This window comes from Asticcacaulis benevestitus DSM 16100 = ATCC BAA-896 (genome assembly GCF_000376105.1).
Lineage (GTDB): Bacteria > Pseudomonadota > Alphaproteobacteria > Caulobacterales > Caulobacteraceae > Asticcacaulis > Asticcacaulis benevestitus.
Genome location: NZ_AQWM01000003.1, coordinates 55293 through 110859 on the forward strand (window position 1 = coordinate 55293; position 55567 = coordinate 110859).

Annotated in this window: 62 protein-coding genes (2 of these 62 only partly in view); 26 read left to right on the plus strand and 36 right to left on the minus strand. The window is 59.8% G+C overall.

The features are described 5' to 3' along the window. On the plus strand, positions 1 to 386 hold the 3' end of the coding sequence (locus B060_RS0105870; protein WP_018080834.1) for an inositol monophosphatase family protein. The gene continues 415 nt to the left of window position 1, outside the view; only the last 386 of its 801 coding nucleotides appear in the window; its start codon lies beyond the left edge, outside the window; its stop codon occupies positions 384 to 386. A gap of 112 nt (positions 387 to 498) precedes the next feature. After that, positions 499 to 1437 carry an SMP-30/gluconolactonase/LRE family protein gene (locus tag B060_RS0105875; RefSeq protein ID WP_018080835.1) on the plus strand — a complete coding sequence of 313 codons (939 nt, stop codon included), beginning with the start codon at positions 499 to 501 and terminating at the stop codon, positions 1435 to 1437. On the opposite strand, the gene B060_RS0105880 is transcribed toward B060_RS0105875, so the two are convergent. The 3 genes from B060_RS0105880 to B060_RS0105890 all read right to left on the minus strand — a co-directional run bounded on the left by B060_RS0105880 (position 1434) and on the right by B060_RS0105890 (position 4182). Next, entirely contained in the window at positions 1434 to 1871 is a 438-nt protein-coding gene (locus B060_RS0105880; protein ID WP_018080836.1) for an SRPBCC family protein, read from the minus strand. The genes B060_RS0105875 and B060_RS0105880 overlap by 4 nt on opposite strands. Then, positions 1861 to 2199 (minus strand): ArsR/SmtB family transcription factor, encoded by a 339-nt coding sequence (locus B060_RS0105885; protein ID WP_035423247.1) that lies wholly within the window; start codon positions 2197 to 2199, stop codon positions 1861 to 1863. The genes B060_RS0105880 and B060_RS0105885 overlap by 11 nt, the downstream gene beginning before the upstream one ends. Positions 2200 to 2331: 132 nt before the next feature. Then, positions 2332 to 4182: an ABC transporter transmembrane domain-containing protein gene (locus B060_RS0105890; protein ID WP_018080838.1), complete on the minus strand. Its 1851-nt coding sequence runs from the start codon at positions 4180 to 4182 to the stop codon at positions 2332 to 2334. Between the two features lie 139 nt (positions 4183 to 4321). On the opposite strand from B060_RS0105890, the gene rpmE reads away from it, so the two are divergent. From rpmE to B060_RS0105915, 5 genes are all read left to right on the plus strand, one after another. Then, positions 4322 to 4546: a 50S ribosomal protein L31 gene (rpmE, locus tag B060_RS0105895; protein ID WP_018080839.1), complete on the plus strand. Its 225-nt coding sequence runs from the start codon at positions 4322 to 4324 to the stop codon at positions 4544 to 4546. Positions 4547 to 4679: 133 nt separating this feature from the next. After that, the gene (locus B060_RS0105900; RefSeq protein ID WP_155847700.1) at positions 4680 to 5093 is read left to right on the plus strand and encodes a hypothetical protein; all 414 of its coding nucleotides are present in this window, start codon (positions 4680 to 4682) and stop codon (positions 5091 to 5093) included. A 4-nt stretch (positions 5094 to 5097) separates the two neighbouring features. Continuing rightward, positions 5098 to 6006, plus strand: a complete 909-nt coding sequence (locus tag B060_RS0105905; protein ID WP_018080841.1) for a heme-dependent oxidative N-demethylase family protein — start codon at positions 5098 to 5100, stop codon at positions 6004 to 6006. A 60-nt stretch (positions 6007 to 6066) separates the two neighbouring features. Next, positions 6067 to 6531 carry a hypothetical protein gene (locus B060_RS0105910; protein WP_155847701.1) on the plus strand — a complete coding sequence of 155 codons (465 nt, stop codon included), beginning with the start codon at positions 6067 to 6069 and terminating at the stop codon, positions 6529 to 6531. Positions 6532 to 6581: 50 nt separating this feature from the next. Then, a complete protein-coding gene (locus tag B060_RS0105915) occupies positions 6582 to 7028 on the plus strand; it encodes a hypothetical protein (RefSeq protein ID WP_155847702.1) in 447 nt (148 codons plus the stop codon). 43 nt (positions 7029 to 7071) lie between these two features. On the opposite strand, the gene cckA is transcribed toward B060_RS0105915, so the two are convergent. From cckA to flgB, 7 genes are all read right to left on the minus strand, one after another. Then, on the minus strand, positions 7072 to 9237 hold the full coding sequence (gene cckA, locus B060_RS0105920) for a cell cycle histidine kinase CckA (RefSeq protein WP_018080844.1): 2166 nt from the start codon (positions 9235 to 9237) through the stop codon (positions 7072 to 7074). A gap of 199 nt (positions 9238 to 9436) precedes the next feature. After that, positions 9437 to 10513, minus strand: a complete 1077-nt coding sequence (gene flhB / locus B060_RS0105925) for a flagellar biosynthesis protein FlhB (protein ID WP_018080845.1) — start codon at positions 10511 to 10513, stop codon at positions 9437 to 9439. 3 nt (positions 10514 to 10516) lie between these two features. Then, positions 10517 to 11347, minus strand: coding sequence for a flagellar biosynthetic protein FliR (fliR, locus tag B060_RS0105930; RefSeq protein WP_018080846.1), 831 nt, complete (start codon positions 11345 to 11347; stop codon positions 10517 to 10519). A 2-nt stretch (positions 11348 to 11349) separates the two neighbouring features. Next, a complete protein-coding gene (gene fliQ, locus B060_RS0105935) occupies positions 11350 to 11613 on the minus strand; it encodes a flagellar biosynthesis protein FliQ (RefSeq protein ID WP_023447319.1) in 264 nt (87 codons plus the stop codon). A gap of 342 nt (positions 11614 to 11955) precedes the next feature. Then, the gene (gene fliE / locus B060_RS0105940) at positions 11956 to 12267 is read right to left on the minus strand and encodes a flagellar hook-basal body complex protein FliE (RefSeq protein ID WP_018080848.1); all 312 of its coding nucleotides are present in this window, start codon (positions 12265 to 12267) and stop codon (positions 11956 to 11958) included. Positions 12268 to 12278: 11 nt separating this feature from the next. Further along, positions 12279 to 12704 (minus strand): flagellar basal body rod protein FlgC, encoded by a 426-nt coding sequence (flgC, locus tag B060_RS0105945; RefSeq protein ID WP_018080849.1) that lies wholly within the window; start codon positions 12702 to 12704, stop codon positions 12279 to 12281. An 11-nt stretch (positions 12705 to 12715) separates the two neighbouring features. Continuing rightward, positions 12716 to 13132 (minus strand): flagellar basal body rod protein FlgB, encoded by a 417-nt coding sequence (gene flgB, locus B060_RS0105950; RefSeq protein WP_018080850.1) that lies wholly within the window; start codon positions 13130 to 13132, stop codon positions 12716 to 12718. Positions 13133 to 13280: 148 nt separating this feature from the next. Between flgB and B060_RS23920 the strand changes: the two genes are divergently transcribed. Further along, positions 13281 to 13613, plus strand: a complete 333-nt coding sequence (locus B060_RS23920; RefSeq protein ID WP_018080851.1) for a FliO/MopB family protein — start codon at positions 13281 to 13283, stop codon at positions 13611 to 13613. A gap of 58 nt (positions 13614 to 13671) precedes the next feature. Then, a complete protein-coding gene (fliP, locus tag B060_RS0105960; protein WP_051081017.1) occupies positions 13672 to 14421 on the plus strand; it encodes a flagellar type III secretion system pore protein FliP in 750 nt (249 codons plus the stop codon). A 119-nt stretch (positions 14422 to 14540) separates the two neighbouring features. Here fliP and B060_RS23925 read toward each other — a convergent pair whose 3' ends face one another. The 8 genes from B060_RS23925 to B060_RS0106005 form a co-directional block, all read right to left on the minus strand. Continuing rightward, positions 14541 to 14786, minus strand: coding sequence for a type II toxin-antitoxin system RelE/ParE family toxin (locus B060_RS23925; protein ID WP_018080854.1), 246 nt, complete (start codon positions 14784 to 14786; stop codon positions 14541 to 14543). Then, on the minus strand, positions 14786 to 15052 hold the full coding sequence (locus B060_RS0105975) for a type II toxin-antitoxin system ParD family antitoxin (protein WP_018080855.1): 267 nt from the start codon (positions 15050 to 15052) through the stop codon (positions 14786 to 14788). Before B060_RS0105975 ends, B060_RS23925 begins: the two co-directional genes overlap by 1 nt. A gap of 86 nt (positions 15053 to 15138) precedes the next feature. Next, on the minus strand, positions 15139 to 16011 hold the full coding sequence (locus B060_RS0105980) for an SPFH domain-containing protein (RefSeq protein ID WP_018080856.1): 873 nt from the start codon (positions 16009 to 16011) through the stop codon (positions 15139 to 15141). A 425-nt stretch (positions 16012 to 16436) separates the two neighbouring features. After that, positions 16437 to 19517, minus strand: a complete 3081-nt coding sequence (locus B060_RS0105985) for a tetratricopeptide repeat protein (protein ID WP_018080857.1) — start codon at positions 19515 to 19517, stop codon at positions 16437 to 16439. Positions 19518 to 19585: 68 nt separating this feature from the next. Beyond that, a complete protein-coding gene (locus B060_RS0105990) occupies positions 19586 to 20470 on the minus strand; it encodes a MotE family protein (protein WP_018080858.1) in 885 nt (294 codons plus the stop codon). Between the two features lie 15 nt (positions 20471 to 20485). Further along, positions 20486 to 21208 carry a DUF6468 domain-containing protein gene (locus B060_RS26000; protein ID WP_018080859.1) on the minus strand — a complete coding sequence of 241 codons (723 nt, stop codon included), beginning with the start codon at positions 21206 to 21208 and terminating at the stop codon, positions 20486 to 20488. A gap of 10 nt (positions 21209 to 21218) precedes the next feature. Beyond that, positions 21219 to 22397, minus strand: a complete 1179-nt coding sequence (gene fliM / locus B060_RS0106000) for a flagellar motor switch protein FliM (protein ID WP_018080860.1) — start codon at positions 22395 to 22397, stop codon at positions 21219 to 21221. A 52-nt stretch (positions 22398 to 22449) separates the two neighbouring features. Continuing rightward, positions 22450 to 23133 (minus strand): flagellar basal body-associated FliL family protein, encoded by a 684-nt coding sequence (locus tag B060_RS0106005; RefSeq protein ID WP_018080861.1) that lies wholly within the window; start codon positions 23131 to 23133, stop codon positions 22450 to 22452. Between the two features lie 352 nt (positions 23134 to 23485). Between B060_RS0106005 and flgF the strand changes: the two genes are divergently transcribed. The 5 genes from flgF (at position 23486) to B060_RS0106030 (ending at position 28029) form a co-directional block, all read left to right on the plus strand. Next, positions 23486 to 24235 carry a flagellar basal-body rod protein FlgF gene (gene flgF, locus B060_RS0106010; RefSeq protein ID WP_018080862.1) on the plus strand — a complete coding sequence of 250 codons (750 nt, stop codon included), beginning with the start codon at positions 23486 to 23488 and terminating at the stop codon, positions 24233 to 24235. A 146-nt stretch (positions 24236 to 24381) separates the two neighbouring features. Beyond that, positions 24382 to 25179, plus strand: coding sequence for a flagellar basal-body rod protein FlgG (gene flgG, locus B060_RS0106015; protein ID WP_026172639.1), 798 nt, complete (start codon positions 24382 to 24384; stop codon positions 25177 to 25179). A 4-nt stretch (positions 25180 to 25183) separates the two neighbouring features. Then, positions 25184 to 25804 carry a flagella basal body P-ring formation protein FlgA gene (locus B060_RS0106020; RefSeq protein ID WP_018080864.1) on the plus strand — a complete coding sequence of 207 codons (621 nt, stop codon included), beginning with the start codon at positions 25184 to 25186 and terminating at the stop codon, positions 25802 to 25804. A gap of 14 nt (positions 25805 to 25818) precedes the next feature. Next, positions 25819 to 26556 carry a flagellar basal body L-ring protein FlgH gene (gene flgH / locus B060_RS0106025; RefSeq protein ID WP_018080865.1) on the plus strand — a complete coding sequence of 246 codons (738 nt, stop codon included), beginning with the start codon at positions 25819 to 25821 and terminating at the stop codon, positions 26554 to 26556. 165 nt (positions 26557 to 26721) lie between these two features. Then, entirely contained in the window at positions 26722 to 28029 is a 1308-nt protein-coding gene (locus tag B060_RS0106030; protein ID WP_018080866.1) for an O-antigen ligase family protein, read from the plus strand. On the opposite strand, the gene B060_RS0106035 is transcribed toward B060_RS0106030, so the two are convergent. Genes B060_RS0106035 through B060_RS0106045 form a run of 3 tightly spaced genes read right to left on the minus strand, consistent with a single transcriptional unit; the run spans position 28026 to position 30393 of the window. Next, positions 28026 to 29093: a quinone-dependent dihydroorotate dehydrogenase gene (locus B060_RS0106035; RefSeq protein WP_018080867.1), complete on the minus strand. Its 1068-nt coding sequence runs from the start codon at positions 29091 to 29093 to the stop codon at positions 28026 to 28028. The two genes, B060_RS0106030 and B060_RS0106035, sit on opposite strands and share 4 nt — an antisense overlap. 2 nt (positions 29094 to 29095) lie before the next feature. Continuing rightward, entirely contained in the window at positions 29096 to 29584 is a 489-nt protein-coding gene (locus tag B060_RS0106040; RefSeq protein ID WP_026172641.1) for a SixA phosphatase family protein, read from the minus strand. A gap of 50 nt (positions 29585 to 29634) precedes the next feature. Next, entirely contained in the window at positions 29635 to 30393 is a 759-nt protein-coding gene (locus B060_RS0106045) for a class I SAM-dependent methyltransferase (RefSeq protein WP_018080869.1), read from the minus strand. 87 nt (positions 30394 to 30480) lie between these two features. Here B060_RS0106045 and gloB point away from each other — a divergent pair, with 87 nt between their 5' ends. Then, a complete protein-coding gene (gene gloB / locus B060_RS0106050; RefSeq protein WP_018080870.1) occupies positions 30481 to 31227 on the plus strand; it encodes a hydroxyacylglutathione hydrolase in 747 nt (248 codons plus the stop codon). On the opposite strand, the gene B060_RS0106055 is transcribed toward gloB, so the two are convergent. The 3 genes from B060_RS0106055 to B060_RS0106065 form a co-directional block, all read right to left on the minus strand. Further along, positions 31224 to 32018, minus strand: a complete 795-nt coding sequence (locus tag B060_RS0106055) for a DUF4908 domain-containing protein (RefSeq protein WP_155847704.1) — start codon at positions 32016 to 32018, stop codon at positions 31224 to 31226. The two genes, gloB and B060_RS0106055, sit on opposite strands and share 4 nt — an antisense overlap. A 245-nt stretch (positions 32019 to 32263) precedes the next feature. Beyond that, positions 32264 to 32986, minus strand: coding sequence for an acetoacetyl-CoA reductase (gene phbB, locus B060_RS0106060; protein WP_018080872.1), 723 nt, complete (start codon positions 32984 to 32986; stop codon positions 32264 to 32266). Positions 32987 to 33013: 27 nt separating this feature from the next. Then, entirely contained in the window at positions 33014 to 34195 is a 1182-nt protein-coding gene (locus B060_RS0106065) for an acetyl-CoA C-acetyltransferase (protein WP_018080873.1), read from the minus strand. 427 nt (positions 34196 to 34622) lie between these two features. Here B060_RS0106065 and phaR point away from each other — a divergent pair, with 427 nt between their 5' ends. Further along, positions 34623 to 35258 carry a polyhydroxyalkanoate synthesis repressor PhaR gene (gene phaR / locus B060_RS0106070; protein WP_018080874.1) on the plus strand — a complete coding sequence of 212 codons (636 nt, stop codon included), beginning with the start codon at positions 34623 to 34625 and terminating at the stop codon, positions 35256 to 35258. Positions 35259 to 35339: 81 nt separating this feature from the next. Further along, positions 35340 to 35609, plus strand: a complete 270-nt coding sequence (locus tag B060_RS0106075; RefSeq protein ID WP_018080875.1) for a hypothetical protein — start codon at positions 35340 to 35342, stop codon at positions 35607 to 35609. 339 nt (positions 35610 to 35948) lie between these two features. Here the strand turns inward: B060_RS0106075 and B060_RS0106085 are convergent, their stop codons facing one another. Together B060_RS0106085 and B060_RS0106090 are read right to left on the minus strand one after the other, a co-directional pair. Next, positions 35949 to 36467, minus strand: coding sequence for a hypothetical protein (locus tag B060_RS0106085; RefSeq protein ID WP_018080877.1), 519 nt, complete (start codon positions 36465 to 36467; stop codon positions 35949 to 35951). A 23-nt stretch (positions 36468 to 36490) separates the two neighbouring features. Continuing rightward, positions 36491 to 37222, minus strand: a complete 732-nt coding sequence (locus tag B060_RS0106090) for a glycosyltransferase (RefSeq protein ID WP_018080878.1) — start codon at positions 37220 to 37222, stop codon at positions 36491 to 36493. Between the two features lie 126 nt (positions 37223 to 37348). Here B060_RS0106090 and B060_RS0106095 point away from each other — a divergent pair, with 126 nt between their 5' ends. After that, on the plus strand, positions 37349 to 39067 hold the full coding sequence (locus B060_RS0106095; protein WP_018080879.1) for an ArnT family glycosyltransferase: 1719 nt from the start codon (positions 37349 to 37351) through the stop codon (positions 39065 to 39067). Positions 39068 to 39073: 6 nt separating this feature from the next. Here the strand turns inward: B060_RS0106095 and B060_RS0106100 are convergent, their stop codons facing one another. From B060_RS0106100 to cysS, 6 genes are all read right to left on the minus strand, one after another. After that, positions 39074 to 40084, minus strand: coding sequence for a glycosyltransferase (locus tag B060_RS0106100; RefSeq protein WP_018080880.1), 1011 nt, complete (start codon positions 40082 to 40084; stop codon positions 39074 to 39076). Beyond that, positions 40081 to 42015 (minus strand): threonine--tRNA ligase, encoded by a 1935-nt coding sequence (gene thrS / locus B060_RS0106105; protein WP_026172643.1) that lies wholly within the window; start codon positions 42013 to 42015, stop codon positions 40081 to 40083. The genes B060_RS0106100 and thrS overlap by 4 nt, the downstream gene beginning before the upstream one ends. 141 nt (positions 42016 to 42156) lie before the next feature. Further along, on the minus strand, positions 42157 to 42396 hold the full coding sequence (gene yidD / locus B060_RS26440) for a membrane protein insertion efficiency factor YidD (RefSeq protein ID WP_081606800.1): 240 nt from the start codon (positions 42394 to 42396) through the stop codon (positions 42157 to 42159). Between the two features lie 128 nt (positions 42397 to 42524). Further along, positions 42525 to 42947 (minus strand): iron-sulfur cluster assembly scaffold protein, encoded by a 423-nt coding sequence (locus tag B060_RS0106115; RefSeq protein WP_018080883.1) that lies wholly within the window; start codon positions 42945 to 42947, stop codon positions 42525 to 42527. Between the two features lie 39 nt (positions 42948 to 42986). Beyond that, entirely contained in the window at positions 42987 to 43544 is a 558-nt protein-coding gene (locus B060_RS0106120; protein WP_018080884.1) for an SRPBCC family protein, read from the minus strand. After that, the gene (gene cysS, locus B060_RS0106125) at positions 43544 to 44944 is read right to left on the minus strand and encodes a cysteine--tRNA ligase (protein ID WP_018080885.1); all 1401 of its coding nucleotides are present in this window, start codon (positions 44942 to 44944) and stop codon (positions 43544 to 43546) included. Before cysS ends, B060_RS0106120 begins: the two co-directional genes overlap by 1 nt. A gap of 308 nt (positions 44945 to 45252) precedes the next feature. On the opposite strand from cysS, the gene folE reads away from it, so the two are divergent. The 6 genes from folE (at position 45253) to rpoH (ending at position 49972) form a co-directional block, all read left to right on the plus strand. Beyond that, complete coding sequence (folE, locus tag B060_RS0106130; protein WP_018080886.1) at positions 45253 to 45909, plus strand: GTP cyclohydrolase I FolE; 657 nt, start codon at positions 45253 to 45255, stop codon at positions 45907 to 45909. Between the two features lie 219 nt (positions 45910 to 46128). Next, on the plus strand, positions 46129 to 46566 hold the full coding sequence (locus B060_RS0106135) for a biopolymer transporter ExbD (RefSeq protein ID WP_026172644.1): 438 nt from the start codon (positions 46129 to 46131) through the stop codon (positions 46564 to 46566). Between the two features lie 285 nt (positions 46567 to 46851). Beyond that, a complete protein-coding gene (locus B060_RS0106140; protein WP_018080888.1) occupies positions 46852 to 47298 on the plus strand; it encodes a biopolymer transporter ExbD in 447 nt (148 codons plus the stop codon). A 75-nt stretch (positions 47299 to 47373) separates the two neighbouring features. Further along, positions 47374 to 47655, plus strand: a complete 282-nt coding sequence (locus B060_RS0106145; RefSeq protein WP_157405620.1) for an ExbD/TolR family protein — start codon at positions 47374 to 47376, stop codon at positions 47653 to 47655. A 49-nt stretch (positions 47656 to 47704) separates the two neighbouring features. Next, complete coding sequence (locus tag B060_RS0106150) at positions 47705 to 48730, plus strand: RluA family pseudouridine synthase (RefSeq protein ID WP_018080890.1); 1026 nt, start codon at positions 47705 to 47707, stop codon at positions 48728 to 48730. A gap of 309 nt (positions 48731 to 49039) precedes the next feature. After that, positions 49040 to 49972 carry an RNA polymerase sigma factor RpoH gene (rpoH, locus tag B060_RS0106155; RefSeq protein ID WP_081606807.1) on the plus strand — a complete coding sequence of 311 codons (933 nt, stop codon included), beginning with the start codon at positions 49040 to 49042 and terminating at the stop codon, positions 49970 to 49972. A 49-nt stretch (positions 49973 to 50021) separates the two neighbouring features. On the opposite strand, the gene B060_RS0106160 is transcribed toward rpoH, so the two are convergent. The 4 genes from B060_RS0106160 to B060_RS0106175 form a co-directional block, all read right to left on the minus strand. Beyond that, positions 50022 to 50702, minus strand: a complete 681-nt coding sequence (locus tag B060_RS0106160; RefSeq protein WP_018080892.1) for a DUF6445 family protein — start codon at positions 50700 to 50702, stop codon at positions 50022 to 50024. 79 nt (positions 50703 to 50781) lie between these two features. Next, positions 50782 to 51579 carry a response regulator gene (locus B060_RS23935; RefSeq protein WP_018080893.1) on the minus strand — a complete coding sequence of 266 codons (798 nt, stop codon included), beginning with the start codon at positions 51577 to 51579 and terminating at the stop codon, positions 50782 to 50784. Positions 51580 to 51713: 134 nt separating this feature from the next. Further along, positions 51714 to 53003: an adenylosuccinate synthase gene (locus B060_RS0106170; RefSeq protein ID WP_026172646.1), complete on the minus strand. Its 1290-nt coding sequence runs from the start codon at positions 53001 to 53003 to the stop codon at positions 51714 to 51716. Positions 53004 to 53190: 187 nt separating this feature from the next. Further along, positions 53191 to 54378, minus strand: coding sequence for a phosphoserine transaminase (locus B060_RS0106175; RefSeq protein ID WP_018080895.1), 1188 nt, complete (start codon positions 54376 to 54378; stop codon positions 53191 to 53193). A gap of 302 nt (positions 54379 to 54680) precedes the next feature. Here B060_RS0106175 and B060_RS0106180 point away from each other — a divergent pair, with 302 nt between their 5' ends. Together B060_RS0106180 and B060_RS26005 are read left to right on the plus strand one after the other, a co-directional pair. Further along, a complete protein-coding gene (locus B060_RS0106180) occupies positions 54681 to 55085 on the plus strand; it encodes a hypothetical protein (RefSeq protein WP_018080896.1) in 405 nt (134 codons plus the stop codon). A 345-nt stretch (positions 55086 to 55430) separates the two neighbouring features. Next, positions 55431 to 55567, plus strand: the start of a protein-coding gene (locus B060_RS26005) for a hypothetical protein (RefSeq protein ID WP_018080897.1). The gene runs 262 nt beyond the window's last position; only the first 137 of its 399 coding nucleotides appear in the window; its start codon is at positions 55431 to 55433; the stop codon falls past the right edge of the window.

Consider the following 55567-nt stretch of genomic DNA (forward strand, 5'->3'; position numbering starts at 1 on the left):
TCCACAACGACCGCCGCCTGCGCGTCAGCCAACGCAAGAACCTCGATGAATGCCTGATCGGCACCGGCCTGCCCTTCATCGGCAAGCCCGGCCACGCCCAGGCGCTGAAAGAACTGCACCAGATCATGCAGCGCACCGTCGGCATCCGCCGCAACGGCGCCGCCTCGCTCGACCTCGCCTATGTCGCCGCCGGTCAACTCGACGGCTTCTGGGAACGCGGCCTGAAGCCCTGGGACATGGCGGCCGGTCTGCTCTTTATCCAGGAAGCCGGCGGCAAGTTCGGCTCGATCGATGGTGAAGGCAGCCCGCTGCACAGCGGCGATTTGATCTGCGCCAATCTCGACCTCTATCCGGTGCTGCTCGACAAACTCCACCTGGCTAAGTAGCAGGGGTTTGGCCCCTGCCGCCCAGCGTCTGAGCGTGCGACGACGAATGGAATGACTTGACGGCGGGTGATCTTCATGACGCTATTCTCTCAAAAAACAGAGAGAAGACGCCATGAAGATCACTCGCCGTTTAGCGCTGATGAGCGCGGCCGCCGCCTTCGCCTTGCCAGCCATCGCCGCCGAAACACCGAGCGCGCGCAGTCCGGGCGGCGCCATTCTTGGCGAGGGACCGCTGTGGTCAGCGCGTGACAACACGCTCTATTGGGTCGATATTCGCGGCAAAAAGCTCAACGCCCTGCGGCTGGCCGATAACAGCGCGCAGAGCTGGGATATGCCGGACCTCATCGACTGGATTGTGCTGCGCCAATCGGGTGGCTTCCTTGTCGGCATCCTGCGCACGGTCCATGCGCTGACGCTTGAGCCGTTCAAACTGACGCCGCTGTTCGAGATCGAGGCTGACAAGACCGACAACCGGCTTAACGACGCCAAGGTGGACGCCAAAGGCCGGCTGTGGACCGGCACCATGCATATGCCGTTCAACCAAAAGACCGCAGCCCTCTATCGCATCGACGCCGACCTGAGCGTGCACCAGATGGATGCCCCCTATCTTTGCACCAACGGCCCTGCCTTCTCGCGCGATGGCAAGCGCATGTATCACAACGAAACCAGCGAAGGCCTCGTCTATGTCTTCGATATGGCGGCCGATGGATCTTTGTCAGGCAAGCGTGTCTTCACCAAGTTTGCGGAAGATGTCGGCTCACCGGACGGCCTCACGGTCGATGCCGACGATGGCATCTGGGTGGCGCACTATAATGGAAGCCGGATCAGCCGTTACACGACCGATGGCAAGCTTGATTTCGATATCCGGATTCCAGCGAAACAGGTGACCAGCATGACGTTTGCCGGCGCGGGCCTTGATCGCCTGTTCGTCACCACCGCCGCCCAGCCACCGGTGGATGCCGATGATCCGCAGGCCGGCACCTTGTTTGAGGTGCCGGCCCTGCTTCTGCGCGGTCACAGGGGCCTGCCGACCAATGCCTTCGCTGGTTAAGCCGTCATAAGGCTTCCATCGAGATAACCGAGGATTGCCGTCCAGCCGCCAATATGGCCGTCGCGTGCCTGCTCGCTACGGAACTTGACTTGTTTCAGGGTGATCTCGGTCTGGCCGGGAAAGGGCTCGGCGAAGTCGATCGTCACCACGCTGTCATCAAGCGAATGCGGCGACTCCCAGGTGAAGGACAGACGCGAGAAGGGCGTGATGTCGAGATAGGTGCCAGAATGCGGAATTTCGCGCTCTGGCGTCACCATGACGATCATAAAGCGACCGCCCTTGACCGGATCGGTGGTGACGTTACGCGCCTCGACGCCATCGGCGGCGGTGCGCATGAAGGTCGCCAGCGTCACCGGCGAAAGCCAGGCGTTGAAGACGACCTCGCGTGGAGCGGCGATGGTACGGGTTACAGTCAGTTCAAGTTCATTCAGCATTTTGCTCATCCTTTGAAACAAGTAGATTGTCCAGCGCCGCAAGGCGCAGTTCCCATATAGATTTCAGTTTCCCGAACCAGCTTTCGGTCAGGCTTAACCGTCCGAGTTCGGCCGCGATGAAGTGCTCACGACCCAGGGTCTTTCGGGCGACAAGCCCCGCCTCTTCCAGCACCTTGATGTGCTTGGAAACGGCATTGAGGGACATGTCGAAATGCGCGGCGAGCGCCGTCACTCTCATCGCCCCCTCCTGAACCAGAAGCGTGAGGATATGCCGTCGCGTGGTGTCGCCAACAGCTTTCAGAATGCGTGACAGATCATCGTCGTTCACATATTCACCCATAAGGTTGAATATGTGAACGCAACCCAATAGTCAACCATTTGGATGAATATAATAATTGGAGCACGACATTCCCTTTTCCCTGTTCAGGGAAGAAGGGAAAGAGATCGATATCTTCGCGCCCTAGCTATTAAACTGCAGATGCGCCAGACGGGCATAGAGGCCACCGCGCGACACCAGCTCGTCGTGGGTGCCGATATCAACCACGCGCCCCGCCTCCATCACCACAATGCGGTCAGCCTTGAGCACGGTGGCCAGACGGTGGGCGATCACAAGCGTGGTGCGCTCGGACATGGCCTCGTTGAGCGCGATCTGCACCAGACGCTCATTTTCGGCATCGAGCGCCGAGGTGGCTTCATCAAGCAGGAGAACCGGCGCCTGCCGCACCAGGGCGCGGGCGATGGAAAGGCGTTGCTTCTGGCCACCGGAGAGCGACTTGGCGCGTTCGCCGAGCGGCTGCTTGAAGCCTTCCGGCAGGGCCTCGATAAAGGCGCGCGCCTGCGCCTTGTCGGCCGCCACGCGAATCTCGGTGTCGGTGGCGTCGGCGCGGCCAAAGCGGATATTGTCCTCGGCAGAGCCGGAGAACAACGCGGCATCCTGCGCCACCAGCGACAGACGTTCACGCACGGCCTTCGGATCGGCCTTGCGGATATCGACATCATCCAGCTCGATAATGCCGGAGCTATAGTCATAATAACGCAGCAGCAGCTTGAACACGGTCGACTTGCCGGCGCCCGAAGGCCCCACCAGCGCTACCGTCTCGCCCGGCTTGACCAGCAGCGAGAAGCCATCGAGCACAAGCTGATCGGGCCGTGACGGATAGGCGAAGCTGATATCCTGAAAACGGATTTCGCCGCGCGCCGGCACGGGAAGCGTTAGCGGATGCGCCGGCGTGGTGATGCCGGGTTCGGAGAGCAGCAGTTCGTCGATACGCATCATGGCGCCGGCAGCCTTCTGCACATCGCCCCAGGTTTCATTGAGATTGGCCACCGAGCCACCGGTCAGGATAGCCAGCATGACGAACTGAACCAGGGTGCCATTGCTCATGCGGCCATGCAGCACATCCTGCGCCCCAAGCCATAGCACGAAGGCGATGCCGCCGAAGACGAGCGTGATGACCATGGCGGTCATGGTGGCGCGGGTAGCCATGCGGCCGACCGAGGTGCGGTAGGTCTGCTCGACGCCCTCATCAAAGCGCTTCTGTGTGAAGGACTCGCGCACGAAGGCCTGAACCGTCTCCAGCGCATCGAGCGATTCGCTGGCGAAGCCGACGGCGCGTGCGAAGGCATCCTGCGTATCGCGCGTGGCGCGCCCCACCTGTCGGCCAAACGTGATCAGCGGCACCAGCACGAACGGGAAGACGCAGAACACCAGCAGGGTCAGTTTCGGGCTGACGAAGCTCATGATGATCAGGCCGGCCACAAAGGTCAGCAGGTTGCGCAGGGCGATCGAGATCGACGACGAGACAAGGGTTTCGATGATCTGGATATCGGCGGTCAGGCGCGAAATCACCTCGCCGGTGCGGATTTTGAGGAAATAGGCCGGATCGAGCTTGAGGATATGGGCAAAGACGTCTTCGCGCAGATCGGCCACCACGCGCTCGCCCATGCGAGTGATGAAGTAATAGCGCAGGGCCGTGGCCAGCGCCAGCACCAGCGCCACGCCGCCCAGCACCATGAACCAGCCATTGAGCACGGCGATATTGCGCGAACCAAAGCCCTGATCGATCAGTTGCTTGGCCACGAAGGTCATGGCGGGTGTGGCGGCGGCCGATAGCAGCAGGAAGGCGATCATGGCCGCGCCGGTGCCCTTTTGCTTGAGCAGATAGGGCACCAGCCGCACCAGCGGCCGCAGATTGCGCGTCTTGCCGCGGTTGCCGGCGTTCTGGTGGATGCTGGCGACCAGTTCAGCACCGGAACTCGGGCGATCGGTGGGCGCGGCGTCGGTCGGGGTCTGCGGGGATGAATCGGCCATATTCCCGTTCTTACAGAGGAAAGGGTTGCGCCACAAGGAAGCTTGATGTAAGAGCGCCACCTTCGGCTTTACTCCAAAGCCTCAACGCTTTTTTCGCGTCCGCACAGATGCTGGCCGGACGTACTTAAGGAACAGATCGATGAAAAAAGAAGGTCACCCCGATTACCACTGGATCACCGTCACCCTGACCGACGGTTCGACCTATCGCACCCGTTCGACCTACGGCAAGGAAGACGCCGTGCTCAACCTCGACATCGATCCGCGCACCCACCCGGCCTGGACCGGCGGCACCGGCGCCATGCTCGACCGCGCTGGCCGCGTTTCGCGCTTCAACAACAAGTTCGGCGGCTTCCTCAAGAAGTAGGTGTCACGGACACCTCTGGAATGTGTCAGAGTTTGAAAATCCGGTTTGGGGCAACCCGAACCGGATTTTTTGTGCTCAATTGTCAGCCTCAGCTTACTATGGCATGGTTGGTCGGTCCAACGGGGGAGCCTCTATGCAACGCTTGCTTTTCATAGCCATGATGGGGTTTGCCCAGTTCATACCTATGTCGGCGCATGCAGCCACTGTACAAACCTTCCCCATTACGGAAGCCACTGACCGCGGCATAGATGGGTGCGGATATGCTTTTACTTTGCCCGCCGATTATCGTGACGCGAAAATGTTCGTCTTCGTGAACGATGGCGACAAGGGCATAGTGAAAATTGATGGTCAGATCATTGATCTCGTTTCTGCCGATAATCAGGGAAAAGGCTCATATGAAAACCGGGATCGCAGCATCCTTGTTGAGCCTCAGGTTCAAATCGGTCAAAAGCAGGGGATGGAATTATGGGATGTCACCGGCAAGCTCGTCTTCACGATCAATGGCAGGCAACAAAGCCTGAAGGTCAAAGGTCAAATGGGCTGCTGACACAGTGACTGAACGCCCTTTCCACACTCCCTATGACGGCTCCCACAAGCTATTCACCATCGGCGTCAAGCCGCTCGATCCAGCCGACTGGATCGATGTCGACGACAAGCTTCTGGCCTATCTTGACGAAAAGGACCGGCTGGCCGAACGCATGCCGGAGAAAATTTTCATAGCCGAACCCGGCAGCGAGGACGCGCAGGCCGAGGTGCTGGGCCTGCTGGCCGATCACCTGCCGCAGCGCTTCCCCGACATCTACCAAAGGCTGGGGCCGCAGATCGACATCATTCCCGCCTTCCGCCGCGTACGTATTGATACGCCCTACCCGCCCCTGCTCATCGCCGGTGGGCTGGTGCAGGAAGATCTGGTGCTGATGCGCAGAGGTGAGGATGGCTGGCGACTGGCGGCGGGGCATCTGTGCTTCCCATCATCATGGCGACTGCATGAGAAGTTCGGCAAGGTCCTGCAGGACATCCACGCGCCTGTGCCCGATTTCGGCCGCGATACCCGCAACGCCAATGTCATCGAGCGCATGTTCGACAATCTGCGGCCTGAACAGCCCGTCATGCGCTGGAACTGGTCGCTGCACGCCGACGACACCCTGCATCATCCTCACTCGACCGGACAGTGGACGTTTTCCTCGGGGCGGTTTGGTGACGAAAGGATCGACACCCTCTACTTCCGGCTGGAGCGCCAGACCCTGCGCAAGCTGCCAGAGAGTGGCGATATCCTCTTCACCATCCGCATCTATCTCGAGCCGCTGGAAGCGATGGAACAGCAGCCGAACGCCGCCGATCTGGCGCACGCCCTGATCGACCAGTTGCGCGCCTATACGCCTGCCCAGCTTGACTACAAGGGCCTGACGTTGGAACGCGAACGTCTGATCGCGCGCCTGGAAGAGATCACCACCGCCTGAGCCACATTGTTCGCTTACAAAAAGCCATGATAGCCTCGCGTAAACCATTGCGGAGACCCCATGTCGAAGCTTGCCCTAACTGTTCTTATGTGTGCTTTCGCCCTCACCGGCTGTCACCAGCCGACAGCGGCAGAAAAAGCCGCCAGCGCCTTCACCGTCGACAATCTGCAACAGGGTGACGGCGCCGACCTGACGGGCTGCATCACAAGGGTGGGCCGTGCCGGGGTGACCGGCGCCCGCATCTTTATCGAGGATTCGCTGCAAGGCGGCGCCAACGGCTATATCCGCATCAATGGCCAGTTGACCCGGGTCACCATGGTGACCGGCGGCGCCGATGCGGTGCATAGTATCCGCAGCTTTGTCGATGCCACCAAAGCTCTGTCCGTCGTCGAATCCTACAATATCGGCGAAGCCGCTGCCGGCACGACAGTGCGCCCTGTCACCGGCGAACTGATCGTCACCTGGAAAGGCGGCACCCAGCGCATTCCTATCGGTGGCGCGCGGAACTGTATTGATGCGCCGTAGTCGATCAGCTCCATCCGTGGTATGCTTGATGCTATGTTTGGGAGGGGAACATGCAATTTCGCAAACTATGGCTGTGCGGAGCTTTGCTCTTGCCCAGTAGCGCGACCGCCGCGACTTTTCACATTGACGACATTTTCCCCGGTGAAGGTGTTGAAAGTGATTGTTTCACCGTGTTTCACAGAGTGAATGCTAAGCCACGTTCCGGTCAGGATGAAGTGCTGAATATTTTCGAAAGCACTGGTCACTACGCTTTCATCAAAATAGATGGCCACATCCATGAACTTAGTTATGCGCCAAACACTGGCGGCGACAGTAAGGCAACCGCTTATACGGCTGAGAACCTTCTGGTCACCGAAAACCATATCGTGAGTAAGGTCGAAAAAGCTATAGACGGCAATACCTACTACCTTAAAGGCAGCCTGACCGTAGCCTATAAGGGCCAAAGCCAGACTCTCAAGGTGCAAGGTATTGACTACTGTTACAACGGACCCGACTAAGTGGAGCGATTGAGCCCGTCAACCTCGTGACAATTGGTAGTTTTTATGCTGCCAGTTGTTCTTTGACCCGCTCCGCCAGCGTTTTGATATCGAGTGGCTTGGGCAGGAACGAGATGTTCTGCTCTGCCTCCAGCAGGTCGGAGAACTCCGATTCGGCATAGCCCGAGATAAACATCACCGGCACATTGCCCAGGATCGGACGCGCCAGCTTGAGCATCGACGGACCATCCATGCCCGGCATGATGACGTCGGAGATCAGCAGGTCGAAGCGGCCATTCTCGGCCTCGATGATCGCCAGCGCCTCCTCGCCGTCCTCGGCCTCCAGCACCTCATACCCGCGCTGACGCAGCAGGTGCGCCGCGATGCCGCGCACGATCTGCTCGTCCTCAACAAACAGGATGCGGCCAACGCCCGAAAGATCCTTCGGCACCGGCTTGGCAGCGACAGGCTTCGGTGTAGCCAGTTCCTTCTCGGTCACGATCCACACCGGCAGGAAGATGCGGAAGGTCGCCCCCTTGCCCGGCGGCGACACGATCTGGATATGTCCACCGGCCTGATTGATAATGCCGTGAACGGTCGACAGGCCAAGGCCGGTGCCTTCGCCCAACGGCTTGGTGGTGAAAAACGGCTCGAAGGCTTGCGCCGCGATCTCGGGCGGAATACCGGGGCCGGTATCGGACACTTCGATCAGGGCAGCGCCCTGCGCCGGTGCTTCCGGCCATCCATAGGCCTTGGCCTCTTCCTGCGTCATGGCCTCGGCGCGGATATTGACCCGGCCGCCGCCCTGGGCGCGCATAGCGTCGCGTGCGTTGACCACAAGGTTCATCATGACCATTTCCATCTGCCCTTTATCAACGTGTACATTGGGCAGGTTGCGGCCATAGGCGGTTTCCAGCTTGACGTCTTCGCGCACCAGACGGCGCAGCAAAACCTCGGCTTCGGAGACCATTTCGCCGACATTGAGCGTAACGCGCTTGACCGTCTGCTTGCGGGCGAAGGCCAGGAGGTTGCGCACCAGATCCTCGGCGCGGGCGATGATCTGACGAATACCGTTCAGGTCTTCGTAGGACGGATCACCCAGCGGGTGATTGAGCAGGAGCTGGTCATTGCGGAACTTGAAGCCGGTCAGAAGGTTATTGAAATCGTGCGCCATGCCGCCGGCCACCTGACCGATGGCCTGCATCTTCTGCGATTGCACAAGAGTCTGTTCGAGTTTCTTCTGCTCCGACACATCGAAGAGATAGAGGCTGAAACCGCCGGCGACGTCCGACACATAGATCTGTACGGCGCGGTCGGACTTGACCGTCAGGCTGATATCGAACGGCCCGCTCTTGCCGGTGCCCAGTTTTTCTTCCAGCGCGGCGCGTGAGTTCTCGGTGACCAGATCGCCAAATTCCATACCGCTCAGCTTGTCCGGCACCTGTTCGGTCAGGGCGGCGAAAACCGTGTTGAAATCCTTGACGCGGGCGGTGAAAAGCTCATCGCCCATCACCAGCGCGGCGCCAAACGGGGCGGCTTCGGCAAAGGCGTCCATCACCGCCGCCGGCATATCGCTGCGTACCTCCGGCTTGGCCTCATCCGGCAGGAAGGCGTCATCCTGCACGGCGAGCGGGTTTTCATGCTTGAGCATCAGGCCGTTACCGAGCACGCCCTGGGAAGCGGCGCGCACCAGTACGAGGTCTTCGCCAAGGCGCGACACCACCATTTCGTAATCGAAGCCGCCAAGGCGGACGAGCGCGCGGCCAATGCCTTGTGCCCTCGCCTCACGCAGCGCCACGAACAGCGCCGGGGCGTGTTCGCCCTGCGGCAAACGTTTGGCGCCGCCGCCGGCATCTTGCCAGGCCGGATTGACCGCCAGCACATGACCATCGAAGGAGGCGACCGCCGCGGGTTCGCTTAAGGACTTGACGATATCGAGCGCCTTGAAGCCTTCCTTGTTGAGGATATCTTCGTCGGAGGAAAAGGCGAACATGCCCATGAAGACGACACCGGCGAAGGCGACGACGATGATACCGAGCACCACGCCGACCGGCAAGCGTCCGGCCACCAGCCAGACGGCGATGCAGGCGCAAACCACGATGACGGCCACGATGCCGAGCGTCCAGGCATTGGCCACGTTTTTCAGGTTCGGCACAGCCTTGAAGCCACCGGTCTTTTCAGATGTTCCGGCCTTGGCGTCAGCCGGCTGGGTGATCGGGGTTGCGGACAAGGGGGGCACCTTTCAGGAAACTAAAACGCGGACTGGATGAGAGCGCTTGACGCTATCAGGCAGCGAATCACTGCCCGATATTAGCCCATTTTAGATGCTGTGCGCAGTTTAAGAAAACCCGAGCTATTGCAAAGGTTTGACGCGTCATCTTTTCCACAGCCGCAGGGGATAAGCACGCCCAGGCCTGTGCAGACTTTAATCAGAACCCGCGCTTTTTGCGGGTGATGACGAAGCTGATCAGCTTGGCCACGGCGGCGAAATGCTGCTCGGGGATGACATCGTCGATTTCCATGCTGGCAAAGAGGGCCCGCGCCAGCGGCGGGTCTTCGACGATCGGCACATTGTGTTTGCCGGCTTCTTCGCGGATTCTCAAGGCCACGGCATCCATGCCCTTGGCGACGCAGACCGGCGCCGACATCTCGCCCATCTCGAAATGCAGGGCCACGGCGTAGTGGGTCGGGTTGGTCACCACCACCGTGGCGGTGGCGACGTTCTGCATCATGCGACGGCGGCCCTTTTCCATGCGGAGCTGGCGCAGCTTGGCCTTGATGTGCGGATCGCCTTCGGTCTGCTTGTATTCTTCCTTTTGCTCCTGCTTCGACATCTTCATGCGTTGCAGGAAGCGGAACTTTTGCAGGGCGTAATCGGCCGCGCCCTCAACGAACAGGAAGATGCAGACCGCCAGCGCCAGGGCGATGGCCGCCTCATGGATATAGGGCAGGATAAGCAGCGGCGAGGCATCGGCCAGGGCCAGCATATCGTTCAGGCGGTTTTTCACCACCAGATAGACGATGAAGCCGGTGACGATCAGCTTGAGCAGGGTCTTGCCGAAGGTGATGAAGGCATCGACGCCGAACAGGCGCTTGAGGCCGGTCATCGGGTTCAGCTTGGTAAAGTCCGGCGCCAGTTTCGACGGGGTGAACATCAGGCCGGTCTGCATGACATTGCCAAAGACCCCCAGCGCCATGGACGCGCCCATGACCATCAGCAGGATAGGGATGATATCCATGATAACGGCGCGTGCGATGGCCAGGCCGCCGTCACCTTCCAGGGAATTCAGAAGCTGATCGGGATGGGCTAAAAAGGGCAGCAGATCGACCGTCAACGAGCGGCAGATATCCGGCCCCTTGATGGCGACGATGGCGCAGGCGCCGATCAGCGATAAGGCTTGCGGCAGGTCTCCGGATTTGGCGACATCGCCTTTTTCCCGAGCCTGCTGGAGTTTACGTCCCGAGGCGTCTTCTGTTTTGTCCTCGGCATCCGTTTCATCGGCCATGGTCTATGCACCCGGCCGGATGAAGAAGCCAAGAAGCTCCTGGTAATGCTCGATGAAGACCATCCCCATGGTGCCGAGCGACAAGGCCAGTAAGGCGAGGCCAAACAGCACGCTCAAGGGCGTGGCGGCGAAGAAGATCGGAAAGGCGGGCATCATGCGCCCGACAAAACCGGTGGCGATATTGAACACCATGGCAAAGACGATGACCGGCGCCGAAAGCTGGAGCGCCAGCACAAGGCTTTCGCTTAGGATCCGCAGCATCATGGTGCCGGCATCGGCCACCATCACCTGCTTCATCGGCGAGAACACCTTGTAGGAATCGACCATGGCGCGGATGAACATATGATGGGTGTTGGTGGCCCATATCATCACCAGACCGAACATGGACAGAAAGGCGCCGAGACTGGTGCTCGATTGCGCTTCGGTCGGGTTGGCGGTCTGGGCGAAGGACAGGGTGGTTTGCAGAGAGAGGATTTCCCCGGTCGTGACCAGGGTGAACAGAAGCACCCGCATCAGGGTGCCGAGCATCAGGCCGATCACCGCTTCGTGGATGACGATGCCAACCAGATCCCCCAGTCCGGCGGGCATGGGCGGCAAGGTGGGGCTGACGATGGGCGTAATGATAATGGCCAGCAACAGCGCGAAACCGATTCGCAGGCGCGGCGGCACCGCAGGATCGCCAAGGCCAGGTATCAGCATGATGATGCTGGCCAGGCGGATAAAGATCAGCCCCACGGCCCAAAGCTGCGCCGAGGTGCCGAAAAAGGAGCTGATATCCGCCCCCCCTGTATCAGGCAGGCCGGTACGAATTTGCGCGGCCGCCTGCAGGAGCATGGTTACATTGCCGCGATTTTGTTGACGATCTCGTGCATGAAGCCGGCGAGCAGTGACCCCATCAAGGGCAGGAGCAAGAGCAGAGCCAGAAAGACCGCGATGATTTTGGGAGCGTAGATCAAGGTGGCTTCCTGAATCTGCGTCAGGGCCTGAAACAGGCCGATGGCGACACCGACCACAAGGCCGACTAAAAGGATCGGCGTACACAGCTGAATGGTCAGCCAGATCGCATCACGTCCCACGTCCAAAACTTCTGCACCGGTCATTTATTCTCGTCCAAACCGTTAATATTTACCAACGCGCCCGGCAATATTTGCCGCGCAATAGGCCGAATTTGCCGCCCTAACGGTTAATTTCACCTTAAGCTATGGAGAGATTCTGACGGTAAGCGCAACTGCCCTTAAAGCAGAAAGCAAGAAACCCCACCACCGCATCGCTACGCTCGCGGTCCCCCTCCCCGGCAAGCGGGGAGGTACAAGTAAGCATGTCCCTTGATTCTACGGGCGCTTAAGGCCGTCAATTTGGATGAGAAGCTAGCCGGCTAGCGACGCAGGTACACCTCGTACCCGCAAGCGACGACTGCGACGCAGATCGCCAAATTCACGGCCCTAAATAGGCATGCGCATGATTTCTTGATAGGCACTAATCACCTGATCGCGGACGGCGATGACGGTCTGGAGACTGGTCTCGGCGCTGGAAATCGCTGTCACAGCGTCGATCAGTTCGGCCTTGCCCTGTGATTGCTGCACCATCATGTTTTCGGCACCTTCGGTCGATTTGACCGTCTGCTGAAGCGCGCCCTGCAACATCTTGCCGAAGTCCGGCGCACCAACAGCCTGCCCCTCTTCCTGGCCCTTGGTCAGGTTTTGAGCTTGCTTTACAGCGGCGCCATAGGCGCGTGCGGCCATCAACGGGTCCATGATTCAGGTCCTTACTTTTGCAGGATATCGAGTGTTTTTTGCGTCATGGCGCGCGCCGTCTCGATCACGTTCAGATTGGCTTCGTAGGAGCGCTGCGCCTCGCGCATATCCATGGTTTCGATCAGCGGCTGGACGTTGGATTTCTTGACGTAGCCCTTGGCGTCGGCCGCCGGATGGGTTGGGTCGTACTCCAGACCAAAGGGCTGCATATCCGGCGTGACGCTGGCCAGCTTGACGCCCGTGGCGCCATCGATCGGCGCGGAGGTAAAGACCGGCGTCTGACGACGGTAAGGGTCAGCACCCGGCGTCTTGCCGGTTGAATCGGAGTTGGCGATGTTTTCCGCGATGATTCGCATGCGCGCCTGCTGCGCCTTAAGCGCACTGGCGGCGACCGAGAGGGTCTGATCGGAATTGACCGGCTTGTTGTTATTGATCATCTAAGCCTCCTTTATCTGCCCGGCGCGCGGGCTGCCATGCGCACCATGGCCATAGATTTTTCGTAGAAGCTGACAGCCGCCTGGAACTGCATCCGGCTTTCCGACATCTTGATCATCTGTTCTTCCAACACGACGCTGTTCCCGTCCATGGTGGTTTCCGAATCGGGCGAGACGACTTCCTTACCATGTTTTACGCCGCCGCCATCGACCGCCATATGCATGGCGTTGGTCTGGACCATGCCCAGATTGTCGTTGCCTTCGGTGGCGCCGGCCACCAGAGCGCCGAAGTCCTGCGCCCTGAGATCGCGCGGTTTGAAGCCCGGCGTCGAAGCGTTGGCAACGTTTTGCGCCACAACCTTCTGGCGGTCGTTGAGCCAGCCCATGCGCTGCTTCAGCGCCGACATCAGCCCTATATCCTGCGTGCTCATGGATCATGCCTTTTCAGTTAACGTTCGCCCTCGACTCAACCTATGTACAGGCAGGCTCCGGGTGCATGGGGCAAATTATGCCCACCTTTTGGTTAACGAAGGCTTTAAGTAAACGCCGCGTTAACCGGGATGGTTCAGTAAGGATCGTATGGACGTTATCAGTACCCTCAAGGCCGTGTTCGCCCTGACCATCGTGGTTGGGCTGATACTGGGGCTGGCCTATCTGCTGCGCCGATTCGCACCGGCGCTGATGGCGAAAATGCAGGCACAGCGCGGCGCCCGCCGGCTTCAGGTCGTCGAAACCCTGGTGCTCGATCCGTCGCGCCGGCTCGTTCTGGTGCGCCTTGATGACCAGGAGCGCCTGATCCTGCTCGGCGAGGGCCGTGAACTGGATGCGCCTTCCGGCTTGCACACAAAGACATTAGAGCGGTCGATTTCACCGACGAAAGCACCTCTGGACCCCAATGATGACCTGTTCTAAGTCGCTTTCTTCCGAGATTACCGAGACGCCGAAGCGCAAAGGCATCGGCCCGAAGACGATGAACTTTATCGTGCTGGCGGTGTTCACCCTCGCCTTCACCCTGATGATTCTGCCCTATGGCGCGCTGGCCCAGTCGGTGAATGTCGATCTCGGCAAGGGCGGCACGCTCAGCGCGCGCGTGGTGCAGCTTATCGGCCTGATGACCGTGCTGTCGCTGGCGCCCTCCATCGTCATCATGAGCACCTCATTCATCCGCATTGTTGTGGTGCTGTCGCTGCTGCGCACGGCGCTGGGTCTGCAACAGAGCCCGCCTAACGCCGTCATCATTTCGCTCGCCCTCTTCCTGTCGGCCATTGTCATGGCCCCGACCTATGAACTGGCCTACAGCCAGGGCATCAAGCCGCTGATGGATCAGGAAATAGAACTGCCGGCTGCTTTTGAAGCCGCCAGCCAGCCGGTCAAGGCCTTCATGCTGGCGCAGGTCGATCCGAAAGATCTCGATCTCTTCGTCGGACTGTCCAAGATTGAAGCCCCTGCCGATAAAATGGACCTGCCGGTGCGCGTGGTGACGCCCGCCTTCATGATTTCCGAACTGAAAAAGGCCTTCGAGATCGGCTTCATGTTGTTCGTGCCGTTCCTCGTCATCGATCTGGTGGTGGCGTCGGTGCTGATGTCGATGGGTATGATGATGCTGCCGCCCGTAGTCATATCCCTGCCCTTCAAGCTGATCTTTTTCGTGCTGGTCGATGGCTGGCATCTGGTCGCCGGCTCACTGGTGCAGAGCTTCCATCAGGTGCCGGGGGGGTAGATGAGCGCGCTCGGCAAAACGACCGAGGGCATTATCTCGCGCCTTTTGCGTCGTCAGCCGCGAGATCGCGTCTATTGGTCGATGGCCTCCACGCTGATCAAGCGCGCGCTATGATAAATTCACAGGATAAGCACACCCTCAATGGTGACTTCATAATAGACCGTGTAGCGACCATGCGGCAGGATTCGTAGATTTGGCCTGATCTCGGCGCGCAAACCGCCAGACAAGGGATTATCTGCAAGCGCCAGGCATTTTACACGAAGTTCAGCCACAAAACTTCTGGCGCGCTTAGGTGCATCCTGCGCGATATAGGACGCAATATCCTTTAGGTCGTTTCGCGCGGCAGCCGTAAAAGCGACGCGCATTAACGAACAGCTTTTACGGCTATCGTGTCTATGATCGCATCGACCTCATCAAAAACGGCTTCGGCATCGTATCGCGCCTGATCGAGGGCAGCCGTATGTAATTCATGGCGTAGCTCTTCCAGTTTGATCTGCCGTTCCTGCTGCTTGTCTTCTAAAAGGCGCAAGCCTTCGCGCACGACTTCACTGGCGTTGTTGTAACGTCCGCTGGCGAGTTGCTCTTTGATAAAGGTCTCGAAATGCGCGCCCAGAGCTACCGATGTTGGCATGATCCTCTCCACTAACAATTACTAACTGATAGTAGCACATTTCAGGCAAAGAAAAAGGGAGGCCGTGAAGCCTCCCTTCCCTTGTCTTAGCGCCTGTTGATGTCGATGAACGGCACGGCGCCGCCGGTCGTTGTCGGCAGTTTGCCGTCCCACTTCTCGATGGCGCGCAATTGCACCACTTCCGGCGAAGACGATATCGACTGCGCCAGCAGACGGTTGGCTTCGGCCTGACCGCGCGCCTGTTCGATCAGGGCATCGGCCTGCGCCTTGGAGACCGCGACCTGAGCCTGGGCGGCGGACGCATCGGCATCGGCCTTAGTCTTCATCTGGATCGAATCGAGGATCACCTGCGGGTAGCGGATGGTGCCGATCCAGTCGAGCTGGCTGATATTGACGCCCTGTGGCTCCCATTTGCGGTTGACGCGTGCCAGGGCCTTCTGGATCACCTGCTGGCGACCGCCGCGATAGAGGAACTCGACGCTGACCAGTTCGGTTTCCGCCGCGATGGCCGAACGGACATCGTTACGGATCGGGCCTTCAAACATCTGATCAAAGGTCAGGCGGTAACGCTTGTAAAGCGCCGGCGCCTTGGACTGATCAATCCGCATCACCAGTTGCACGTCCGCGGTCATCGGCAGGGCGTTGTTGTCGGAGAAGGTGACCTCCTCGTTTTCCGGCCCGCGCTCATCCTGTTCGCGCGTATAGGTGTAGGTGCGCTGGATCACCGGGAATTCGGCGATGCGCTCACCCGGCAGGTTGATGTGCCAGCCCGAAGGCAGCGGCGTCGGATCGACGCCGGCGCTGGGGCCGAGTGTCCGGATCTTGACGCCGACATTGCCCGGCTGGATGGTCTGCCCGCACGACACCAGCCCGAAAAGGGCCAGCACAACCACGGCACCGGCTATACCGGCGAATTTAAGGTTTTTAGGCACGGCGATACCGTTTCTGTAGTCTGCCATAATGACATTTCGTGCTCTGCGGTCACGGGTTGCCCCCCGAAGGCGCAGAACGACGCCTTTCTGTTTTCAAGAGTAAAGTGAGTGAACCAAGCAGATGCGCGCTCTCCTTTGACGGAGAGTTGGAAGGGTCATGGTTTCGGGGGCTTGATCGCGTATAAGCAAATATGGGCTGGTGCCGAGATTTCGACTTTCGCCGCGCATAGACTTGCGGCTTAGCTTATTTAACTGACGATCATGTTCCTTCATATACTTCCATCCTCGTCATAAGACTTCGTTTGTCTTCGAGGACAGGCAGATATTACACGGAAGCCGGAAAGCTTAAAAGCGAAACACGACAAGGATCACACGGATGTGACTTTGCTACTGTAAGTGAAGCGGCGCCGTCGCGGCTCTGGCGGCCCCCCTTGCCACCCTCTCAAGAATCATCACGCCGTCTTGGCGGCTGGCGCAGGCGGCGCTTTCGCAGCCTTGGCGGCGGCGTCATCCTTCTGGCGGAAGCGCTTCTTCATGCCACTCACCCAGCCGGAGAAGGTATCCGTGGCGGCAGCCGAAGCCGCGAAATCCTTGGCGCTCAAGGTGCCTCCGTCGAGCGGCGCCAGGGCCACGCGCAGAGCGTCCGGCGACGACGCCGTGTCCGAGAACTTGGTGAAGCGGGTCGATAGCCGCGTCAGGGCCGGCTGATCCTTTTGCAGGCTGTAGGCCACCGCCGCGCGGATCACGCGGGCTTCATCGGCCGGGCTCAGCGGCTGCTCGCTCTTCCAGCGGTCGCCCAGGCGCTTTTCCAGCAAGGTCGCGGCAAGGGCATAGTCCTGCTTGTTCCAGTAGATATCGGCGCGCACCTCGTCGGCTTCCGGCGACTTGTCGCTGCCCAGCACGTCCAGCGCCTTGTCCGGTTCATTCAGTTCGCTGAGCGCGCGCGCTTCCAGAATACGGCGCTCGGCCATGACCGATTTCGGCAACAGGGTGGTGCGTGTGTTCCACAGGGCGCCCAGCGCCTTCTGCGGATTCTGGTCCATCAGATAGATGGCGGCCAGATCGGCGGCCACCGACGATTTCGCCACGCCATCAAGACGGTTATTGACCTGATATTCCAGCAACTCGGCGGCCTGATCGAGCAGATCGACATCGACCAGACGACGCACGATCCGGCGCACCATTTCATCGCCATCGGCGCCGATCGGGGTCAGCTCCTTGAAATCGTTGAACAGGCCAAGCGCTTCGACCGGCTGGAGACCATCGGCCATGCCGCCGAGGAACAAGCCCCGGAACGCCTGATTGAGCGAGGTCTGTATTTGGGCTGACTGCGGATTGCTCATGAACGACTGACCGCCGCCCTTCAGCACCATCAGGGCCTCGCGGTAACGACCTTCGCTGAGATAGATCTGGCCCATATTGGCGATCAGTTGCAGCTCGGTATCGTCGCCGCGCCAGCGGAAACGCAGCGTATCCAGCGCCGCCAGGGTCTGGGTCGAGGTCGCTTTTTTGAGATCGTAACCGAGCATGGCGGCGTGCATGGCAGCGGGAGCAGCGATCTCGTCATCCGAAGCCCGCGCCACGGCCTGATACACCTTGAACGCGCGGGCCTTGTCGCCCTGTGCCTCGATGATCTGGGCGCTGACCAGATAGGCGGAAAGCTTTTCGAGCGGGGTCTGCGCCTGCGCCAGAGCATAGCCGATCATGGCCTCCGCCGTAACCAGATCCTTCTGCTGCAAGGCTGAGAAAGCATAGGTCGTGCCTATGCGCACGCGCCATTCCGGCGGGAACTGATCGAGCGCCCGCAGGCCCGCCTTGAAATCCTTGACTGCATCGGCGTGGTGGCCGTCATGCATTTCACCGTAGCCTGCCCACAGGCGCGACGCCGGATCGTTGATCAGTTGTGACGATGACAGATCGGGCACCGCCTGCGCGTAGCGTCCGGACAACATCCGCGCCACCACGCGCAAGCCGCGCACCTGAGGATCTTCCTGCGCGCGCGCATTGGTCTTGACCAGAAGATCGAGCGCGCCTTGCGCTTCATAATAGAGCCCCTGCCCGACCAGGAAACGCGCCATGGCCAGACGTGCCTTGGTGGGGGCGGCCGAACCCAGGCTGCCCTCGTCGGCGGCGGCGACCTGCAAAGCATTATAGCGCGCCAGGAACCCTTCGGCCGGCTTGGCCGACCAGTCGGCGTTCATCATGCCGGGGTAGAGCGCATTCTTGTAAACAAGCGTGGCGTCGCTCGGCCGCGCATTGGGATCGGTGGGCGACAGAGTGAGGCCCGCCGGACGCGACACCTCGATAAGATCACTGGAAGCTGTGACCTTCACATCCGGCGCCATGTGAACAATGACAGCGCCCTGCGCCGTCGAGCTGAGCGTGGCCTCCAGAAGGGTGCGCGTCGTGGAAAGCTTTTTCACCGGCCCGCGCGCCGGGATCACCGCCATGCGATCGCCGACGCCCGGATCACGAATCCAGGCGACACGCGAGGCGCCGGCGAGGTTGAGATTGAGGCTCGGCACACCGGTCGAATCGTCGCGGATGACATCAAGCTCGTTGGCGCGATCATCGAGCGCCTTGCCGCCAAGACGCACCCGCCACACCAGTCCGTCATTGGCCACGGACAGCGCCCCCACCGTCGGCGCTTTCAGGCGCAGCGCGGTGAAGCCGTCATTGCGTATCCATTGCGCATCCTGAACGATCATGCCGTCCTTGAGTGTGGGCGGCAGACGCAGTTCGACTTCGGAATCGAAAACCACCCAGACCGATTCGCCGCGTCGAAACACGGCGGTGGCCACGGGCCCGGCGAACGGGAAGGCGATATCCTTGCCGCCATCGATCGCGCTGACCTCAAGCGCCACCACCGGCGCGCTGGGAGCGGGGTTGACGCGCGCCTTATCGGCCTCCGCCGCCGGCTTCGGATCGCCCTTGATAATATCCTGCAAATTGACGACAACCTTGCCGTCTTTCTTGCCGTCGGTCGGCTTGGCATCGTCCATGGCGGCCGGATTGATCTGCACGAAGACAGCGCCGTCCTCGCGGCCGAACCGGGTTTCAAACCCGTCACTGACCGTCAGCCACAGCTCGCTGGCGCGGGCGTCGGATTTCAGCTCGACCGACTTGATGCCGACCGGCGGATTGGCACGGATGTCACCTAGATCGGGCTTGGCCTGCCCCGGCAGGCGGATCACCACCTGGCCCTTGTCACGCCGGACCGAGGCGCGGCTGCCGATGGTGCCGTAAATCTCGATCCGGCCCGATTTAGCGTTGCGACCGACACGGATATCGATATCGCCGCGTGAAGCGATCTGCGGGGCGGCAATCGGATCGCCAAGCGCCAGACTGGCCATGCCCATGCCAACCGTTGCCGCCACAATAGCGCTGGTGCGCAGGGCGCGGTTCATCGAAAACGGCGGTTTGGACTTTGGCGTTTCAAGCAAACGGCGCGCAAGCTCCATCGTCCGCGCGTGCGGTTCGGGGTGCGCAGGTTCATCCGCGGCTTCGACAGAGGCGTTATGATCTCGAATCATGAGCCCTTAATTTGGCGCATGACGGGTTTAACCAACGTTAATAGGACAGTAATTTAGAAGGTTAACGCTTACTTTTTAGCCGGCGTCGGTTTGGCCGCAGCATTAGCGGCCGGTTTAGCGTTCGCCGCCTGTGGCCCGCTGGCGGCCGGGCCGCCTGTGGTCGCCTTATCAAGCTGCTGTTGCAGGCCATCGGCGCGTTGCATCCGCTTGGCCAGTTTCTCGGTCAGATCACGCGCCGCGTCCGGCGTCATGGCGCCCAGAATGGCGGCCAGACCGCGATCCTTCATCTTGGCGGCGATCGGCAGGCGCACATCGTCGCTCATCGTGCTCAGAATAGCCGCGGCGTCCTTCGGCTTCATCGCCGAATAGACAGCGATGAGGCGATTGGTGTCGTCGTCCTGCACCTTGGTGGCCTGGTCGAGCAGGCCCTGAATCTGCGTTTTCAGCGCGCTCAGTTGCTGGATGCGGGCATCGAGCTTGGAATCCGCAGCCTCAACCAGTTGCGTGCGCGAATTGAGTTGCTGCTCGCGCTGGTCCAGTTCAGCGCGGCGCGTGCCCAGACTTTGCAGGATATTGAGCTCGTTGGGCGACATGCCGGCCTGCTTGGCCAGATCATTGACCGAGGTGGCGCAGATCGGCGCCATCGGAGCCGGGGTGGCCGCATCCTTGGCATGGGTGGCCGCATCAGCCGCCATCAGGGCCGGATCAACACCATAGGTCTGGGTCGGGTCATCGGGCCGGTCGGTCTCACCCTTGGGCGCCGTCCCCTTCTTGGCCGCTGATTTTTCTAGATTTTTTGGCTTTTCGGCCTTCTTGTCACCCTTGACGTCGGCCGCGAAGGCTTCGGCGGCATGAAACGCGCCCGGCACCAGATCAAGGCTGGTGATAGCCTTCATGGCAAGGACGCCAGTGACGGCGACAGCAACGAGCGGCAGGAAACGGGGCAAGGCCATACAGGTCTATCTCTACTAGCGTTTACGCAAAGACGGCACATCGGCGCCGCCAAATAACTCATCTTCGACCGAAACAGCCTGTCGGACCGGCAGGTTGAGCGAGCGGATCATTTCATTGAGATTGGCGACAACCAGTTCTGACATCTGAACGGCGTCGACCATCTCGCTTTCGTCTTCCGGCGTGATCTCCGGCAGCAGACTGGGACGCCCGCGCGACAGATCCTTGCGGGCATAAGGCGTCTGGCCTGGCCGGACGATATCGTTGGTGAAGGCCGTCCGGTCACGCGCTCTGGGCGCTGCCGGTTCTTCGTGGATCGAACGGATGATTTCCGGCGCCGGTTCCGGGCGAGGCGCTTCACGGACAAGCTCAGGACGCACGGGTTCCGGGCGCATCATCGACAGGCTGCGCGCCGCCTCGAAGCTGACCATCCCCTTGTCCAGTTCGCCCTGCACGCGCTCGGCGCGCGCCACCTGGAGATCGAGTTTTTGCAGGACGTCGCGGGCCGCCAGGATGCGGCCATGCAGCAGATCCTGCGATTCGTCCGCGTTGGAACGCAATTCCTTCAACGAGTTATGGGCGCGAATAGCGGCGTCATCGAGTTCATGCACCGCCTTGGCGAAGCCTTCGTGCGCCGCGCGCAGGGCCTTGAGGCGCTTGTCGAGGCGCATGCCGAACCACAGCGCCGCCACCAGCAGCGCCATGAGGATCACATTCATGATGATGTTCGCCATGCTCATGTTTGCTCCCCTACTTCTTCAGGCCCTGCGTCAAACGACGCCGCGCCGCGGAGGCGAGCGGCGAATCGACACGCACAGCGATATTATGTCCCTTACGCCCCATGCGCCCGGTCGTGAGCGGAATGGCGCCGCACTTCAACTGTATCGGCGATTCGGCGTTGGCGTGCAGCATCAGGGTTTCGCCGACCTGCAAATTCAGCACCTTGGACAGCGGCACCTGCTGCTCATCGAGCACGGCGCGCACCTCCATCTGCGTGGTCCACAGTTCGGTGGCCAGGTGGCTTTCCCAGATGTTGTCGCGGCCGAACTTCTCACCCATGAACTGCTGGAGCAGCATCTTGCGGATCGGTTCGAGCGTGGCATAGGGCAGCAAAAGCTCGACCCGGCCGCCACGGTCTTCCATGTCGATGCGCAGCTTGACCAGGATGGCGGCATTGGCCGGACGCGCGATGGCAGCGAAACGCGGATTGGTTTCCAGGCGATCGAGATTGAAACTGACCGGCGTCAGCGGCTCAAAGGCGGCCTTGGCATCGGCCAGGATAACCTCGACCATGCGCTGCACCAGCACGCGCTCAATCGTGGTGTAGGGCCGGCCTTCGATGCGCAGCGCCGCTGTGCCGCGGCGACCGCCGAGCAAGACGTCAACGATGGAATAGATCAGGTTGGAATCAACCGTCAGCAGGCCATAATTATCAAGTTCCTCGGCACGGAAAACGGCGAGGATGGCCGGCAGCGGAATCGAGTTGAGATAGTCGCCAAAACGAATCGACGAGATGTTATCGAGCGAAACTTCGACGTTGTCCGAAGTGAAATTCCGCAAGGAGGTCGTCATCAGGCGGACCAGCCGGTCGAAGACGATTTCGAGCATCGGCAGGCGCTCATAAGACACCATGGCCGAATTGATGATCGCCCGGATACCCGAGCGCTCGTTGTAATCGTCTTCCGAAAGGTCGAAGCCGAGCAGGCTGTCAATTTCATCCTGATTGAGGATACGCTCGGCGCCGGCGGGCATATTGAAACGCTCGCCCATGCCGCCGCCGCCGACCATGGCCTCCCATTCGGCCGCAAGGTCACCGCCGGAGTCGCCGCCACCGCCGCCACTGGGCGCACCCGAGGCAGCGTCGGCTTCAGCGGCAAGCTCCGCCTCCCACGCCGCCATCATGGCTTCCTGATCGACTTCATCCGCCATCAGGTCACCGCCTTGCGGGACTGGGGTTGCAACAGGTACGCGGCACGCTTCATCAGGTCACCAACATGTCAACAATGAGCACAGCGTTGATCTTGTGCGGCGCCAGGATCAGATTGACCCGGCGCAGAATTTCGAGACGAAGCTGCATATTACCTTGCGAGCCGGCAAGGTCTTCCGGCCGCAATTCGCGCAGAAATCCCTGCAGTACGTCGTTGATGCGCGGCTGATTCTCGATGATCAGTTCCGAGGTCTCCTCGTCCGGGCATTCAAAGGTCAGCTTCATCTTCAGATAGGAGGCGCGACCATCAGGCGACTGGATATTGGCCACCATGCCAGGCATGGCCAGATAGGTGATGCCGTTCGGCCCCTCGGAAGCCACCGGCGTCGTCGCCGGATCGGCCTTGGCCTCGCCGCCTTCCTTCTTCTCGCCGTGACCGCCTTTTTCCTCTTTTTTCTTGTCGTCCTTCTTATCGCCGTGACCGCCCTTTTCGGCGTCCTTGCCTTTTTCACCTTCCTTGCCGTGCTCACCCGCCTTGGCAGCGTCCGCTGGCGGCTTTGGCGCCAGAAGCAGAAAATAGGCCGCAGCGCCGCCACCGCCCAGCAGCAACACGGCCGCGGCGATAATGACGATCAGCATCGGAAACTTCTTTTTCGGCGCGGCCTCGCCTTCGGCGCCCTCAGCACCGTCGACCGGCGGGGCATCCGCGTCCTTGGACTTCTTTTCTTTCTTGGCCACTTTCGCCCACCCGTCAAATACACACCAGAGCCGGATGGCTGATCCTAGCCCCAACTCTTAAACAAACCTTAAGCGCGCCCCGCGCAGGGCAGCCAGTCGCCACTATCGCCAAACATGGTTAACGATTACTTGTTACGAGCGCCCCGACGCGGCATTTTTTGCCGCCCACTGATCTGGGCAGATTCGCGCTGGAAAGCCAAGTTTCCTTATCGAGCAAGCCTTTCCGCCTGTTAACCTTCTTTGGCACGGCGTTTGCATGCCCTTAAAATCATGGTTAACGCGCATTTCCGGCGGATTGTTGCACATTATCCATAAGCCTTTGAAGATGAACCTCTAATTCGGGAGCCCGCGCATGGATAATACCAGTTACATCGCCCTGTCGCGCCAGATCACCCTGCAAAGAGAGCTGGATATCAGCGCCAACAATCTCGCCAACATGAACACCACGGGCTACAAGTTCGAGGAATTGCTGATCAATGCCGAGCCGGGCGCTCCGGCCTACAACACACCGATCCGCACCCCGGCCAATTTTGCCTTCGATAACGGCGTCGGCCGTAACTTCACCCAGGGCACGATGAACCAGACGGGGGCACCGCTCGATGTGGCGCTCACCAGCGAAGGTACCTTCTTCGTGGTCACTACGCCCAGCGGCACCGCCTATACCCGCGACGGCTCCTTCACCCTTTCCGGTGACGGCACGCTGATGACGCAACAGGGCTACGTCGTTCAGGGTGACGGCGGCGCCATCGTGCTCGATCCGAAAAAAGGCGAGCCGACCATCTCCGCCGACGGCATTATCTCGCAAATGTCACAGGGCCAGACCGAACGCGTGGGCCGGCTGAACGTGGTACGCATCGCCAATATGAGCGACCTGTCGAAAAATGGCGACAGCACCTTTAGCCTGACCAGCAACGCCGCCGCCCTGCCCGCCACCAACGCCTCCGTGCGTCAGGGCTTCCTCGAAGCCTCCAATGTCAATGCGATGAGCGAAGTGACCAATCTGGTGCGCATCAACCGTGCCTATGCCAGCGTCGCCTCCGTCATCGAACAAAATTCACAACTGAACCGCACCGCCGTCGAGCGGCTCGGTCGCGTCGCGTGATGACGATGACAGGCATCGCCCTCACGCTTTCTTTTGCGTTCAAGCGCCACGCAGGCTTTGCCTCGCAACGGCTCTGGCGCGCCGTCGCGCTTGCCGGATCTTGTGATCCGGAATGCGTAACCCTTTCGAATACCGGAGTATAACCGATGCGTGCTTTGAGAACCGCGACTACGGGTATGGCCGCCCAGCAGATGAACGTCGAAGTCATCTCCAACAACATCGCCAACATGAACACGGTGGGCTTCAAAAAGCAGCGCGCCGAGTTCCAGGACCTGCTCTACCAAAACATCGAGCGCATGGGCGCCCAGTCTTCGGATTCCGGCACGGTCGTACCGACCGGCATCCAGGTCGGTTCCGGTGTGAAGACCGGCAGCGTCTACCGCATCATGACCCAAGGCAGCGCTTCCCTGACCAGCAACGATTACGACCTGTCGATCCAGGGCAAGGGCTACTTCCAGATCCTGCTGCCGTCAGGCGAAACCGCCTATACCCGCGCCGGCAACTTCTCGGTCGACGATCAGGGCCGCGTGGTCACCACCGACGGCTATCTGCTCCAGCCCAACATCAATATCCCGCAGGGCACGACCGACGTTTCGATCTCCAAGACCGGACTGGTGCAGGTCTCGACCAAAGGATCCGGCGCCACGGCCGCCACCACGGTCGGCCAGATTCAACTCGCCTCGTTCTATAATGAAGCCGGTCTCGATGCCCAGGGCGACAACCTGTTCTTAGAGAGCGGCGCGTCCGGCGCACCCAATATCTCGACGCCCGGCGATGTCGGCTATGGCACCCTGCTGCAAGGCTATACCGAATCGTCAAACGTCGACGCCGTGTCGGAAATCACCGCCCTGATCGTGGCGCAACGTGCCTACGAAATGAACTCCAAGGTCATCACCACGGCCGATCAGATGCTGCAGACCACCAGCCAACTGGCGAGGGGATAACTGAATGAAACCCTTTAAACTCCTGGCCCTGGCCTCCATTCTGATGTTGTGCGCTACGGGTGCGCAGGCCCAGATGGCCACCACCTTGTCGCTCAAATCTTCCGTCACTGACGGCGACGGCCGCATCACCATCGGCGACGTGTTCGATAACGCCGGCGCCAGTTCAGGCGTGCTGCTCGGTTATCGTCAGGGCGCCACCACCGTGCTTGACGCCGGCATCGTCCAGACCATCGCCGCTCGTGCCGGCGCCTATTGGGACAATCCGCGCGGCCTCCGCCGTATCATCGTCGCCAACGGTCCGGAGACGGCCTCCGCCGATGCGCCTCTGCTTGCCACCATCCCGAATGGCCAGGCCAACGCGCCGATCGCCGCCGGCTGGTCGCAGCCTTCCGGGCCGGTCGCCGTCAAGCGCGCCCAACTGGTCGCCGTGACATGGACGCAAAATGGCCTGAGCCTGACCCTGTCGGGTCTGGCGCAGAAGGACGGCGCCATAGGCGATGTCATCCAGATTCAAAATACGTCTTCCAAAAAGCTCATCGACGCGGTGGTCACCGGTCCTGGCGCGGCCGTCGCCGGTCAGGCCGCTACTCAGATGCGTAATCAAACCTTCCTGTCTTCGCGTTAGTATTGGTGTTTCCCATGTCCAAAACCGCCTTTATCGCCCCCGCCCTGCTCGTCAGCCTGATCGCCCTTGGCGGTTGCAGTTCCGTGCGGGAAACCGTCGGCGGCCCGCAACTGACCGCCATGGCCTACCCGGCCGCCCTTGTGCCCCAGGAACAAAGCGTCATGTATCCGGCGCAAAACAACACACCGGCGTCGAGCAATTCGCTATGGCGTGTCGGGGCCCGCACCTTCTTCAACGACCAGCGCGCCCGTCAGGTCGGCGACATCCTGACGGTGCAGGTCGTGATTGATGACAGCGCCCAGACCAGTGATTCAACCAATCGCACCCGCACCAACAGCTTCAGCGCCGCGACCCCCAGCGTCTTTGGCCTGGAGTCTTCGCTCGGCAAGATACTGCCGGGTGGTTACAACGCCTCCAAAGCTCTGGGTAATGACAGCACCTCCACCGGTGCCGGCAGCGGCTCGGTCAAGCGCTCGGAAAAAATCTCCGTCACCATCGCCGCCATCGTTACCGGCGTTCTACCGAACGGCAACCTGATCGTTCAGGGCACGCAGGAGGTTAAAACCAATCGCGAGGTTCGCGTGCTGAGCGTGGCCGGCATCGCCCGTCCCGAAGATGTGTCCTCGACCAACACCATCAAACACACGCAACTGGCCGAGGCGCGTATCTCTTACGGTGGCCGCGGCGACATCACCAACATGCAGGCGCCCCCCGCCGCCCAGGCTCTGATGGAAAAATACTCGCCGTTTTAGATCAAAAAGCGCGTGAAAACAAAATTTAGAGCGCCGCTCTAATGGCACCTAGGCAGATCTCTACGCGCGCGGCAAAATTTGCCGCGCGCCTTTGACTCAATTTTGAGACTTTTACCTTAAACTGCGGGCAAGGCTCCAGACGTGGAGCTGCCACTTTCAGGTTCCATGCCCGCAACTTCGCCTGCCCACCGTGACAATGCCCAGCGCCGAGAGACGCGATCGCTGCCCCTTGCCGCGAAGGCACTGACCTGGGAGCAGATCCTTGTCTATGCCGAAATCGCGCTGACCATCTTCTGCATTCTGATGTTCTCAAACGCGCTGATCGGCCCTTTGTTCGCGCCACAAACCATCGATGCCGCCGCGGCCGAAAGCGATTCCGCCATCCTGCGCCTGATGTGGCTGCCGGTTTATGGCGTCACTCTGGCGCTGGCCGCCTTTCGCCTGCCCCGCTTTATGCGCATTCTGCCGGGCCTGTTCATGACCGGACTTCTGGTCGGGTTGTGCCTGGCCTCAAGCTACTGGTCGATCGCCGCCGATATCACCACCCGGCGCACCATCGCGGTAGCCGTCACCACCATCTTCGGCCTCTATCTCGCCGCCCGTTATCGTGGCGAAGACCTGGTGCAGATCATCGCTTTCAGCTTCGCGTTCCTGGCATTTGGTTCGTTTTTCGTCTGCATCTGTGTGCCATCGCTTGGCATTCATAACGATATCAACGCCGGCGCGTGGAAAGGCCTGTGGTACGAAAAAAACCAGATGGCCGCCATGATGGTGCTGGGCTTTATCGCGGCCTGCGCCTCGGCCTATATTTCGCCGGAACGCCGCAGGATGTGGATCGGGCTGGCCATCACCATCTTCGTGCTGGTCATCCTGTCGCGCTCGAAAACCTCGCTGCTCGCCTGCATGGCCAGCGCCCTCGCCATCCCTGTCCTGATGGCCTTGCAACGCGGCGGCGTGCTCAGCGTCATCTTCGTCTGGCTGGCGACCACGGCTGCGCTGGTCGGGGGCACGCTCTTCTATGCCGCGCCTGCACTGATCTTCAAGGCGCTGGGCAAGGACCCGACCCTGACAGGCCGTACCGAAATCTGGGCATCACTCATGCGGCTGTCCGACAAACATCCGTGGCTTGGCTATGGTTACAAGGCTTTCTGGACACCGAGTTCGGTGCCAGCCGCCGTGGTACGGGCCGAAACCCACTGGGACGTGCCTTCGGCGCACAATGGCTGGCTTGACCTGCTCATCCAGCTTGGCTGGGTCGGTGTCATCATGTTCGGACTGGTGCTGGCGGCAGGGTTTTTCTGCGCACTGTTCCGCTTCGCCCGCGTCAAGGATGGCTTTTTCTCGGTGCTGATCCTGCTTTTGTTCAGCTTCCTGATCCTGTCGGAAAGCTTTATTTTGTCGCAGAATTCACTGATCTGGGCGCTGTTTGTCTGCGCGCTGGCGCGGCTGACAGCCAACGCGCTCGAAGACTAACCCGCCCCAACCGCTTCGGACACCGAACGGAAACCATCGGCTTTCAGGCACGACACCAGATCGCGGCGCACCTCATCCGCCAGACGTGGCCCCTTGTAGACCAAAGCCGAATAGAGCTGGACCAGCGAGGCGCCGGCGCGAATCTTGGCATAGGCCTGCGCACCCGACGACACCCCGCCGGCGCCGATCAACACCAGCTTGCCGCCCGACGCCGCATAGGCGACGCGCAGCGCCCGCGTCGACAGCTCGAACAACGGCGCGCCCGACATGCCGCCGCTTTCTGACGCATGGGCGGAGATGAGACCGTCACGCGACAAGGTGGTATTGGAAACAATCAGGCCATCCAGCTTGTGCGCCAGGGTCGAGGCCACCGTATCCTCGATTTCGCTGTCATCGAGATCCGGCGCGATCTTGAGGAAGATCGGATAGTTGACGCCCGACACCTTGACCAGGGCGGCGCGTGTTTCGGCGATCTGCCCCAGCAGGTCATCGAGGTGCGACTTGCCCTGAAGCGCGCGCAGACCCGGCGTATTGGGCGATGAGATGTTGATGGTGAAATAACTGCCCAGCCCCCACAGGCGCTTCAGACCGGTGACATAATCGGCCATGCGGTCGGCCGCGTCCTTGTTGGCGCCGATATTCAGCCCCATCACCGGCTTTTTACGCCGCGCATTGACCGGCTCCAGATGGCGCGAAAAGACTTCCAGCCCCTTGTTGTTGAAGCCCATGCGGTTGATAACCGCCTGATCCTCTGTCAATCGGAACAACCGCGGCTTAGGATTTCCGCCCTGCGGCAGCGGCGTCACCGTACCACATTCGGCGAAACCGAAACCGGCGCGGGTCATGGCCACCGGCACATCGGCGTTTTTATCAAACCCCGCCGCCAGCCCGATGCAGTTGGGGAAGCGCAATATCCCGCCGTCAAAGGCGACCTCAATCGCCAGTTCCGGCGTGCTGAGGCGCGAAACAGGCCCCAGCCCCGCCTTGAGCAACAGCACCGTCAGGGTGTGCGCGTCTTCTGGCGGTAAAATGTGCAGGGCTTGAGTGGCGAGGGTGTAGATCATGATTATTTCGCCAGATAGATGCCGTCATAGATCGGACGGCCCGCCGCATCGATCTCGAAAACCGTGGCGGTGGCGGTGGGATAGTTGCTGCGCACCTTGTCGGTGATGTCCGGGCCGGCAGCGCCTTCAAAGAGATATTCGGCTACGAGATATTGCAGGCCGGGATTATGCGCCACCACGATCAGGCACTGGCCGTCGTTTTCGTGCGCCTCGACCGCGCGGCGCAGCGCTTCGGAGCCCGCATTATAGAAATCTTCCGAGACCAGCGCCGGAATATCGCCGAGCACCGCCTTGACCTCCTCAAACGTGCCCTGCGTGCGGGCAGCGCTCGAAACCAGAGCGAAATCAGGCTTTACACCATAGGCTTTCAGGGCCTCGGCGACGCTGCGTGCCTCTTCGCGGCCGCGCGGTGCCAGAACACGATCGAAATCCTCACCGGATTCGGAGTCTTTTTCCGCCTTGGCATGGCGCATGAGAATTAGCTGTTTCATGCCGTTTCTATGGCCCAGAATCGCCCGACCGGCAAACCTGAATCGCCACTTCACGCGATTTCGTGATCCTTATGGGGGAGCCTCGAGGTCGGCACCGGCTGCGGCGGTGTCAGCACACCGCGCAGTTCCTGCAGGATCGATTTCTGCGGCCGCGGCGTGTGGGCTACGAACGGCCGCCGGCCGGCCTCCATCAGAATCAGCCCGCCAGTGAGCGGCCAGATACGCGGCAGCACGTTTTCCAGCGCCCCTGCCCAGCGCAAAAGGCTGCGCAAGGGCGGTGCATAAAGAGCATAGGACCAGGCCAGGGGTTCCAGTTCGGCGTCACGCAGCGCGCTTTCCAGTTGCAGCCGGCTATAGGGCTGACCATAGCCGAAGGGCGTCTTTTCAGCATGGGCCCAGAAGCCGCCACGCGCCGCCACGCCCAGAATCAGCTTGCCATTGGGCGCCAGAAGCCGCGAGGCTTCGAGCAGAAGGCCTTGTGGCATAGGCGATTCCTCAAGGGCATGCACCATCAGGATGCGGTCGAATAGCCCGGTCGGGAACGGCAGGGCCTCTTCCTCGACGAGGGTGGTCCGGACACGCATATCGGCGGGCCAGATTTCGGCGCCTTGCGCCGCCGGCATGGCCGAAAGGACGCGGCGCGCCTCATTGAAGTGATCAAGATAGGGCGTGCAGTAGCCAAGGCCTAACACATCGAGACCGCGCAAATCGGGCCAGGCTTCGGCCAGCTTGCGCGCGATCAGGCGTTTGGCCACCAGCCCTTCGGGCGATGTGTAAAATCGGTTGAGGTCTTGGACCGGACGACGCAAGAGTTTCCCTTAAAAGCTACAGCCTGTAAGATATAGACCCGTTTCGGGAAATTATCAGTGCGAATCCTAAGATCGGCCTAAAATACCATGTCCCTGATCATCGATATCTTCCCCGCCCTGCAGGACAATTACGGCTTCCTACTCAAGGATGAGACCAGCGGCCAGGTGGCGATCATCGATGCGCCGGAACCACGCGCCATCACCCGACGCCTGAACACGTTGGGCTGGGACCGGCTCGATCATATCCTCAACACCCACTGGCACCCCGATCATGCCGGCGGCAACGCACTTTTGAAAAAACGCTTCGGCGCCACGATCCATGGCCCGCAGGAAGTGACGCGCATCGCACCACTTGATGAGGTGCTAAAGCCCGGCGATGTCTTTATGCTTGGCGAAACGCGCCTGGATATCTTCGATCTGGGCGGCCATACGCTCGGTCATATCGGCTACGTCGATCGCGCCGGCGGCAACGCTTTTATAGCCGACACCCTGTTTCCGCTCGGCTGTGGCCGCCTGTTCGAAGGCACGCCGGAGCAGATGTGGGCCAGCCTGCAACGCATCGCTGAGCTGTCCGACGAGACGGTCCTCTACAGCGCTCACGAATATACGCTGTCGAATCTGAAATTTGCCGAGAGTCTGGGAGAAGACGCCGCTTTGGCCGCACGCGCGGCCACGATCCGGGCCTTGCGTGACCACGGCGAACCGACCGTACCGTCGACCGTAGCTGAGGAAAAAGCGACCAATCCGTTTCTGGTTTATCCGTTACGAGAAAAGGATTTTGCCGCGCAGGCCGCGAAATTCGGTGAATTACGCAAGGCCAAAGACCGGTTTTAACGTCCGCCGATGGTGTAGCTGGCCAGCACCACATTGAAGATGCGCTTGGACGAAACGCGACCGCCCCAGGTGCCGCGTGAGGTATCGAGCTTCATCACCAGCACACCATTTTGCACGGTGGCGCTCGGCGGCCGGCCTTCGACAAATTCAACCGAATGAATGGGCTCAAGGATCTTGCGGCCGCGATTCTGCTGGGACACGCGCACCAGCGCCTGAGCGGTGACATCGGCGGCATCGGCATAGAGATAATCGGCGCCGGGCGTCACATCGGGGGCATCGAAACGGAAATTACGACCTACGGCCAGACTGACACGCCGGCTGGCGCGCACCAGGGATTGAAACAACAGACCCGGCGACATCTTTCCGGGTGTAAAGGATTCGGCCTTGCCGGTGACCGCCACCGGATCGCCTGTCGGGCGGTCATCGCTGAACAGGATCATGCCGCCCCAGCGCGTCGATTTCAGAACCGGCTCACCGACATCATTTTTATAGATGACATCGCCCTTGGGGCCTTGCGTCGGTGTCAGCAGCCAGACCTCATCGTCGCCATCGAAGCGGACAAAAACGCTTTTGCCCGACTGATCGAGAACGAAGCTTTCGCCATCTTCAGAAGTAAAATGCGCCACTGCGGGCGTTGAGGACGATTTCGCATCCTTGCCCTTCTTGCCGAACATCGCTTCTTTGAGCGAACGCGGCCCTTCCGCCATCGCAGTGCCGGACTGGGCTACGCAGATCGTCAGGATCAGGGCGCTTAGGAGTCGTATCAGGAGGTGTGCCGGGGACTTCTTCATTGCGTCGATATCTAAGGTCCGACTTGGGCAGATTTAAGACGCGCTTCGACATAAATTAAGGCAAAAACGTATACGAAAAAGGCGCCTGCGAGATCGCAAGCGCCTCTAGATCTTTTGAGAGTCACGACAAAGTCGCTCCGGTAAGTCGAAAAATGCTGGCGTTTGAGCACCTGCCGCGACGTGTAGTTTGGTACACGAGCAAGGGCGCGCAAAGCGACGGCGTTTTGCAGACCACCAGAGCGCGCTTAGAGCATGTGTTGGCCGCCATTGACGGCGATGGTGGCGCCTGTGATGAACGACGCCATGTCGGATGCCAGGAAAGCGCAGATTTCGGCGACTTCTTCCGGCGTGCCAAGACGACCAACGGGAATACCGGCGACGATCTTATCCAGGACGGCAGGGGCGATGGCCGAGACCATTTCGGTGCTGGTATAGCCCGGCGCCACGCAATTGACCGTGATGCCCTTGTTGGCCGATTCCATCGCCAAAGCCTTGGTGAAGCCGATCATGCCGGCCTTGGCAGCCGAATAGTTGGTCTGGCCTGCCTGGCCCTTTTGGCCATTGATCGACGAGATATTGATGATGCGACCGTAACCGCGCTCACGCATGCCTTCGATGACCTGGCGCGTCATGTTGAACACGCTGTCCATATTGGTGTGGATGACGTCCTGCCACTGCTCTTTCGACATCTTGTGAAAGAAACCATCGCGCGTGATGCCGGCATTGTTGACCAGCACTTCGATAGGCCCAAGCTTGGCCTCGACCTCTTTCACGGCGCGGGCGCAGTCATCGAAATTGTCGACGCTGCCCTTGACGATAGTGACGCCATATTCTTCGGCGATCTTCCGCGCCGCCTCTTCATTACCGGCGTAACCCGCCGCGACCGTCAGGCCGGCATCCTTCAAACGCTTGACAATCGCCTTGCCAATACCGCGCGTGCCACCGGTGACCAGTGCTACTCTACCCATAAGAAAAATCCCTCTCTGTAAAATTTTTTAAATTGATTCAACGGCCAAAGCGACGCCCATACCGCCACCGATACACAAAGTGGCGAGGCCCTTTTTCGCGCCGGAACGCTGCATTTCGTGCAGCAGGGTGACCAGAACGCGGGCGCCGGACGCACCGATCGGGTGACCAATGGCGATGGCGCCGCCGTTGACATTGACCTTGCTGAGATCCCAGCCGAGTTCACGGTTGACCGAAATGGCCTGCGCGGCGAAGGCTTCGTTGGCTTCGATCAGGTCGAGATCGCCGACCGACCAGTTGGCCTTGGCCAGCGCCTTGAGCGTGGCCTGGATCGGGCCAGTGCCCATGATCGCCGGATCGACACCGGAAATCCCGGAAGACACAATGCGGGCCAACGGCTTGAGGCCGCGCTTGTCGGCTTCGGCGCGCGACATCAGCACCACGGCGGCGGCACCGTCATTCAGGCCCGAAGCGTTGGCGGCAGTGACGGTGCCTTCCTTGTTGAAAGCCGGCTTGAGACCGGAAATGCTGTCGATGGTGACGCCGTGACGGATAAACTCGTCCTTATCGACGACCGTATCGCCCTTGCGGCCCTTGATGGTATAGGGCGCGATTTCAGCGTCAAACTTGCCGGCCTTCTGGGCAGCCTCGGCCTTATTTTGCGAGGCGACAGCAAACTCATCCTGTTCCTGACGCGAAATGCCGAACTTCGTGGCGACGTTCTCGGCCGTCTGGCCCATGTGATAGTTGTTGAAGGCGTCCCACAGGCCGTCCTTGATCATGGTATCAATCATGGAGAGATCGCCCATCTTCTGACCGGCGCGGATATAGGCGGCGTGAGTCGCCATCGACATGCTTTCCTGACCACCGGCAACGACTATGGCGCTTTCACCGAGCGCGACCTGGGCTGCTCCCAGAGCGACCGCGCGCAGGCCGGAACCGCAGATCTGGTTGAGCGACCAGGCCGGGGCTTCATAAGGCACGCCTGCCTTGACCGAAGCCTGACGCGCCGGCCCTTGGCCTTGCGCGGCCTGCAAAACCTGACCGAGAATGACTTCGTTGATGTCCGCGGGCTGAAGACCGGCCCGCTCTATCGCCGCCTTGATGGCGTGGGCGCCCAGATCATGCGCGGGAATGGCGGCGAAACTGCCAAGGAAAGAGCCCACGGGTGTGCGGGCGGCGGAGACGATAACGACTTCATTGACGGACATATTGGGTTTCCTTGGTAGTTTTTACGGTAGTCTTCTGGGTATCGTTTTCCGGAGATGAAAACACTTATTCCTAAGGGACTTAAGACACCTGACAGGCGAAATCAAGTTACACGGTTATGACAGTTCCTGAATAGTGGTTTCACTTTATGACCGTATGGGTGCCCTAACGTGAAGGCCGCGTCACGCACCAATTCGCCATGGCAACGCCTTATGCCTTCAACTTTTTGTGCGCAATAAACAGCGCAACACTCAAGGCTAGGCTATTGCGCATGACACAATAGATGGGGCCTTGTTTTAAAGGCGTTTGCGGCATTTCAACGCAGGCCCTTTACGCACAAGCAAAAAAGAGCTTATGTTGTGGGTGCGAAATGAATGCAACATAGCTTGCAGCGCAACAAACACATCAGGACGAGTCCAGGAGGCATCTATGGCAGAGACCAAGACACGGGCAAAACGCGGCGAAGGCGATCGCGTCATCATCAAGAAATACGCCAACCGGCGTTTGTACAACACTGCCACCAGCTCCTACGTCACGCTCGACAACCTGTCGGACATGGTCCGTCAGGGCGTTGACTTCGTGGTCTATGACGCCAAGAGCGGCGACGACATCACCCGCACCGTTCTGGCGCAGATCATCTTTGAAGAAGAGAGCCACGGCCAGAACCTGCTGCCGATCCAGTTCCTGCGCCAGCTCATCAGCTTTTATGGCGACAGCATGCAGAACCTGCTGCCGACCTACCTCGAAATGTCGCTCGATGGTTTCGCCAAGCAGCAGGAGCGCTTCCGCTCGCAATTCTCAACCGCTTTTGGCGGCACGCCCGGCCTCGGCTTCTTCGATGAGCAGGTGTCGCAAAACCTGGCCATGTTCGATCGCGCCATGCGTATGTTCTCGCCGTTCTCGTTCGCCAACACAGCCGGTCAGACGGGTGCAGCCACACCGGATTACGCCGCCCCATCGGAAAGCGCCCCCGCCGCCAAGCCGGAAACCGATCAGGTACGCGAACTGCGTCAGCAGATGGAAGCCATGAAGGCCCAGATCGACCAGTTGGCTTCAAAAGGCTAGGGGACACAGCGACTGTTCACGATGTGCGCGACAGTCGCACCTCCACATAGTTTTTTAGCAAAGATGCTGTAGGTTATGCCTATGAGTTCTGATAGCAAATTGCCGGTGCCTGCCGGTCCCGTCATCGAGCACGAGCCCGGCTATGCGCCGCGCGGTCGCAAACGCCGCGCGACCACCGAAGCCGAGGATGCGACCTACGCGGCGCAAATGTTGAGTGGCGGCGAGAAACGCGGTCTGCGCGGCGGCCCCGAAACACTGGGGCGGGCAAAATCGACCTATCTCAAGTCGGAATATTCCGGCCCGAACGACCGCCGGCCGCAGCCAGGCCGCGTCACCAAGACTGAAATCTAACACTATTTTAGCGGCACGCTCTTTGCAGAGTGCAAGGCTCCTTATCAGCGGAGCCTTACGTGTTTTCCCTTACAAAAGCCCATAAAAGCCGCGGCCAGTGGACGCGCTTTGCGACACGCGCCTTTGATATCTTCACCGTGACACTGATCTTCGCCGTGTTTGGGTAGTTTGATGGGGCTTAAACAGGCGTGACTTTAAGTCTACTCTCCACGGCTCACTGTTTATCACAGACTGAGCCGTGGCAAGGGCGCCATTTTTTTATTACAGAATAGGCCGTCGCGCACATTTGCGCGGGCCATGCGGCCTGAGCTGGATAAAACATTGATATCGCTTGCGATATCAATGCCCGAAGTCGATATCCTTGCGCGCCGAGATGGCGGTGACAATAAATCCAGCCAGAACGTCCATGAGCGTCATGAAGGTCAGCAGGAAAAAGATCGAAGTGGCAAAGGGACGGAACAGCAGGAACTCAACCAGGCAAACAATGAACAGGACCATCGACAGCGAGTGGTTGACGATGGCGACGCTGTCGGACTTGGTCGATTTCAGCAGTTCAAAAAACAGACAGATCAGGGCGCCGAAGAGGATGATGTCGCCAATGCTGATGGCCCAGCGCGTACCAGGCGACGGCATGGGCATATTAATCAGTATCTGCGTCGAAGCGTTATAGGCCGACGCCGGATCGGTGCCGCCAAAAAGCGAAAACAGCGCCAGAATATTGTAAACGGCGAACGGTATAACCAATAAAGGAAATGCGGTAAGCAAGCTGAACCCCTTCTTGTGCTCTGTGGCCGGCGGTTGTTTATCGTACATGCCGATAGCCGCTTCCTGAGCAATGAGATCGCGGTCGATAGCCATACAACTTCTCCCTTTATGCCGTTTCAGCTTTCACTGACGTATCCAGGCCGACGTAAACGACGATTTAACCACATTACACCCGGTAAATCGGAAAGCGCTACAGCTAAACGTCCGATATTGGTATATTTGGACTGACCTGTGGTACGTAAGCGATCATCGACAGGTTCAAATAAAATTTCAAAGCCTTCCCGCGTCACCAGCGATGGCAGGTAGCGGTGCATCTGATCGAAGTAGGGCAGACGCAGGAAAACCTCACGGCGCAAGGCTTTCAGACCGCAGCCTGTGTCATCGGCCTTGTCGTTCAACAGGCTCTTGCGGATGCTGTTGGCCCAGCGCGACGCCCATTTCTTTGACGCCGTATCCTGACGATTGCGACGCTGACCGGCCACCATGCCGACCTCCGGCGCGGCTTCGCTCAAGATGCGCGCCATACGGGCGGCATCGGCCGCCGGATTTTGGCCGTCGCCGTCGAGCGTGACGACAATATCGCCCTTTGCCGCGAAAACACCGCTGCGCATGGCGCCGCTCTTGCCGACGTTCTTTGCGTGACGCAGCACGCGCAAAGCCGGGATATCGGCCTTCGACGCCACCAGACGCGCGTGGGTATCGTCACGGCTGGCGTCATCGACCATGAGGATCTCGTAGCCACCAATGCCGAAGAGCTTTGAAAACTCCGCCTCGATTTCTCTGGCGACTTGTACGCAAGCGCCTTCTTCGTTATAGACGGGCACCACGGCAGAGACGGTTACAGGCATGTGAAGCTCGTATCGGGAGTTAGGGCAAAGGCTTGAAACCCATTGGGTTTTGAGCCGTCATAGGCTCTTTGGCCGCTGACGTAAATAGTTATCGCCCGCAAGCTGTCGCGGTCTTTGAGGGGTTTCATGGCCGGCATCACTTTACAAGGCATGATCCAGCTTCTGCAAGGCCCCTTTGTCCGCATGGCCTCGAAGGGCCGGCGCGGGCCGCTGCTGGCCGCCCTACTCGCATTCATCGTCGCCCTGCCCTGCGCCCTTATGCTGCCACCGCTCGACCGCGATGAGTCGCGTTTCGTGCAGGCCTCGGCGCAGATGATGGAAACGCACGACTATATCAATATCAACGTGCAGGAGGTGCCGCGCTATAAAAAGCCGGTCGGCATCCATTGGCTGCAGGTGGCGGCCGTCAAGCTGACCTCCAAGGTGGCCAAACGCGATATCTTCCCTTACCGCCTGCCCTCGCTGCTCGGCGCAGCGCTGGCGGCGTTTGCCTGCGCCTGGGGCGCTTCCTATGCTTTTGGCACCCGAACAGGCACCAAGGCCGGACTTCTGTTCGCCGTTACCTTCATGCTGTCGACAGAAGCCTTCTGGGCCAAGACCGACGCCGTTCAGTGCGGGCTGGTGACCCTGATGATGGCGGCGCTGGCGCAGATCTACCTGCGCACCCGTGACCTCGGCGTGGATGATCCACGGCCCAAAATGCCCTGGCTTAAACTGGTCTTCTGGCTGGCGGTCGCCGGCACCATCCTGATCAAGATCATCATCGGCCCGATGATACTGGCCGCCACCCTGCTGACGCTCTTCGCCTGGGACCGCAAGGTGCGCTGGGCGCGCAATCTGAGCTGGGGCTGGGGTCTGATCCTTGTCCTGCTCATCTGCGGCCCGTGGTTTATGGCGATCACCGTGGCCACCGACGGCCAGTTCTGGGTCGGGGCGGTTGGCAAGGATTTCGCCGACAAGATCAGCGGCGGCTCCGAAGGACATGCCGGCTGGCCGGGCTACCATCTGGCCCTGCTGCCCATCACCCTGTTCCCGGCGGCCTGGTTCCTCGGCGGCGCGTTGCAGACGGCGATCTCGCGTCGGCATGAGGCGGCCATCCGCTTTGCCATCGCCTGGTTCCTGCCGGCCTTTATCATCTTCGAGCTGTCGCCGACCAAGCTGCCGCACTACACCCTGCCAGCTTTTGGCGCCCTGATCTGGCTATGCGCCGTTTCGATGGATGTGCCGCTGAAGACCTGGGCCAAGGCGCTAAACGCCGCCGCCGGCCTCATCGGCGGGCTGGTGATCTCCGTGATCGCCATCGCCGGCTATCATCTCTACGGCGCGTCCGACGCCCTGATTTTCGTTGTCGCCGTGGTGTCGTCGGCGCTAGTGCTTGCTATCCTCGGTGGCTGGCTGATGTGGCGCAATCGTCAGCGTGCCGGTTTCGCTTTCCTGCTGGCGGCCGGTATATTGGCGCATCTCAGCTTCGTCAGCGAGCTTGTGCATCTGAAGCCTTTGTGGATTTCCAAAATGCTGGAGACGGCGCTGGTGACGGCGCATCTCGATCCGCGCCAGGGTGTAGCGCCCGGGCCGGTGGCCATCATCGGCTACGCCGAACCGAGCTTTGTCTTCGCTATGGGCACCAAAACGGAACTGCTCAACGAAGACGCCAAAGGCGCCGTCGCCGCCCTGCGGGAAGGCCGGCCAGTCTTTGTTGAATCGAAGTTTGAAAAGGCGTTTCAGACGGAAGCCAAGACTGCAGGTATCGTTCCGCACGCGGTCAGCCAGGTCAAAGGTCATAACTATAATGGCCATGATCAGGCGCTAACGCTTTACAGCAACACGCCCACTGCCGGTAAATAGCAGGCCTTATTCGGCCGGCAGATCGCTATCCTCATCGTCCTTGAGTCGCTTGCGAGTCATGGCGCGCGCCACCGACACGGATACGATCACGGGCGACAGCAGCCAGACATAGGCCATGCGCCATATCCCCTTACCCTTGGCGCGCTTCTTGAAATAGTAGGTCAGGCCATTGCCCTTGTTACGTTCGACAAACATCGGTTCGACGCGTGAGGTATGACCTTCGTGAACCACCTCAGCCTGGGGATGGAACAGCACCGCGCCGCCCATCTCACGAGCACGCCAGCACAGGTCAACGTCTTCGACATGCAGGAAGAAATTGCTGTCAAAGCCTTTCAGACGGGCGAAATCTCGCTTCGAGACCGCGAAACAGGCACCGGAAATCGTCGGCACAGGCGCAGGGCCCGCCGGCAGCGGCTGATCCTCATAATGGATTTCGTATTTTTGCAGGGCAGGTAGCCATTTGGCGAGATGCAGCAGTGACACGAGCGTTGTCACCGGCGTTACCTCGCCCCGTCTGGCACCGCGCTGCTCGCTCATATCGGGGTTCAGCAGACGCGCACCGACGATGCAGGGCGACGGCTGATTCCTGGCGGCATCTATCAGGCGGCGTGTGCAATCATGCTGCAGCATGGCATCCGGATTAAGGAAAACCAGCCACGGCTGATTGGCAAGGATAGCGCCCAGATTGGCAGCGCGGCCAAAACCAATATTGCCATGCCCCTGAACCAGCAGGATGTGATCATGATCTTCCTTAAGGTCACGCAGCATCTGCGCGACCTTTTCGGAGGAACCGTTGTCGATAATGATGAACTGGGTCACATGCGGATCGTTCAGCACCCGGTTGATGCTGTCAAACAGCACCTTGCCGGTATGGAAAACGATCATGATGACCGTGATGCCATCCGCCGCATTCGCATCGGGTCCCAAGTCCAGATGCTGGACGAAGTAATTCGCCTCGCTGGTGGCGAGCTTGCGCTCCTTGAGCATGTCGATGATGGAGGGCGGCAGATGGTTCATGCGTCACGCGTCCTTAGATCTGGGGGCGTGGCTTCTGCCGACAGGCGCGCGACGGCATCCGCCACGCTCAGAATGGTCTGGCCTTCGGAGCCGAGGAAGCGCAGGGCGACTTCGCCCGTTTCGGCTTCCTTGCGACCGACGACGGCGATCACCGGCACCTTGGCCAGCGAGTGCTCGCGCACCTTGTAATTGATCTTTTCATTGCGCACATCGGTATCGACGCGCAGGCCTGCCTTGCGCAGGGCCGCCGCGACGGTCTCCGCGTAAGGATTGGCGTCCGAAGTGATCGGCGCGATGACGACCTGCACCGGCGCCAACCAGATCGGGAACTTGCCGGCGTAGTTTTCGATCATGATGCCGATGAAGCGCTCGAACGAGCCTAAGATAGCGCGGTGAAGCATGACCGGACGCTGGCGCGAACCGTCTTCGGCGACATATTCGGCATCAAGGCGTTCGGGCAGCACATAATCGAGTTGCAGGGTGCCGCAGGTCCATTCACGACCGATGGCGTCCTTGACGATGAAATCGAGCTTAGGCGCGTAGAAGGCGCCGTCGCCTTCGGCGATCACCACCTCGACGCCGGCCTGACGCGCGGCTTCCGCCAGCATGCCTTCGGCCTTGTCCCAGAATTCATCCGAACCAGCGCGATTTTCCGGGCGCGTTGCCAGGTTGATATAGGCCGTTTCCATACCGAGATCGGCGTGGATCATGCGGGTCAGGCGCACGAACTTCTCGGTTTCCTCGACGATCTGGTCTTCGCGGCAGAAGATGTGGGCATCGTCCTGCGTGAAGCCGCGCACGCGCATCAGACCGTGCAGCGAACCCGACGGCTCGTAGCGGTGGCAGGCGCCAAATTCGGCCATGCGCATCGGCAGTTCCTTATAGGAACGCAAACCGACCTTGAAGATCTGGACGTGGCCGGGGCAGTTCATCGGCTTGAGCGAAAGCGTTTCGCCTTCAACCGTTTCGCAGATGAACATGTTGGGGCGATACTTATCCCAGTGGCCGGACTTTTCCCAGAAGGAACGATCGAGCACCTGCGGCGTCTTGACCTCGACATAGCCGGAATCATCGAGACGACGGCGCATATAGGCCTCAAGCGTGCGCCACAACTGCCAGCCCTTCGGGTGCCAGAACACCATGCCGCGGCCTTCTTCCTGCATGTGGAAGAGATCCATGGCGCGGCCGATCTTGCGGTGATCGCGCTTTTCGGCTTCCTCGATGCGGGTGATATAGGCTTCGAGATCGGCATCCGTGGCCCAGGCCGTACCGTAGATGCGCTGCAATTGCGCATTGTTGTGGTCGCCGCGCCAGTAGGCGCCGGCCAGCTTGGTCAGCTTGAACGCCTTGCCGATAAATTTCGACGACGGCAGGTGCGGCCCGCGGCACAGATCCTTCCAAGCGTCGCCGTGGCGATACATGGTGATGGTTTCCGTACCCGGCAGATCGCGGATAATTTCGGCCTTGTAGGCCTCGCCGATCGATTCGAAATGCTTGATGGCGTCGTCGCGGTCCCAGACCTCGCGCACGATCTTCTCGTCGCGGTCAACGATCTCTTTCATCTTCGCTTCGATTTTGGCGAAGTCGTCGGTGCTGAACGGCTCGTCGCGGGCGAAATCGTAATAGAAGCCGTCCTCGATCGATGGCCCGATGGTCACCTGCGTGTTCGGGAACAGTTCCTGCACCGCCTCGGCCAGGATGTGGGCCGTGTCGTGACGTATGACTTCGAGCGCCTCGGGGGCGTCGCGCGTCAAGATTTCCAAAGCCCCCCCCTCTTCCAGTGGCCGGTCGAGATCAAGCAGCGTACCATCGAGCTTGATCAGAACGGCCTTCTTCGCCAGCGATTTTGACAGGCTTTCGGCAATGGCCCTGCCGGTTGTCCCCCTGTCGAAGCTGCGAACGGCGCCATCGGGAAACTTCAAGTCTATCATCATCTTAGTCACTCTCGTCTGGCGACCTGTAGCCCTTACGGCGGGCTTCATCGCGCAATAAATTTAATAAGGTTTCGATATGGTCTTGGAAAACCACCACGAAACCGGGTTTGATGCGACGCGAAAGCGCCATACCAGACCTTACTCTTTCGGTTCCTTCGGCAGAACCGGATCATAGCCGCTGCTGCCCCCCGGCCGACAGCGACAGATACGCTTAATCCCCATCCATGACCCTTTTATGGGGCCGTGGATAATCATGGCTTCAGCGGTATATTCCGAACAGGTCGGCCGGAAGCGGCAGCCCTGACCGATGTAGGGCGACAATGTGAGCTTGTAGGCTCGCAGCGCCGCACGCACGGAACGTTCGTAAGGAGCGGTCATGTGCCATCGAATGGAGAAAAAGTTGAACCACGTCAACCCTGCAAATACCCGCCCCCGCGTTAGGGGTATTATGGAACCTATTTTCGTTTGAATGGCAAGCGCCTCGAAGCACAACCTGACATTTTATTTTACGGGCGTGACGAAATAGCCGCAACTGTGGCATCAAACGCCAGAAGGGTCGAAGCGTGGCGCGCCGGGAACTCCTTGACGGAAGACAGAATTCTCAAATCCTCGAAACGTGGCGGAAAGTCTGCCGGCTCATCTTTAAGGAGATGACGCAGGGCATCGCGCGCTTCTGTCACCTCTGCGGCGGTGGCGCCGATGACATGCTGACTGAGAATCGCCGCACTGGCCTGACCGAGCGCGCAGGCCTGCACCTGCTGGGCGAATTCGGTGATCACTTCGCCGTCCATATTCAGCTCGATATGGATGGTCGAGCCACACAGCTTGGCGACCTTATCGGCCACGCCTTGCGGCGCCGCCAGATGACCGACGTGCTGAAGCTGCGTGGTGCGGCGCAGGATTTCGCGGGAATAGAGGTCGTCGATCATGAGGCCTAGATGGGTTGCGCGCCAAACATGCGCAAGGCGCTACTTGCTGCCGAACGGACCGAACAGTTTCGGACCGCGCCAGTTGGGTTTTTTCTTGGCCAGGGGTTCAGCATCCGGGGTAGCCTTGGCGACCTGTGGCGCGGGCGTATACGGATTGGCGGCAAATTGCGCCTCGGCCTTGCTTTTCAAGGCCTCGCCAAACGCCTCGAAACCCGTGCGGATAAGGCTGCGATAGCGCTTGCCTTCGCGTTCCGACAGATAGCCGTTGAACATGGCGCCGATCGAAAAGCCCGCGCCAGTATCACTCAGAATATCGAACTCGAAATAACGCACCAGGGTGCCGGCATAGAAGGGCTTGGGCACGCTGACATGGATATGCGACAGCGGCGTCCAGTCGGCGATAAAGCCGTCCGTCTCCCAGGTACCCAGGCCTTCGTAATATTCCTCAAGGTGGATCGGAGCGCCAAAGGACAGCCTAGCGTCCGTCTTTTTGTGGATCGGGCTCCATTCCGGCCAGGCATTGATATCGGCGATGATGGCATAGACATCATCGACGGGCGCGGCGATGCCGACGCGGTGTTCGATCTTCAAACCCATCAGTTCGTCGCCTTCACTTTCCAGCTTGCGCCGCCGGCGCTGTCCATGACCTCGATATTGAGCGCATCCAGTTCCTTTCGGATGCGATCAGCTTCCGGCCAGTTCTTTTCCGCCCGCGCCACCGCACGTGCCGCAATCAGGGCTTCAACCTGCGCCGTCAGATCGTCACCCGCGCCCTGCTTGAACCAGGCCTCGGGGTCACCCTGCAGCAGGCCAAGCGCCGCACCGGCCGCCAGAAGATCCGCCTTGGCCATCATGCGCCCGGCTTCCGAGGTCGCCGTTTCCAGCACCTTGGCCAGCGCGGAAAGCTCAGCCAGAGCCTGAGGCGTATTAAGATCGTCGCACAGGGCCTCCAACACGCCCGCCGGCACCACCACGTCGCGCACCGGCACGTCCTGCGCCTTGCGCAAGGCGCCATAGAGGCCATCAAGGCGCTTATGCGTCTGGCTGATCAGCTCATCCGTCCAGTCGAGCGGCGCGCGGTAATGCGCCGACAGCAGGGCGAGACGTAACACCTCACCCGGCGTCGTCTTGATCATTTCGTGCACCAGCTTCACATTGCCGAGTGACTTTGACATCTTTTCCTTGCCGAAATCGAGGAAGCCGTTGTGCATCCAGTACCGCGAGTAGGCGTCGCTGTCATGGGCATGGCCATGCTGGGTGCAGACGCCCTGCGCAATTTCGTTTTCGTGATGCGGGAAGATCAGATCGTGGCCGCCGCCGTGGATATCGATCGGCAGGCCAAGATTGGCCTCGATCATCGCCGAGCACTCGATATGCCAGCCGGGACGCCCCTCGCCCCACGGGCTTGCCCACAAAGGCTCACCCGGCTTGGAGGGCTTCCACAGCACAAAATCCTGCGGGTTTTTCTTATAGGGCGCCACTTCGACACGGGCACCAGCGATCATATCATCGAGCGAGCGGTTCGACAGGGCGCCATAGGCCTTGTAGCTCTCGACATCGAACAGCACATGCCCTTCGGCCGGATAGGCGTGGCCATTATCGATCAGCGCCTGGATCTGATGCAGGATGGCGTCCATATTATGGGTGACGCGCGGTTCTAACGTCGGGCGCAGCGCACCGAGCGCCGCCATGTCGGCATTATAGATGTCGGCGTAGCGGTTGGTGATGACCGAGATATCGACGCCTTCGTCCATCGCCTTCTTGTTGATCTTGTCATCGACGTCGGTGATGTTGCGCGCATAGGTGACATGGCTTTCGCCATACAAATGACGCAGCAGACGAAACAGCACATCGAACACCACAACCGGGCGCGCATTGCCGATATGGGCGAAATCGTAGACGGTCGGCCCGCAGACATACAGCGTCACACGCTCAGGATTGTTGGGCGTAAATTGGACTTTTTCACGCTTCAGCGTGTCGTGAATATGCAGTTTCATCAGCGTTTTTGGAGAATTTCGGTTGTAATCAAAGGGCTCCCTCCCATATAGACGCGGCAAGCCCCCAATGCCACGTAAAATCTGCACCATGTAAAATCTTGGCCAGAGTGATCCAATTTTCGCAAGGACGTAGTATAAGGGGCTCTAATGTTGGTTTTTGGTACTGCCATAAACTGACCGGCCCTCATGCAAGAACGCCACGGCACGCGCCGGCTGATTTTATGCGGGTTATATTGTGAGGGATACCGCGCGTCCTTCCGGAACCGTCGTTCCGGCGCCACTGGGTAGCCCTGGGAACCGAATGTATTATGGATAGCCTTGATCCTGTGTCGAACCTGACCACCGAAGCGAACAATCTGCTAAACACCTCCAAGCCCAAGAGCGTCGTCACCTACACCAACCGCCCGTCGCGCGAAGAAGCGATGGCCGCCGTCAAGACGCTGCTGGCCTGGGCCGGTGACGATCCCGAACGCGAAGGCCTGCTCGATACGCCCAAGCGCGTCGTCGATGCCTACGGCGAATGGTTCCAGGGCTATACCGAAGACCCCGCCAAGGAACTGTCGCGCACCTTCGAGGACGTACAGGGCTATGACGATATGGTCATGCTGCGCGAAATCGATGTCGAATCGCACTGCGAGCATCACATGGCGCCCTTCCTCGGCAAGGCCTGGGTGGCCTATATGCCGACCTCCAAGGTCGTCGGCATTTCCAAGATCGCCCGCGTTGTCGAAATCTTCGCCAAGCGCCTGCAAACGCAGGAAACCATGACCAAGCAGGTCGCGGACGCGCTGGAAGAGTCGCTGGCGCCGCTGGGTGTCGCCGTGCTGATCGACGCCGAACACCAGTGCATGAGCACGCGCGGCGTCCACCACAAGAACGTCACCACGGTCACAACGCGCTTCACCGGCGTGTTCAAGACGGATCAGGCCCTGCAAGATCGCTTCCTGCGCCTGATTCATCGATAGAGGCGCCGTATTTGGCGTGCGATCTTGTGAAACGTAAAAGACAAGATCGCTTCCTGCGCCTGATTCATCGCTAAACCTTATCTCTTTCTGAAAGAAGCGGCCCCGCTCCGGCAGGGCCGCTTTTTTATGCCCCTCATAATATTTAATAACCTTGCTTTACAAAGTATCATGTAAGGCATAATTTATGGTCACGCAATACGCATTATGGAGGAGAACACCATGGCCATGAAACTCGGCGGCAAAAGCGGTCGTTACAGCATCGCGCAAAATTCCGACATCAACGTCACGCCCTTCGTGGACGTCATGCTGGTGCTGCTGATCATCTTTATGGTGTCGATTCCGGCCGCCACGGTCTCGATCAAGCTGGATATGCCACCGGCTGAAGGCCCGACAAGCAAACGTCCCGATCCGGTGTTCATCTCCGTCATGGGACCGGACGACATCTATATCGGCGCGCAGAAGACCAGCATGGCCAGCCTGATCAGCGATGTGGCCGCGGCCTTGCGCGTTTCAGACCCGAACACGCCCCTGAGCGAGCAACGCGTGCTGGTGCGCGGCGATAAAGATATAAGCTATGCCGACTTCATCGCGGTGATCAACCAGCTCCAGCAGAACGGCTACGTCAAGATCGGCCTGATCAACGAAGACATTGTCTGAGGCCTTGGGTATAGGCGTCCTTGGCGCTGGCCGTCCGTGACACCGGTGGACGCCGGAAGCCGCCCGGTTTTCGGCATTTTTAATTGATAACGGCGCTCCGGCATGAAATATTCTTAATCTCTGCCCGTTATGACCGCCTTTCAGGCTTTACATTTAACTCTGACTTGTCCTAAATCGCTACCGACAGGTCAGACAGGCAGCGCCACGATTGCGCCGTCCGTGGCCTAACGGCATATGTTTGTCCCCCGCGGATCGCGTCCGTGGAGGCTTTAAGGGAGTTAAACTATGGGCGCTAAGCTCGGTGGCGGCGGCGGCGGTAAGTATACGGTCGCGCAAAATTCGGACATCAACGTCACGCCTTTCGTGGACGTCATGCTCGTTCTCCTCATCATCTTCATGGTGTCCATCCCGGCCGCCACGGTGTCTATCAAGCTCGACCTGCCGCCCGCAAAGGCGCCGCCCACGAACGAAAAGAAGCCGGATCCGGTCTTCATCTCGATCATGGGTCCTGAAGACATCTATATCGGGCCACAAAAGACCAGCATGGACCGCCTGATCGGCGATGTCGCCGCTGCGCTTCGCGTCACCGATCCCAACACCCCGCTCAGCGACCAGCGCATTCTGGTGCGTGGCGACAAGGACATCAAGTATGAGGACTTCGTGAAGGTGATCAACGAGCTGCAACAAAACGGCTACCTCAAGATCGGCCTGATCAACGAAGACATCGAATAGTCTTTGGCTTCCAAGACAAAAAATCTGTTACACATTCTCGCCGCGATAGTTTGCTCTGTCGCGGCGAGTTCGTGTGTGCGGCTTGAACCCGCACGCCAGCCTGACAAGCCCTATTGGCTGAGGACAATTTCCCTTAATATTGAAGCGCCGTGTAATTACTACGTTGATGGAAAGAGCATTTTTCAGGAAAAGTTAATTGAAGAGCTTAACGTTGCGCAAGGCACAGACATGCAGCGTGTGCGCGTTCTGATCAAACCTGACCTCGATGTTCAATACTCAGAAGTCGCTCGGACGATCGACAGGCTTCATGAAGCGGGCTACATTAAGATTGGTTTGATCTCGGCAGATAAGGAATAGACGACTATTTCAGCTATGCCTTGTCCTGATCCAATGTTATGGCCTGCCTATGACCACTTCCGAAGATTTTGACGATGAGCTCGACGCCCTTTCAGAAGACGTTGCTGAAGCACACATCCTGACCACGACGATCGATGCCGACAGCGACGATCTCGGCGACCGCCTCGACCGCGTGCTGGCCGGCCACTTTCCCGATCTGTCGCGCGCACGTTTGCAGGCCCTGATCGGTGAGGGTCGCCTGACGTTTCAGGGCAAGGTGATCAGCGACGGCAAGCACAAGGCGAAGGCCGGCGACTACAGCCTCATCATCCCTGCCCCGACCAATGCCACCCCCGAACCGCAAGACCTGCCGCTGGAAATCCTGTTCGAGGACGAACATCTGATCGTGGTCAACAAGCCGGTCGGCATGGCGGCGCATCCGGCGCCCGGCACGCGCGACGGCACACTGGTCAACGCCCTGCTCTATCACTGCGGCGATTCGCTATCCGGCATCGGCGGGGTACTGCGTCCCGGCATCGTCCACCGCCTTGATAAGGACACCTCCGGCATTCTGGTCGCCGCCAAGTCCGATGTGGCCCACCGCGCTTTGAGCGAACTGTTCGCCCGCCACGATATAGACCGCGAATACCGCGCCGTCGTCAGGGGCTCGCCCAAATACATGACCGGCACGGTGACGACGCGTCTTGGCCGCTCGCACCACGACCGCAAGAAAATGGCGGTCTTGCGCGCTGGTGGCCGCGAAGCGATTACGCACTATCGGCTGGAAGAGGTCTTTGGCGACGACAAACCCCTGGCCGCCCTGCTGACCTGCCGTCTCGAAACCGGCCGCACCCACCAGATCCGCGTTCATATGGCGCATCTCGGCTGTCCGTGCCTCGGCGATCCGGTCTATGGTTCCGGCGCGCCGGCCAAAGAGGTTCAGGCGATTCTGAAAGAGCTGGATTTCAACCGCCAGGCCCTGCATGCCGGCCTGCTTGGCTTTGTGCATCCGGTGACGGGCGAAAAACTGAAATTCAAAGCCCCCCTGCCCGACGATATGCAGGAACTGGTCGATGCGCTCGCGGATATGTATTGAGGGTCAATGACCCGTTAGCCGCATTGTGCAGCGCACTCACCGAACTGTGATCCTGTAACACCGTGCGTTTATGATAGATTTGCCCTCCCAAATCGCTTTTGACTCGGATTTTAACGTTTTCCCTGAGCGGGGGGTCTTTTTTTCGTCAAAAGGCTTCCTAAATCTACACACAGTTGTCGGGCATGTTACCCCCTCCCGTGTGTCCCCCTCACACGACAAGGCGCTGGTCTCATGTCCGACACGACCTCCTATTCTGACCTCTCGTCAGAGTCCCAATCCGACAAGGCTTCACCAGAAAGCGATAAACCGATGAGTTCTCTTGCCCTGACCTCTTCATCCAATCTTGCTACGCGCGACGGCGCCAGCCTGCCGGCCCTCACCCCGGACGGCGGCCTCAATCGTTATCTGTCTGAAATCCGCAAATTCCCCATGCTGCCCAAGGACGAAGAGTTCATGCTGGCCAAGCGCTGGGCTGAACACCAGGACCCGAAGGCCGCGCACAAGCTGGTCACCTCGCACCTGCGCCTCGTCGCCAAGATTGCCATGGGTTATCGCGGCTATGGCCTGCCGGTCGGCGAAGTGATCTCCGAAGGCAATGTCGGCCTGATGCAGGCGGTCAAGAAATTCGATCCCGATCGTGGCTTCCGCCTCGCCACCTACGCCATGTGGTGGATCAAGGCGTCGATCCAGGAATACGTCCTGCGCTCGTGGTCGCTGGTCAAGATGGGCACCACCGCGGCTCAGAAGAAGCTGTTCTTCAACCTGCGCAAGGTGAAGTCGGAAATCTCGGCACTGGAAGAAGGCGACCTGCATCACGAGCACGTCGAACAGATCGCTACCAAGCTGGGCGTATCGGAAACCGACGTCATCAACATGAACCGCCGCATGTCCTCGGCCGATTCGTCGCTGAACGCGCCCTTGCGCGCTTCAGAAGGCGATTCGGAGTGGCAGGACTGGCTGGTCGATGACAAGCAGCAGTCACAGGAAACCGTTCTGGCCGACAATCAGGAATACGGTCAGCGCATGGACCTGCTCCAGGCCGCCATGGGCGAACTGAACGAGCGCGAAAAGGAAATCCTGACCGAGCGCCGTCTGAAGGATTCGCCCACCACGCTGGAAGATCTGGCCGAGCGCTTTGGCGTTTCGCGCGAACGCGTCCGCCAGATCGAGGTGCGCGCCTTTGAAAAACTGCAGAAGGCCATGGTCGCGGCCTCTATCGCCGCAACGCCGGTTTCGGCTTAAGTCTGCTTGCCTTTTGAACGCTAAAAGCCGGTCCGCAAGGGCCGGTTTTTTATTGCCCCCGCACAAATATATTGCCGGTCAGGCGTCCGATCAGCGGGTCTTCGCTAAACACCATGTCCTCCGGAATAATACCGGAATGCAAGAGATTGCCCTGATAGATGATCAGGCGATCAGCCACGCCTTCTATGAAGCCGGTCCGCTCAAAAAAGGATGTGGAGCCCGACATATAGCCATGTGTGGCTTGTTCCGTCTCGCTTTGCCGTATCGCACTGTAAGCGTCACGATTGCCCTCGGTAACCTGCTCGATACCCGTGGCGCGATGACGGTAAAAGGCGGTTCCTGATCCGGGCGTGTCGCTCAGATAATGCAGAACCGCCAGATAGCCGGGATGTGTTTGATCGAAATGCGGCGCCTTCTGTCCGGACAGCAGGCTTTCCGGCGCCGTCGTCACCATGGAAAAGCTGGCTTCCTGAAGCGAGAACCCTTTGAATCCAAACACCTCACCGATAAAGGGCACGCAAGCCTCAACCGTGCGTGCGACATAGCCAAAGCCGGCAGGGTCCGACGGCAGCAAAAGACGGCGCAGGCCCGGATAGCGCGTGGTGCGCTCGGCTGGAAACGGCGCCAGAGACTTGCCCAGGGCACGTATCTCCTGCAAGGCGCCCGAAAAATCATCGAGAATCAGGATGGGAGCCTGGGACTGGCCAAAGGTTAGAACTTGAGATTTCATGGACGATCAGGCTGGAGATGGGAATGACAGCCAGACTACGTCATTTCGCCGACAAAGAAACGCTATAAAGCGCGATATGTCAGGCAGCCTTACCAGCGCCAGGCGCATCTTCAATCTTGAACAATTTGGCCAGCACCGCCACCGGCGCTTTCAGCATCTCCCCGGTCATGGCGGAGGACTTGTAGGCCTGGAAGATTTCGGCCACGGCGCCTTTAAATTCTGGATGGGGGATCGCTTTACAGGCCGGCACCAGAACTTCGAGCTGGGCGGTGATGGCGCGCTTGGCCTGTTTGCGATCCGTATCGAATTGCTGGCTGGCGGCCCGCAGGATGCGCACGCTCTGCTCAATCCGCTTCATGCCGTCCGACATGGTCTCTGGTGCGCGCGTGCTGGGGCCGGAGCCCGAATTGAAGCGCCGGCGATCAGGGCCGACATACATCACCGCTTCGATCCACGGCGGCGACTTGGTGACGACGTGTTCCAGGCGCTTGAGCAGATCGCCCGAGGCGAACGGCTTCTTCATGACCTCATCACTGCCGCAATCGCGCGCTTCTTTCAGCGTTTCCGGCAGTTCATTCGGCGCCATCATGATGACGGGAATCTTGCGGCATGGCAGGTCGGAGCGACGCAGGGCGGTTATAAATTTGGCGCCTTCGAGCTTGGCGCCCTTGAGATCGCAGAAGATAATCTGGGGGTCGAAGGTTTCGCACAACACCTCGGCGCGCCGGTCATCGTGTTCGACCTGCACCTTTTCGACGCCCAGAACGCGCAGCATATCCATCAGGATGCGCGCATAGGCAGGATTGCTTTCAAGCACCAGCACCCGCTTAAGATGCGGCTTCAGTTTGGCGGCCAGTTTGGGATCGAGCGAGAACAAGGATGACTCACGACAGGAATGATTATCATGAGCGTACACCCTATTGGTAAAAATAGATTTTACTGTGCAGCGCAAAACGCGACAAAAAATAAGGCGCCGATCGCTCGGCGCCTTTTTGGGTCTTTTGTGGCCTGTTAGTCCTGAAACGGATCGCGCATCAGGATGGTGTCCTCGCGTTCCGGCGAGGTCGACAACAGCGCCACCGGCGCGCCGATCAGTTCTTCGATGCGGCGGACATATTTGACGGCGTTACCCGGAAGGTCTTTCCACGAACGCGCGCCTTGCGTGCTCCCGCTCCAGCCTTCGATCTCCTCATAGACCGGCTCGATGCCCTGCTGGTCCTTGAAGCTGGCCGGCAGATAGTCGAGCACCCGGTCACCGACCTTGTAGCCGACACAGACCTTGATGGTTTCGATGCCGTCGAGGATATCGAGCTTGGTCAGGGCGATACCGTCGATGCCATTGATGGCGATCGACTGGCGTGCCAGAACCGCATCCAGCCAGCCGACGCGACGGGCGCGACCGGTAACCGTGCCGAATTCGTGACCGCGCGTGGCAATGCCCTGGCCGATCTCGTCGAACAGTTCGGTGGGGAACGGGCCGGAACCAACGCGGGTGGTGTAGGCTTTCAGGATGCCGAGAACATAGCCGACCGACTTCGGGCCCATGCCGGAACCGGCAGCGGCCTGGCCGGCCACGGTGTTGGACGAGGTGACGAACGGATAGGTGCCATGGTCGATATCGAGCAGAGCGCCTTGCGCGCCTTCAAACAGGATGCGCTTGCCTGCTTGCTTGGCCTTATCGAGCACGTACCAGACCGGCTGGGCGAACGGCAGGAGGCGCGGCGCGATGTCCTTCAGCTTCTGGGTCAGGGCAGCCACATCAACCGGCTCGAGGCCTAGGCCCGAACGCAGGGCGTTGTGGTGCGCCAGCAGGCGGTCGATTTTCGATTCCAGCGCGTCGAGATCAGCCAGATCGGCGACACGGATGGCGCGACGGCCCACCTTGTCTTCGTAGGCCGGACCAATGCCGCGGCCGGTGGTGCCGATCTTGCCGGCGCCGGCGGCGGCTTCGCGTGCGATATCGAGTTCGGAGTGGATCGGCAAAATCAGGCAGGCGTTATCGGCCAGCACCAGAAGTTCAGGCGTGATCTTGAGGCCCAGCGCTTCGACACGGCCGATTTCATCGAACAGCGCCCACGGATCAATGACCACGCCATTGCCGACGATAGAGAGCTTGCCCTGAACGACGCCGGACGGCAGCAGGGAGAGCTTGTAGACCTTGCCATCCACGACGAGCGTGTGACCGGCATTGTGACCGCCCTGAAAACGCACGACGACATCGGCACGGTTGGAGAGCCAGTCGACAAGCTTGCCCTTGCCTTCGTCGCCCCATTGAGCGCCAATTACGGTTACGTTTGCCAAGATGATTGCTCCGGTCACAGAATATTGCAGCGCAGGCCTTAGCCATGCGCGTGTTAGCCGGTGGCACCCTATAGAGGATGAATCAGCGCTTGTAACCCTCTAATTTGGGTAATGAACACGCTGCCGGATTGACAAGTGTTTCAAACTTTTCCTTCCCCGTTTACTGGGAAGGAAAGATGAAACTACGCTACGCCACTTCCAGTGCGGCCAGCGCCTCGGCATAGGCCCATTCCAGCCACGGCAGCAGCGAATCGATATCGTCCGCATCGACTGTGCAACCGCACCAGATGCGTAGGCCCGGAGGGGCGGCGCGATAGCCGGTGACATCAAAGGCCACGCCCTCGATCTCCAGCAGCGAGCCGATCTTCGCCGCCAGCTTCGCCTGCACCTCGGCCGGTTGCGCCTGCACAGCCGGATCAACGAACTTAAGGCAAAGCGAGGTGGTCGAGCGCTGATCTTCGACCTCGGCGACGAAATCGATCCACGGCGTCGCTTCGACCCATTCGCGCAAGGTATTGAAGTTGCGGTTGCAGCGATTGATCAGACCTTCGAGCCCGCCCTCAAGCGAAGCCCAGCGCAGGGCGTCGAGATAGTCCTCGATCACCAGGAACGAATAGGTGTTGATGGCGTCGCCACCGATAATCTTCATATCCGCTATTTGAGTGTTATTTGGCCCCTTAGCCTTAAGGCGCAGCACCTTGGGGATCGGACGGCCGGAGTCCCAGGTATTCAGGCGATCAATAGCCTTAGGCGACAACACCAGCACGCCAAAGCCCGCCTCACCGCCCAGCGCCTTCTGGAAGGAGAAGGTGACGACGTCGAGTTTTTGCCACGGCAGTTCCATGCAGAAGGCCGCCGAGGTGGCGTCGCACAGCACCAGCCCCCTATGGCCATCGAGGAAGTCTGAATTGGGCACGCACACGCCGGACGTGGTGCCATTCCACGGGAAGACCAGATCGGCCTGCGGGTCAATCTGGCTCAGGTCCGGCAACTGGCCATACGGCGCTGACAGCACTTCACAATCGAGCTTGAGATGGTTGACCGCATCATCGGCCCACAACTGTCCAAAGCTTTCAAAGGCCAGAAGCTGCGCCTTGCGCTCACCGAGCAGGTTCCACATGGCGGCCTCGAAGGCGCCGGTATCCGACGCCGGCATGACCAGCACATGATAGTCCGCCGGGATTTGCAGGATCGAGCGTGTCAGATCAATCGCTTGGTTGAGCCGCGCCACCGTCACCTTGGAGCGGTTCGAACGCCCGACCGGCGCCCCCGTCAGGGCAGATACGCTCCAGCCCGGACGCTTCGAGGTCGGTCCGGATGAAAACCACGGACGTTCCGGGGCACGAGCGGGCTTGTTGGCGGAAAAAGTCGACATATTAGCCCCCAAAGGTACGGCACAATTCTTGTGCGCTCTTTGCGCTTCTGGCCTTGCGAGGGCAAGCCTTTTTTACCGATCCTCCCTTAACAATCGGCGTGATCAAACAAAATCGCATTTTATGATGCGCGCTCATAGTGTTTTGCGGTCGCCGGTTATCTATCCGACTGATTTATAAGGAAAACAGTCCGCCAAGATGAACCGAATATGAACCGCGCCGTTCAGGTAAGGCTCAGGCGCCGCATGTTTATATAGGTCCAACGCTAAGGCATAGCGTGAGACACATTTAACGGAGAAAGACGATGAAAAAGACCCTGATGACCCTGGCTGCCATTGCCGCCACCCTGACCACCGTCGCCGCCCCGGCGATCGCCACAGCCGCCCCGCGTCACGCCACGGTCATTGTGGTTGACGATCGCGGCCGCGGTCCGGCCCGCGACCATTTCGGCGCTTCCGCCGAACTCAACAACCGCATCGATCGCCTGGACAGCCGCATCGACCAGGGCCGCCGCACCGGCGCGCTCAGCGCCCGCGAAGGCCGCCGCCTCGATAGCGAACTGCGCAACATCATCGCTTTGAAACGCGGTTATGAGCGTTCGGGTCGCGGCCTGAACCGTGACGAGGTGGCCTCGCTCGATAACCGCCTGGATCGCCTGCAAGGTCAGATCCGCTTCGAGAAGCGCGACGGCGATAACCGTCGCTGGTAACGGCTGAGGCTGACGGTCGCCTTGAAGACCGTTCGTCTCCTATCCCTTAAGGCGCAGGACTCAGGTTCTGCGCCTTTTGTGCGGGTGAAATAGGCACGCATCCTGGTGAATATAAATAATTTTTTATTTTTCCGCCTTTGGGCTGTAACAGTGTCGCAACAATCCGGCTGTCCGCAAAGCCTTACCCGGCAAGCCTCCGCAACGCCGTTCGGTGTAATCGGGCCAAAAGCCGGCGCTCAGCTAAACGCCACCTGAACCCCGCCGTTCAGCTCAGGCTCAGCCGCGGGGGCCTAGATTGGGTCCATCGCTGATCAACAGCGAGACACATCACAAAGGATCACCGCTATGACTACCGCATCGAAAACCACCAAGACCCTGTTGGCCACCCTCATCATGAGCGCCGGCCTGACCTCCATGAGCATGGCCGCTCATGCCGCCCCGACGCACCCGCCGATACACGCTAGTTCGCAAGCCGAGCGCCA

Coding starts and splice junctions, on each gene's coding strand:
- B060_RS0105875 (WP_018080835.1), top strand. CDS start 499: ATGAAGATCACTCGCCGTTTAGCGCTGATGAGCGCGGCCGCCGCCTTC.
- B060_RS0105880 (WP_018080836.1), bottom strand. CDS start 1,871: ATGCTGAATGAACTTGAACTGACTGTAACCCGTACCATCGCCGCTCCA.
- B060_RS0105890 (WP_018080838.1), bottom strand. CDS start 4,182: ATGGCCGATTCATCCCCGCAGACCCCGACCGACGCCGCGCCCACCGAT.
- rpmE (WP_018080839.1), top strand. CDS start 4,322: ATGAAAAAAGAAGGTCACCCCGATTACCACTGGATCACCGTCACCCTG.
- B060_RS0105900 (WP_155847700.1), top strand. CDS start 4,680: ATGCAACGCTTGCTTTTCATAGCCATGATGGGGTTTGCCCAGTTCATA.
- B060_RS0105910 (WP_155847701.1), top strand. CDS start 6,067: ATGTCGAAGCTTGCCCTAACTGTTCTTATGTGTGCTTTCGCCCTCACC.
- B060_RS0105915 (WP_155847702.1), top strand. CDS start 6,582: ATGCAATTTCGCAAACTATGGCTGTGCGGAGCTTTGCTCTTGCCCAGT.
- flhB (WP_018080845.1), bottom strand. CDS start 10,513: ATGGCCGATGAAACGGATGCCGAGGACAAAACAGAAGACGCCTCGGGA.
- fliR (WP_018080846.1), bottom strand. CDS start 11,347: ATGCTCCTGCAGGCGGCCGCGCAAATTCGTACCGGCCTGCCTGATACA.
- fliQ (WP_023447319.1), bottom strand. CDS start 11,613: ATGACCGGTGCAGAAGTTTTGGACGTGGGACGTGATGCGATCTGGCTG.
- fliE (WP_018080848.1), bottom strand. CDS start 12,267: ATGGACCCGTTGATGGCCGCACGCGCCTATGGCGCCGCTGTAAAGCAA.
- flgC (WP_018080849.1), bottom strand. CDS start 12,704: ATGATCAATAACAACAAGCCGGTCAATTCCGATCAGACCCTCTCGGTC.
- flgB (WP_018080850.1), bottom strand. CDS start 13,132: ATGAGCACGCAGGATATAGGGCTGATGTCGGCGCTGAAGCAGCGCATG.
- B060_RS23920 (WP_018080851.1), top strand. CDS start 13,281: ATGGACGTTATCAGTACCCTCAAGGCCGTGTTCGCCCTGACCATCGTG.
- fliP (WP_051081017.1), top strand. CDS start 13,672: ATGAACTTTATCGTGCTGGCGGTGTTCACCCTCGCCTTCACCCTGATG.
- B060_RS23925 (WP_018080854.1), bottom strand. CDS start 14,786: ATGCGCGTCGCTTTTACGGCTGCCGCGCGAAACGACCTAAAGGATATT.
- B060_RS0105975 (WP_018080855.1), bottom strand. CDS start 15,052: ATGCCAACATCGGTAGCTCTGGGCGCGCATTTCGAGACCTTTATCAAA.
- B060_RS0105980 (WP_018080856.1), bottom strand. CDS start 16,011: ATGGCAGACTACAGAAACGGTATCGCCGTGCCTAAAAACCTTAAATTC.
- B060_RS0105985 (WP_018080857.1), bottom strand. CDS start 19,517: ATGATTCGAGATCATAACGCCTCTGTCGAAGCCGCGGATGAACCTGCG.
- B060_RS0105990 (WP_018080858.1), bottom strand. CDS start 20,470: ATGGCCTTGCCCCGTTTCCTGCCGCTCGTTGCTGTCGCCGTCACTGGC.
- B060_RS26000 (WP_018080859.1), bottom strand. CDS start 21,208: ATGAGCATGGCGAACATCATCATGAATGTGATCCTCATGGCGCTGCTG.
- fliM (WP_018080860.1), bottom strand. CDS start 22,397: ATGGCGGATGAAGTCGATCAGGAAGCCATGATGGCGGCGTGGGAGGCG.
- flgF (WP_018080862.1), top strand. CDS start 23,486: ATGGATAATACCAGTTACATCGCCCTGTCGCGCCAGATCACCCTGCAA.
- flgG (WP_026172639.1), top strand. CDS start 24,382: ATGCGTGCTTTGAGAACCGCGACTACGGGTATGGCCGCCCAGCAGATG.
- B060_RS0106020 (WP_018080864.1), top strand. CDS start 25,184: ATGAAACCCTTTAAACTCCTGGCCCTGGCCTCCATTCTGATGTTGTGC.
- flgH (WP_018080865.1), top strand. CDS start 25,819: ATGTCCAAAACCGCCTTTATCGCCCCCGCCCTGCTCGTCAGCCTGATC.
- B060_RS0106030 (WP_018080866.1), top strand. CDS start 26,722: ATGCCCGCAACTTCGCCTGCCCACCGTGACAATGCCCAGCGCCGAGAG.
- B060_RS0106035 (WP_018080867.1), bottom strand. CDS start 29,093: ATGATCTACACCCTCGCCACTCAAGCCCTGCACATTTTACCGCCAGAA.
- B060_RS0106040 (WP_026172641.1), bottom strand. CDS start 29,584: ATGAAACAGCTAATTCTCATGCGCCATGCCAAGGCGGAAAAAGACTCC.
- gloB (WP_018080870.1), top strand. CDS start 30,481: ATGTCCCTGATCATCGATATCTTCCCCGCCCTGCAGGACAATTACGGC.
- B060_RS0106055 (WP_155847704.1), bottom strand. CDS start 32,018: ATGAAGAAGTCCCCGGCACACCTCCTGATACGACTCCTAAGCGCCCTG.
- phbB (WP_018080872.1), bottom strand. CDS start 32,986: ATGGGTAGAGTAGCACTGGTCACCGGTGGCACGCGCGGTATTGGCAAG.
- B060_RS0106065 (WP_018080873.1), bottom strand. CDS start 34,195: ATGTCCGTCAATGAAGTCGTTATCGTCTCCGCCGCCCGCACACCCGTG.
- phaR (WP_018080874.1), top strand. CDS start 34,623: ATGGCAGAGACCAAGACACGGGCAAAACGCGGCGAAGGCGATCGCGTC.
- B060_RS0106075 (WP_018080875.1), top strand. CDS start 35,340: ATGAGTTCTGATAGCAAATTGCCGGTGCCTGCCGGTCCCGTCATCGAG.
- B060_RS0106085 (WP_018080877.1), bottom strand. CDS start 36,467: ATGGCTATCGACCGCGATCTCATTGCTCAGGAAGCGGCTATCGGCATG.
- B060_RS0106090 (WP_018080878.1), bottom strand. CDS start 37,222: ATGCCTGTAACCGTCTCTGCCGTGGTGCCCGTCTATAACGAAGAAGGC.
- B060_RS0106095 (WP_018080879.1), top strand. CDS start 37,349: ATGGCCGGCATCACTTTACAAGGCATGATCCAGCTTCTGCAAGGCCCC.
- B060_RS0106100 (WP_018080880.1), bottom strand. CDS start 40,084: ATGAACCATCTGCCGCCCTCCATCATCGACATGCTCAAGGAGCGCAAG.
- thrS (WP_026172643.1), bottom strand. CDS start 42,015: ATGATAGACTTGAAGTTTCCCGATGGCGCCGTTCGCAGCTTCGACAGG.
- yidD (WP_081606800.1), bottom strand. CDS start 42,396: ATGACCGCTCCTTACGAACGTTCCGTGCGTGCGGCGCTGCGAGCCTAC.
- B060_RS0106115 (WP_018080883.1), bottom strand. CDS start 42,947: ATGATCGACGACCTCTATTCCCGCGAAATCCTGCGCCGCACCACGCAG.
- B060_RS0106120 (WP_018080884.1), bottom strand. CDS start 43,544: ATGGGTTTGAAGATCGAACACCGCGTCGGCATCGCCGCGCCCGTCGAT.
- cysS (WP_018080885.1), bottom strand. CDS start 44,944: ATGAAACTGCATATTCACGACACGCTGAAGCGTGAAAAAGTCCAATTT.
- folE (WP_018080886.1), top strand. CDS start 45,253: ATGGATAGCCTTGATCCTGTGTCGAACCTGACCACCGAAGCGAACAAT.
- B060_RS0106135 (WP_026172644.1), top strand. CDS start 46,129: ATGGCCATGAAACTCGGCGGCAAAAGCGGTCGTTACAGCATCGCGCAA.
- B060_RS0106140 (WP_018080888.1), top strand. CDS start 46,852: ATGGGCGCTAAGCTCGGTGGCGGCGGCGGCGGTAAGTATACGGTCGCG.
- B060_RS0106150 (WP_018080890.1), top strand. CDS start 47,705: ATGACCACTTCCGAAGATTTTGACGATGAGCTCGACGCCCTTTCAGAA.
- rpoH (WP_081606807.1), top strand. CDS start 49,040: ATGAGTTCTCTTGCCCTGACCTCTTCATCCAATCTTGCTACGCGCGAC.
- B060_RS0106160 (WP_018080892.1), bottom strand. CDS start 50,702: ATGAAATCTCAAGTTCTAACCTTTGGCCAGTCCCAGGCTCCCATCCTG.
- B060_RS0106175 (WP_018080895.1), bottom strand. CDS start 54,378: ATGTCGACTTTTTCCGCCAACAAGCCCGCTCGTGCCCCGGAACGTCCG.
- B060_RS0106180 (WP_018080896.1), top strand. CDS start 54,681: ATGAAAAAGACCCTGATGACCCTGGCTGCCATTGCCGCCACCCTGACC.